At 69.0% G+C, this 42,500-nt stretch carries 37 protein-coding genes, 2 pseudogenes and 1 riboswitch; of the genes and pseudogenes, 23 read left to right on the top strand and 16 right to left on the bottom strand.

The annotated features are described in order from the left end of the window. Positions 1 to 110: 110 nt before the first annotated feature. Positions 111 to 1,904, bottom strand: coding sequence for a phosphomethylpyrimidine synthase ThiC (gene thiC, locus E6R18_RS30630; RefSeq protein WP_136320135.1), 1,794 nt, complete (start codon positions 1,902 to 1,904; stop codon positions 111 to 113). Further along, positions 1,897 to 2,030, bottom strand: a riboswitch (TPP riboswitch). (Overlaps the previous gene by 8 nt.) Positions 2,031 to 2,100: 70 nt before the next feature. Here thiC and E6R18_RS30625 point away from each other — a divergent pair. Continuing rightward, positions 2,101 to 3,435 (top strand): YibE/F family protein, encoded by a 1,335-nt coding sequence (locus E6R18_RS30625; RefSeq protein WP_206308472.1) that lies wholly within the window; start codon positions 2,101 to 2,103, stop codon positions 3,433 to 3,435. A 79-nt stretch (positions 3,436 to 3,514) separates the two neighbouring features. On the opposite strand, the gene E6R18_RS30620 is transcribed toward E6R18_RS30625, so the two are convergent. The 4 genes from E6R18_RS30620 to E6R18_RS30605 form a co-directional block, all read right to left on the bottom strand. After that, positions 3,515 to 3,952, bottom strand: a complete 438-nt coding sequence (locus tag E6R18_RS30620) for an SsgA family sporulation/cell division regulator (protein WP_136320134.1) — start codon at positions 3,950 to 3,952, stop codon at positions 3,515 to 3,517. 101 nt (positions 3,953 to 4,053) lie between these two features. Further along, the gene (locus E6R18_RS30615; protein WP_276607276.1) at positions 4,054 to 4,824 is read right to left on the bottom strand and encodes a helix-turn-helix domain-containing protein; all 771 of its coding nucleotides are present in this window, start codon (positions 4,822 to 4,824) and stop codon (positions 4,054 to 4,056) included. A gap of 241 nt (positions 4,825 to 5,065) precedes the next feature. Beyond that, positions 5,066 to 5,278 carry a DUF5326 family protein gene (locus tag E6R18_RS30610; RefSeq protein ID WP_168712481.1) on the bottom strand — a complete coding sequence of 71 codons (213 nt, stop codon included), beginning with the start codon at positions 5,276 to 5,278 and terminating at the stop codon, positions 5,066 to 5,068. Between the two features lie 150 nt (positions 5,279 to 5,428). After that, a complete protein-coding gene (locus E6R18_RS30605) occupies positions 5,429 to 5,746 on the bottom strand; it encodes a cupin domain-containing protein (protein WP_136320132.1) in 318 nt (105 codons plus the stop codon). A 68-nt stretch (positions 5,747 to 5,814) separates the two neighbouring features. Here E6R18_RS30605 and E6R18_RS30600 point away from each other — a divergent pair, with 68 nt between their 5' ends. The 5 genes from E6R18_RS30600 to E6R18_RS30575 all read left to right on the top strand — a co-directional run bounded on the left by E6R18_RS30600 (position 5,815) and on the right by E6R18_RS30575 (position 10,286). Beyond that, positions 5,815 to 6,192, top strand: a complete 378-nt coding sequence (locus tag E6R18_RS30600) for a phage holin family protein (protein WP_136320131.1) — start codon at positions 5,815 to 5,817, stop codon at positions 6,190 to 6,192. Positions 6,193 to 6,259: 67 nt separating this feature from the next. Further along, positions 6,260 to 7,390, top strand: coding sequence for a cystathionine gamma-lyase (locus tag E6R18_RS30595; RefSeq protein WP_136320130.1), 1,131 nt, complete (start codon positions 6,260 to 6,262; stop codon positions 7,388 to 7,390). Between the two features lie 250 nt (positions 7,391 to 7,640). After that, positions 7,641 to 8,537, top strand: coding sequence for a LysR family transcriptional regulator (locus tag E6R18_RS30590; RefSeq protein ID WP_136320129.1), 897 nt, complete (start codon positions 7,641 to 7,643; stop codon positions 8,535 to 8,537). Positions 8,538 to 8,600: 63 nt separating this feature from the next. Next, on the top strand, positions 8,601 to 9,080 hold the full coding sequence (locus E6R18_RS30585; protein WP_136320128.1) for an NUDIX hydrolase: 480 nt from the start codon (positions 8,601 to 8,603) through the stop codon (positions 9,078 to 9,080). A gap of 303 nt (positions 9,081 to 9,383) precedes the next feature. Next, positions 9,384 to 10,286 carry a GNAT family N-acetyltransferase gene (locus E6R18_RS30575; protein ID WP_136320126.1) on the top strand — a complete coding sequence of 301 codons (903 nt, stop codon included), beginning with the start codon at positions 9,384 to 9,386 and terminating at the stop codon, positions 10,284 to 10,286. Between the two features lie 49 nt (positions 10,287 to 10,335). Here E6R18_RS30575 and E6R18_RS30570 read toward each other — a convergent pair. Further along, a pseudogene (locus tag E6R18_RS30570) lies at positions 10,336 to 10,587 on the bottom strand (MFS transporter); the annotation flags it as partial. A gap of 41 nt (positions 10,588 to 10,628) precedes the next feature. Between E6R18_RS30570 and E6R18_RS30565 the strand changes: the two are divergent. Together E6R18_RS30565 and E6R18_RS30560 are read left to right on the top strand one after the other, a co-directional pair. After that, entirely contained in the window at positions 10,629 to 11,081 is a 453-nt protein-coding gene (locus E6R18_RS30565; protein ID WP_136320125.1) for a GNAT family N-acetyltransferase, read from the top strand. Between the two features lie 35 nt (positions 11,082 to 11,116). Continuing rightward, positions 11,117 to 12,280 (top strand): winged helix DNA-binding domain-containing protein, encoded by a 1,164-nt coding sequence (locus E6R18_RS30560; protein WP_136320124.1) that lies wholly within the window; start codon positions 11,117 to 11,119, stop codon positions 12,278 to 12,280. A 38-nt stretch (positions 12,281 to 12,318) separates the two neighbouring features. On the opposite strand, the gene E6R18_RS30555 is transcribed toward E6R18_RS30560, so the two are convergent. Then, entirely contained in the window at positions 12,319 to 13,701 is a 1,383-nt protein-coding gene (locus E6R18_RS30555) for a serine hydrolase domain-containing protein (RefSeq protein WP_136320123.1), read from the bottom strand. 139 nt (positions 13,702 to 13,840) lie between these two features. Between E6R18_RS30555 and E6R18_RS35135 the strand changes: the two are divergent. Then, positions 13,841 to 13,975, top strand: a pseudogene (locus tag E6R18_RS35135) (transcriptional regulator); the annotation flags it as partial. A 190-nt stretch (positions 13,976 to 14,165) separates the two neighbouring features. On the opposite strand, the gene dnaB reads toward E6R18_RS35135, so the two are convergent. After that, complete coding sequence (gene dnaB, locus E6R18_RS30545) at positions 14,166 to 15,638, bottom strand: replicative DNA helicase (protein ID WP_136320122.1); 1,473 nt, start codon at positions 15,636 to 15,638, stop codon at positions 14,166 to 14,168. A gap of 459 nt (positions 15,639 to 16,097) precedes the next feature. On the opposite strand from dnaB, the gene E6R18_RS30535 reads away from it, so the two are divergent. Next, entirely contained in the window at positions 16,098 to 17,435 is a 1,338-nt protein-coding gene (locus E6R18_RS30535) for an MATE family efflux transporter (protein ID WP_136320121.1), read from the top strand. Positions 17,436 to 17,588: 153 nt separating this feature from the next. Here E6R18_RS30535 and rplI read toward each other — a convergent pair whose 3' ends face one another. From rplI to rpsF, 4 genes are all read right to left on the bottom strand, one after another. Further along, positions 17,589 to 18,035, bottom strand: a complete 447-nt coding sequence (gene rplI, locus E6R18_RS30530; RefSeq protein ID WP_136320120.1) for a 50S ribosomal protein L9 — start codon at positions 18,033 to 18,035, stop codon at positions 17,589 to 17,591. Between the two features lie 18 nt (positions 18,036 to 18,053). Continuing rightward, complete coding sequence (rpsR, locus tag E6R18_RS30525) at positions 18,054 to 18,290, bottom strand: 30S ribosomal protein S18 (protein WP_003967857.1); 237 nt, start codon at positions 18,288 to 18,290, stop codon at positions 18,054 to 18,056. A 42-nt stretch (positions 18,291 to 18,332) separates the two neighbouring features. After that, the gene (locus E6R18_RS30520; protein WP_136320119.1) at positions 18,333 to 18,929 is read right to left on the bottom strand and encodes a single-stranded DNA-binding protein; all 597 of its coding nucleotides are present in this window, start codon (positions 18,927 to 18,929) and stop codon (positions 18,333 to 18,335) included. Between the two features lie 74 nt (positions 18,930 to 19,003). Beyond that, positions 19,004 to 19,294, bottom strand: coding sequence for a 30S ribosomal protein S6 (rpsF, locus tag E6R18_RS30515; RefSeq protein ID WP_018101872.1), 291 nt, complete (start codon positions 19,292 to 19,294; stop codon positions 19,004 to 19,006). 277 nt (positions 19,295 to 19,571) lie between these two features. Between rpsF and E6R18_RS30510 the strand changes: the two genes are divergently transcribed. The 3 genes from E6R18_RS30510 (at position 19,572) to E6R18_RS30500 (ending at position 22,330) form a co-directional block, all read left to right on the top strand. Further along, positions 19,572 to 19,886: a hypothetical protein gene (locus tag E6R18_RS30510; RefSeq protein ID WP_136320118.1), complete on the top strand. Its 315-nt coding sequence runs from the start codon at positions 19,572 to 19,574 to the stop codon at positions 19,884 to 19,886. A gap of 187 nt (positions 19,887 to 20,073) precedes the next feature. After that, positions 20,074 to 21,192: a peptidoglycan bridge formation glycyltransferase FemA/FemB family protein gene (locus E6R18_RS30505; RefSeq protein WP_136320117.1), complete on the top strand. Its 1,119-nt coding sequence runs from the start codon at positions 20,074 to 20,076 to the stop codon at positions 21,190 to 21,192. A gap of 106 nt (positions 21,193 to 21,298) precedes the next feature. Next, positions 21,299 to 22,330 (top strand): alanine racemase, encoded by a 1,032-nt coding sequence (locus E6R18_RS30500; RefSeq protein WP_136320116.1) that lies wholly within the window; start codon positions 21,299 to 21,301, stop codon positions 22,328 to 22,330. A 20-nt stretch (positions 22,331 to 22,350) separates the two neighbouring features. Here the strand turns inward: E6R18_RS30500 and E6R18_RS30495 are convergent, their stop codons facing one another. Further along, a complete protein-coding gene (locus E6R18_RS30495) occupies positions 22,351 to 23,850 on the bottom strand; it encodes a glycosyltransferase 87 family protein (protein ID WP_168712480.1) in 1,500 nt (499 codons plus the stop codon). 136 nt (positions 23,851 to 23,986) lie between these two features. After that, entirely contained in the window at positions 23,987 to 26,740 is a 2,754-nt protein-coding gene (locus tag E6R18_RS30490; RefSeq protein ID WP_240799903.1) for a transglycosylase domain-containing protein, read from the bottom strand. Positions 26,741 to 27,128: 388 nt separating this feature from the next. Between E6R18_RS30490 and E6R18_RS30480 the strand changes: the two genes are divergently transcribed. From E6R18_RS30480 to E6R18_RS30470, 3 genes are all read left to right on the top strand, one after another. Next, positions 27,129 to 27,833, top strand: coding sequence for a PadR family transcriptional regulator (locus tag E6R18_RS30480; RefSeq protein WP_136320115.1), 705 nt, complete (start codon positions 27,129 to 27,131; stop codon positions 27,831 to 27,833). Positions 27,834 to 27,895: 62 nt separating this feature from the next. Next, on the top strand, positions 27,896 to 28,978 hold the full coding sequence (locus E6R18_RS30475; RefSeq protein WP_136320114.1) for an inositol-3-phosphate synthase: 1,083 nt from the start codon (positions 27,896 to 27,898) through the stop codon (positions 28,976 to 28,978). A gap of 114 nt (positions 28,979 to 29,092) precedes the next feature. Next, a complete protein-coding gene (locus E6R18_RS30470) occupies positions 29,093 to 30,361 on the top strand; it encodes an MFS transporter (RefSeq protein WP_136320113.1) in 1,269 nt (422 codons plus the stop codon). Positions 30,362 to 30,636: 275 nt separating this feature from the next. Here the strand turns inward: E6R18_RS30470 and E6R18_RS30465 are convergent, their stop codons facing one another. Beyond that, positions 30,637 to 32,079 carry a CCA tRNA nucleotidyltransferase gene (locus E6R18_RS30465; protein WP_136320112.1) on the bottom strand — a complete coding sequence of 481 codons (1,443 nt, stop codon included), beginning with the start codon at positions 32,077 to 32,079 and terminating at the stop codon, positions 30,637 to 30,639. 180 nt (positions 32,080 to 32,259) lie between these two features. Here E6R18_RS30465 and E6R18_RS30460 point away from each other — a divergent pair, with 180 nt between their 5' ends. The 3 genes from E6R18_RS30460 (at position 32,260) to E6R18_RS30450 (ending at position 38,616) form a co-directional block, all read left to right on the top strand. Next, on the top strand, positions 32,260 to 34,557 hold the full coding sequence (locus tag E6R18_RS30460) for a DUF6049 family protein (RefSeq protein ID WP_136320111.1): 2,298 nt from the start codon (positions 32,260 to 32,262) through the stop codon (positions 34,555 to 34,557). Positions 34,558 to 34,606: 49 nt separating this feature from the next. After that, positions 34,607 to 36,769 (top strand): murein biosynthesis integral membrane protein MurJ, encoded by a 2,163-nt coding sequence (gene murJ / locus E6R18_RS30455; protein ID WP_136320110.1) that lies wholly within the window; start codon positions 34,607 to 34,609, stop codon positions 36,767 to 36,769. Between the two features lie 128 nt (positions 36,770 to 36,897). Continuing rightward, entirely contained in the window at positions 36,898 to 38,616 is a 1,719-nt protein-coding gene (locus E6R18_RS30450; protein ID WP_136320109.1) for a protein kinase family protein, read from the top strand. A gap of 87 nt (positions 38,617 to 38,703) precedes the next feature. Here E6R18_RS30450 and E6R18_RS30445 read toward each other — a convergent pair whose 3' ends face one another. Further along, positions 38,704 to 39,156, bottom strand: coding sequence for a DUF2690 domain-containing protein (locus E6R18_RS30445; protein WP_136320108.1), 453 nt, complete (start codon positions 39,154 to 39,156; stop codon positions 38,704 to 38,706). Positions 39,157 to 39,313: 157 nt separating this feature from the next. Here E6R18_RS30445 and sigM point away from each other — a divergent pair, with 157 nt between their 5' ends. The 4 genes from sigM (at position 39,314) to trxA (ending at position 42,473) form a co-directional block, all read left to right on the top strand. Then, the gene (sigM, locus tag E6R18_RS30440; RefSeq protein ID WP_136320107.1) at positions 39,314 to 40,048 is read left to right on the top strand and encodes an RNA polymerase sigma factor SigM; all 735 of its coding nucleotides are present in this window, start codon (positions 39,314 to 39,316) and stop codon (positions 40,046 to 40,048) included. Then, on the top strand, positions 40,045 to 40,989 hold the full coding sequence (locus E6R18_RS30435) for a hypothetical protein (RefSeq protein WP_136320106.1): 945 nt from the start codon (positions 40,045 to 40,047) through the stop codon (positions 40,987 to 40,989). The genes sigM and E6R18_RS30435 overlap by 4 nt, the downstream gene beginning before the upstream one ends. Before the next feature lie 133 nt (positions 40,990 to 41,122). Then, positions 41,123 to 42,088: a thioredoxin-disulfide reductase gene (gene trxB / locus E6R18_RS30430; protein WP_136320105.1), complete on the top strand. Its 966-nt coding sequence runs from the start codon at positions 41,123 to 41,125 to the stop codon at positions 42,086 to 42,088. Positions 42,089 to 42,143: 55 nt separating this feature from the next. Beyond that, the gene (gene trxA, locus E6R18_RS30425; RefSeq protein ID WP_136202210.1) at positions 42,144 to 42,473 is read left to right on the top strand and encodes a thioredoxin; all 330 of its coding nucleotides are present in this window, start codon (positions 42,144 to 42,146) and stop codon (positions 42,471 to 42,473) included. The last annotated feature ends 27 nt before the right edge of the window (positions 42,474 to 42,500 follow it).

Raw genomic sequence — 42,500 nt, 5'->3', positions numbered from 1 at the left:
GCCCGACGTTCAGCAGCCCGGACTTCACGAGCCCCGATTTCGGCGGCCCGGAGCACGAGCTGGACTGACCGGGAGCGGGGGCCGGAGCCGTACGGGACCCCCGCGCCGGGTCAGTCGGCCAGCGGCAGGTACACCCGGTTCCCGCCCGCCGCGAACTCACGCGACTTCCTGAGCATCCCCTCGGCGACCTCCTCGGCCGTCGCCTCCGCGGCCGCCGAGGAGCCGAACTGCTCGCTGATGCTGTGGCTGATCTTCATCGAGCAGAACTTCGGACCGCACATCGAGCAGAAGTGCGCCGTCTTCGCCGGCTCGGCCGGCAGGGTCTCGTCGTGGAACTCCCGTGCGGTGTCCGGGTCGAGCGCCAGGTTGAACTGGTCCTCCCAGCGGAACTCGAACCGCGCGTCCGACAGCGCGTCGTCCCACTCCTGCGCCCCCGGATGCCCCTTCGCCAGGTCCGCCGCATGGGCCGCGATCTTGTACGTGATGACGCCGGTCTTCACATCGTCCCGGTTCGGCAGGCCCAGATGCTCCTTGGGCGTCACGTAGCAGAGCATCGCCGTCCCCCACCAGGCGATCATCGCGGCGCCGATGCCCGAGGTGATGTGGTCGTACGCCGGCGCGATGTCGGTGGTCAGCGGGCCGAGCGTGTAGAACGGCGCCTCCTCGCAGATCTCCTGCTGGAGGTCGATGTTCTCCTTGATCTTGTGCATCGGGACATGGCCCGGTCCCTCGATCATGGTCTGCACCCCGAACCGCTTGGCCACCGCGTTGAGCTCGCCGAGCGTGCGCAGTTCGGCGAACTGGGCCTCGTCGTTGGCGTCCGCGATCGACCCGGGGCGCAGCCCGTCGCCCAGGGAGTACGTCACGTCGTACGCGGCGAGGATCTCGCAGAGCTCCTCGAAGTGCTCGTACAGAAACGACTCCTTGTGGTGCGCGAGGCACCACGCCGCCATGATCGAGCCGCCCCGGGAGACGATGCCGGTCTTCCGGCGGGCGGTCAGCGGCACGTACGGCAGGCGTACGCCGGCGTGCACCGTCATGTAGTCGACGCCCTGTTCGGCCTGCTCGATGACGGTGTCCTTGTAGATCTCCCAGGTCAGCTCCTCCGCCCGGCCATCGACCTTTTCGAGGGCCTGGTAGAGGGGAACGGTGCCGATCGGTACGGGTGAATTGCGAAGTACCCACTCACGGGTGGTGTGGATGTTGCGGCCGGTGGAAAGGTCCATGACCGTGTCGGCGCCCCACCGGGTCGCCCACGTCATCTTGTCCACCTCCTCCTCGATGGAGGACGTCACCGCGGAGTTGCCGATGTTGGCATTGACCTTCACCAGGAACCGCTTCCCGATGATCATCGGCTCGGTCTCCGGGTGGTTGACGTTGGCCGGCAGCACCGCGCGACCGGCGGCGATCTCCTCGCGCACCACCTCCGGCGCGACGTTCTCCCGGACCGCGACGTACTCCATCTCCGGGGTGACCTCGCCCCGGCGGGCGTACGCGAGCTGGGTGACGGGCCGCCCGTCCCCGCTGCGCCGCGGCCTGCGCGGGCGGCCGGGGAAGACCGCGTCCAGATTGCGCAGCCCGCCCCGGGGCGCGGTGTGCTTGAGCCCGTCGTCCTCCGGGCGGGCGGGGCGGCCCGCGTACTCCTCGGTATCGCTGCGGGCGATGATCCAGTTCTCGCGAAGGGGAGCGAGTCCGCGGCGGACGTCGGTCCCGACGGCGGGATCGGTGTACGGACCCGAGGTGTCGTACAGCGTCACGTCGTGGCCGTTGGTGAGGTGCACCTGACGGACGGGCACCCGGATGTCCGGGCGCGGGCCCTGGACGTATCCCTTGTGCCAGCCGATGGACTTCCCGGCCTCGTCGCCCTGGTTGGAGGCAGGCGTGCGTGTGTCCGATGTGGTCATGAGACCTACTCCCTACGCCGGCATTACCCGGTAACAGGTTCGGCGGTCGGCGCAGCGTCTCCCGTACGGTCGTACGGCGGTCAGCGCCCTCTCAGCCCGGTGCTCCGAGCTCCCGCGTGTGCAAAGGTGCCACCACGCTAGCGGTCGTCAGGGCGACCTGAACAGGGGGCCTCTTTCTTCTTGCGATGATCGGCCGGTGACGCCCCCTCATCGCGACTCAGAACCGCAGGGTCATCAGCAGCACGCCCATACGCACAGTCATGGCCCCGCCGCGCCCGTCTCCGCCCACCTGCGCAAGGTGATCGCCGCCGTGCTGATCCCCTTCGCGGCCGCCGTGCTCGTCGGTCTCGTGGCGCTCTGGCCGGGTGGTGCGCCGGCGCACGAACGGACCGGTGTCGGCTTCGACCGGCAGACCCAGCAGGGGAAGGTGGTGAGTGTCGTCAAGGTCGACTGCAAGGACGTGAACGCCGCCCAGCTCCCCGTCAGCGGCGAGACCACCCCGCCCACCGGCGAGCAGCCCACCGGCGACAGCCTCTGCGAGAAGGCCACCGTCGAGGTCACCGGCGGCCCGGACCGGGGACGCAGATTCGTCGAGGTCGTCCAGCCGGACGCCCCGCGACAGCTCGGGGAGGGCCAGGGGGTGGTGGTGGCGTACGCCCCCGACGCACCCCATGACCTCCAGTACTCCGTGACGGACGTGAACCGGGAGTTCCCCCTGGTGCTGCTGGCGGGGATCTTCGCCCTCGCGGTGGTGCTCGTGGGCAGGATGCGCGGGGTGATGGCGCTGGTGGCGCTCGCCCTGTCGTTCGCCGTGCTGACCCTGTTCATTCTGCCGGCCATCCTGCAGGGCTCGAATCCGCTGCTGGTGGCGGTCGTCGGGGCCGGCGCGATCATGCTGGCCGCGCTCTACATCTGCCACGGTCCGACCGCCCGCACCTCCGTCGCCGTCATCGGCACCCTGATCTCACTGCTGCTGATCGGGCTGCTCGGCTCGCTGTTCATCGGCTGGGCGAGCCTGAGCGGGAACACCGACGACAACACCGGCCTCATCCACGGCCTGTATCCGCACATCGACATGAGCGGCCTGCTGCTGGCCGGCGTCATCATCGGTTCCCTGGGCGTGCTCGACGACGTGACGGTGACCCAGACGTCGGCCGTCTGGGAACTGCGCCAGGCCAATCCCACCATGAGTGCGAAGCAGCTCTACCGGGCAGGGATCAGAATCGGACGCGATCACATCGCCTCGGTGGTCAACACCCTGGTGCTCGCCTATGCGGGCGCCGCGCTCCCCCTCCTGCTGCTGTTCTCGGTCGCGCAGAGCAGCGTGGGTACGGTCGCCAACAGCGAGCTGGTGGCGGAGGAGATCGTGCGCACGCTGGTCGGCTCGATCGGACTGGTCGCCTCCGTACCCGTGACGACCGCGCTCGCGGCGCTGGTCGTCTCCGCGGACCGCACGGGGGTCGGCGCGGAAGCCGGAGCTTCGGCACCCGTGCGGAGCGGCAGGGGCCGGCGGCGACGGGTGAAGCCCTGACCGGAACACGGAGCGTGATTCACCCGTTCGGCAGGTGTCGTGTTCGAGTGTCATGAGAGGTCCGAGGACACGGTCTCCTTCAGCCGGCGTTCTGCTCTTCGGCCAGAATGCGCCCCAGCGCCTCCTCCAAATTGCCGTCGAAGTCACCCAGTGTGCACTCCTGCCCGAGCGGCACCAGCTTGTCCGTGCGGTCGAGGAAGGCGACCAGGGGCGCCGTGCCCGCCCTGAAGAGCGCACGGTCGGCGCCCACCTGCAACCGGATGTGGACATCTGACAACCCTTCGGGCTCGGTCGGCCCGATGTGTACATCGCCGTCACCGCTGGGGCTGTTGAGGCCGTCGAGCAGCAGCTCACGGCCGAAGGCCCAGGTGACGGGGGCGTCGCCGGGCAGATGGAAGGTCATCCGGATCGCGTACGGATCGCACACTTCGTACCGGAGCTCCACCGGGATACGGAATGAGAGCTCCTCGGAGACGAGGAAGCTCATCATGACCTCAGCTTGAACCGACTCGCGCATCGTTCAACCCCGCAGTAGATGAATCTGGCCAGGAATGATCCCCCATGGCCCTATTGACGCCATCGTGGTGCACGCGATAGCAGATCACAAGGAGTGATTTTTCAGATACTGATAGAGAACACGAACGAGCGCAAGAGGCTGGCCACTTCACCGCGTAGTCGTTCGACTGCGGGGAGCAACCGTTCTTCCTGGTCGACAGGTACCGAAATGGCCATCGCGGCAGCGGTGAATCCGGCCGTGATCGGGATCGCCGCACAGACCGTCCCGAGGGCGTACTCCTGACGTTCGATGACCGGTTCCGTATGCTCCAGCGACCGCAGCCGGGCGAGGAAGGTCGCACGGTCGCGCACGGAGTACCGGGTCAGCGGACGGACCGGATGCCGGTCCAGATGGTCCTCGCGGGCCCGCTCGTCCAGCCGGCTCAGCAGGCACTGGCCGATCGCGTGCGCGTGGCCGGTCTCCCGGAAGGCGGCCCACTCGTCGACCGCCGGTACCTCGGGGGTGTCCGCCACCGCGAGGAGCTCGATCTCGCCCTCGCGGTAGATGGCGCAGTAGACGGGAGCTCCCACGACGTCCCGCCAGCGGCCCAGCGACTGGACCACGGTGCTGCGACGGTTCGGCAGGGCGCCGTCGCCCACCAGGCGTTCCGCGGCCGCACCGAAGAGGAAGACGCCGTTCTCCCGGCGCAGATATCCCTCGTAGGTCAGGGTCCGCAGCAGGTGGTAGGCGGTGGGAAGGGGAAGCCCCGCTTCCCTCGCGAGCTGTTTGGCCGGGGCCCCGTCGCGATGGGTACCCACGGCCTCCAGCAGTCTCAGCGCCCGCTGCACCGACCCGATCAGCGTCGGAACAGCCCTACTCGATGCCGTGGTCAACGGTCACCCCCAGGCGTGGTGACGGGCGGTCAGCCCGCCCGTGGGGGCCTCCCCCACAGGTCTGCCGCGGACCTGGGGGTCCGGGGGCCGGATCCCGTACAAACCGCTGGTCAGGGTGGTGACTAACGGCGCTTTTCCCAGGCGGCGACAGCGAACTGTCACTGTATCGGCAGCCTGGTGACCGGGGGCCGATTCGCCTTTCCCTTAGCTCAGCTGGGCTAATCGCCCGTCGGGCGTACGGTCACCATCCGTTGCCGGAGGACGACATGAACTTCCGCACGAGGAAGACCAGGCCGCCGACCAGGATCACGAAGATCAGGATCTTGAAGAGCAGTCCGACCACGAACGTGACCAGGCTGACGATCAGCCCGCCGAACACGACGATCGCGATCACGGGCACCGCGATCCACTTCACCCACCAGGGCATACCAGCGAATATCTCCCGCACGGCCATCGTCCTTACCTCGTCTCTGTGAGTTCCTGCTCCGATGCTAGAGGCGAAAGGGTGGCCCCCGGGGCCCGGGAAGCCCTTGAACTCCCCTGATCGATCCCCTAGGGAACCCCGGGACGAGGACCGGTCGGCGGGAGAACGGCCTCCGAGGGGTCAGCCCTCGGGCGGTGAGAAGACCACCATCACGCGCAGATCCTCGGTGATGTGGTGGAACTTGTGGGCGGTGCCGGCGGGTACGTACACCACACTCCCTCTCCCCACCTGCGTCGTTTCCATGCCGACGGTGATCGACGCGCGCCCGCTGACCACGAAGTAGACCTCGTCCTGGCCGTGCGGTTGCTGCGGGTCGAGCTCGCCGGCGTTCAGGGCGTACAGGCCGACCGACATGTTCCGCTCGCGAAGGAACTGCAGGTACGCACCGTCGTTGGCGGCCCGTTCCGCCTCCAGTTCGTCCAGCCTGAATGCCTTCATGGCCCGTCCGCCCCTTGCCTCTGTCCAGCCGGTGTCCGCCACCGATCATGTCTGCCACGATCAGACACATGAAGAATTTCGTAGTCAAGACGATCGCCAACGCGGGTGCGCTGGCCGTGGCCATCTGGCTGCTCCAGGACATCACGCTGACCGGCGGCAGCACCGGCCGCAAGGCCCTGACCCTGATCCTGGTCGCGCTGATCTTCGGCCTGGTCAACTCCGTGGTCAAGCCCGTGGTGAAGCTGCTCACCCTGCCCCTCTTCATCCTCACGCTGGGGCTGATCACCCTCGTGGTGAACGCGCTGATGCTGCTGCTCACCTCGTGGCTGGCCGACGTGTTCGATCTGAGCTTCCACGTCCACGGCTTCTGGACCGCCGTCCTCGGCGGCCTGATCGTCTCGATCGTGTCCTGGGCGCTGAACGTCGTCCTGCCCGACGAAGACTGATCGACGACCACCTGCGAAAGTGCGGGCAGGACCGGTGACCGGCCGGGGAGAGAAGCGAGGACGAGGTATGAGCACCATGGGCGAGGGAACGCGGGCGGTACGAGCCGGCCTGCCGGAACCGCAGCAGTACGAGCCCACCCTCCCCGGCCCGGTCTTCGCCGCGCACTACCACCTGTCCGGCGAACCGACCGGCCCCTACACCTACGGCCGGGACACCAACCCGACCTGGACCCGTCTCGAACGCGCCATCGGGGAGCTCGAAGCGCCGGGGGAGAGCGTGGAGACCACGGTCTTCGCCTCCGGCATGGCCGCGATCTCGGCCGTCCTGCTGTCCCAGGCGCGCAGCGGCGACGCCGTCGTCCTGCCCGACGACGGCTACCAGGCGCTTCCCCTGCTCCGGGCGCAGCTGGAGGCGTACGGAGTCGAGGTGCGGACCGCCCCGACCGGAGGCGACGCGCAGCTGGCCGCGCTGGAGGGGGCGAAGCTCCTGTGGCTCGAGACGCCCTCCAACCCGGGGCTCGACGTCTGCGACGTGCGGCGGCTCGTCGAGGCCGCGCACGCCGGCTCCACGCTGGTGGCCGTCGACAACACCCTCGCCACCCCGCTCGGCCAGCGCCCGCTGGAGCTGGGCGCCGACTTCTCGGTGGCCAGTGACACCAAGGGGATGACCGGCCACGGCGACCTCCTGCTCGGCCATGTGACCTGCCGCGATGCCGAGCTCGCCGCCGGGGTGCGGCGCTGGCGCAAGGTCGTCGGCGCGATCCCCGGCCCGATGGAGGCATGGCTCGCGCACCGGTCGCTGGCCACGCTGGACCTGCGGAGCGAGCGGCAGTGCGCCAATGCCCTCGCTCTCGCCGAGGCGCTCAGCGAGCACCCGGACGTGACCGGGCTGCGCTACCCGGGCCTGCCCACCGACCCCTCGTACGCGAACGCGGTGCGGCAGATGCGGCGCTTCGGCTCGGTGGTGTCGTTCGTGCTGGCCGACCGGGAGACCGCGGAGCGCTTCCTGTCGGCCCTGCGCCTGGCGGAGGACGCCACCAGTTTCGGCGGCGTACGCTCCACCGCCGAGCGGCGGGCCCGCTGGGGCGGCGACGCCGTACCGGAAGGGTTCATCCGCTTCTCCGTCGGCGCCGAGAACGCCGCCGACCTGGTGGCCGATGTCGAGCAGGCGCTGACCGCGGCCACCGGCGGAAACTGACCGCCCGCCCCTGTCCCGCGGTGCGGTACGGGCGGTCCGAGCCTCCCCCCTCGTGGCTCGGACCGCCCCGGCCCTGCGCGTCGGCAATTGCCGCCTTTGCCGCCTTTGCCGCGTGAAGAACCGCCTCGACAAGGCTAGTTGACTCTGCGTCAGTGTCCAATCACAGTAGCGACAGCGACCTATCGACATATTTATGGTTGACCGGGTCCCATTCGGATGCGTCACTGCGTGAGGGCAGGAGGGACGGGACGTGGATCTGGCGCTGCTGCGCACCTTCGTCACCGTGCACCGAGCAGGCTCCTTCACCCGCGCCGCCGCACTGCTGGGCCTCTCGCAGCCCGCCGTGACCTCGCAGATCCGCACCCTGGAACGACAACTGGGCCGCCCGCTCTTCCTGCGCAGGGCCCGCGGGGTGACTCCGACGACGATCGGCGACGAACTCGCGCACCGGGCCGCCCCCCATCTGGACGCGCTCGTCGAGATCACCGAGACCGACCTGGACGAGGAGTCGCGGGTACGGACACTGCATCTGGCGGGACCGCCGGAATTCCTCGCCCTGCGCGTGCTGCCCGCGCTCACCCCGCTGGTCGCCCAGGGCCTCGCGCTGCGCGGCTCGTTCTCCGCCGATACGGACGAGACCCTGGAGGGCCTGGCCGCCGGCCACCACGACCTGGCCGTCGTGACGGCCCGGCCGCGCGGCGAGCTGCTCACCGCCACTCCCCTCTGCGACGAGGAGCACGTCCTGATCGCCGCCCCGCGCTGGGCAGGACGCCTGGGCCCGGGAACGCTGCGGCGCAACGGGCCCGTGGTCCTGGACCAGCTGCCCGTGGTCGAGGTGCACGAGAGCCTGCCGTTCGTCTCCCGCTACTGGGCCGCGGTCTTCGACAGCCCGCCCGCGGCCGCCGGAGCCGTCATCGTGCCGGATCTGCGGGCAGTCCTGGAGTGCGCGGCGGCGGGTGCCGGGCTTGCCGTGCTGCCGCGCTATCTGTGCGAGGAGGCGCTGGAACGGGGCGAGGTGGTGGCGCTCCTCGACCCTCCGGTCCCGCCCCTGCGCACCTACTTCCTGGCCGCGCGGACCGGCACGCTCGCGCTTCCGCATCTCGCCCGGGCGCACGAGTGGCTCCTGCGTGCCGCGGCCGACTGGTGACCTCAGGGACGTCCGGCAGCCCCGAGGTGTTTCAGAACGGGTCCCGCGGGCCACGCTCTTGCCATGACCGAACGTCCTGTGGTCAAGCGCACCGCACGCGCCATCCTGCTCGATGGCGACGACCTCATCCTCATCAAGCGCACCAAGCCCGGAGTGGATCCGTACTGGGTCACGCCGGGCGGCGGGGTCGAACCCGAGGACGCCACCGTCGTCGACGCCCTGCACCGTGAGGTGGACGAGGAACTCGGCGCCAAGATCACCGATGTGGTGCCGTGCTTCGTCGACACCGTGGAACACATCGAGGAGGGCGGGGTGAAGGGCGTCAAGGTCCAGCACTTCTTCGTCTGCCGCCTCGACTCCATGGACCTGACCCTGCGGCACGGCCCCGAGGTCAACGAGCCCTGCGGGGAGTACGACGTCGTACGCGTACCGTTCAGCCGGGTCGGGATCGCCGCAGTACATCTCGTGCCTCTGTCGCTGCGGCACTACCTGGACGGCAACATCGAGGGGGTCCGCGCCCTGCACGCCCGCGATCTGGGGTGATGCGGCCGCTCGGCCTCGGCCTGCGCCCGAGCCGCCCGCTTCCGAGGTGTCTGCTTCCCGGACTGTCTACTCCTGAGCCATCTGCCGCCGAACTGTCTGCTCCTGAGCCGTCTGCTCGTGAACTGTCTGCTCCTGAGCCGTCTGCTCGTGAGCCGTCGCTTCCCGCACCGCCGGTCCGGGGGGCCATGTTTCACGTGAAACCGGTCTGTCGCCTCCACACCCGGTGCGATTTTCGGCTGCGCGTCTCGGCCAGATCCGGTAAAGCGGTGGACGGGCGATCGCCGGTCGGACAGCCTGGCCCGTATGTCCAGCTCACTGCCCCGCCCGCTGACCGATCTGCCCCTCCGGCGCCTCACCCGGGACGACTTGGTCCCCTGTGCCGACCTCAGCGAGGACCGCGGCTGGCCGCGCGACGAGGAGCGCTGGACGCTGCTACTGGCCGCCGGCACGGGTTACGGCATCGACGACCCGGACAGCAAGGGCCTGATGGCGAGCTGTGTACTGGTCTCGTACGGCCCCGAGCTGGCGGCCGTCGGCATGCTGCTGGTCGCCGGCCGCCATGCCCGGCGGGGCGTGGGCCGGTACCTGATGGAGAGGGTGATCGAGGCGGCCGGGGGCACCCCGCTCAGCCTCTACGCGACCTCGGCCGGGCGGCCGCTCTACGAGGGCCTCGGGTTCGTTCCGGTGGGGCGCACGGTCCGCCTGAAGGGGCATTTCCGGCCAACCGCGGAATCCGGCTCCACCGCTTCCGGTGGCGCGAAGCCGTCCGGCAGTGCGGACGTCTTCGTTCGGCCTGCTTCGGCCGGTGATCTACGGGCCATGGTGCAGCTGGACTCGGACGTCTTCGGGCTCGACCGTACCCATCTGCTGACCCGGTTCCCGACCTTCGCCGCCCACTTGCGGGTGGCGGAGGCGAACGGGGAGCTGATCGGGTACGCCGCGCTCTCGCCCAGCGGGGACAACCACGCGGTCGGGCCGCTGGTCGCCAGGGACACCGCGACGGCGAAGCTGCTCGTGTCCTCGCTGGCCGAGGCGACGGACCGGCCCCTGCGCGTGGACATCGATGCCCGCCACGAGGAGCTGCTCGCCTGGGTCGGGGCGTGCGGGCTGCGGCCCCACTCGGAGACCACGGAGATGGTCCTCGGCGGGCGGCAGCACGGGGACCGGGCCCGGTACTTCGGCCCCCTGAGCCTGGCGACCGGCTGACGCCCGGCCCCCACCCCGAGCACGTACGCGGGGGGGCGGGCGTCTGCCATCAACTTCGGGCCGCGGGGACGGTCGCCGGCTCCGGGGTACGGGCGGCGACAGGACCTGGGCGGACCGGGGTGGTCGCACGGCGTTCCAGTACGTCGGAGACAACGGCGAGCAGCAGCGCAAAGGCGGCGAGCGCCGCGCCGACCCAGTTGGGGGCGGTGTAGCCGAGACCGGCGGCGATGACGAGGCCGCCCAGCCACGCCGAGAGCGCGTTGCCAAGGCTGAAGGCGCCGATGTTCACGGCCGAGGCCAGGGCCGCATAACCCGTCCCGCCGACTGCGTAGGCTGCGGATCATGACCGATTTGGACATACGCCCGGCGACAGCCGACGACCTGGCCGCAATCGTGGCACTGCTCGCCGACGACCCGCTGGGAGCACGGCGCGAGTCACCGGACGACCTCACCCCTTACCGGGCCGCGCTCGGGCGGCTGGCGGACGATCCGAACCAGCACATGATGGTCGCCGTGCGCGCGGACCGCGTCGTCGGCACCCTGCAGCTGACAGTGATCCCGGGGCTCTCCCGGCGCGGTTCGACCCGTTCCGTGATCGAGGGGGTCCGCATCCACGCGGACGAACGCGGAAGCGGTCTCGGTACCCGGCTGATCCAGTGGGCCGTGGACGAATCCCGTCGCCAGGGCTGCCAACTGGTCCAGCTCACCTCCGATGTGTCCCGCACCGACGCGCACCGCTTCTACGAGCGGCTCGGCTTCGTGGCCAGCCATGTGGGCTTCAAGCTCGCCCTCTGAACCCCGTCTGCCCTCCGCGTCCCCGAGGAGCCGCCTTGCAACGCATCAGTGACGAACAACGGCGCATCCGGATCGGCCGCCGCCATCTGCTGGCTTGCGAGGCACGCGCGCAGTCGCCCGTGGTGGTGGCCGACGCCCTCGTCGCCCTCCACGCGACCGATGCGGCCACCGTCTTCCTCTCCGTCTGCGCCCGGCTCACCGGCCCTTGCGTCGCCGCCGTAGAACGGTGCCTCTACGAGGACCTCTCGCTGGTGCGGATGCTCTCCATGCGCAACACCCTCTTCGTCGTATCGGACGAGCTGGCCCCACGCGTCGAGGCCGCGAACGCACGCGCTGTGGCCGCGAAGGAGCGCCGGACCCTGCTCAAGCACCTGCGGGAGGACGGCAACGGCCTGGATGAGCGCTGGCTGAACGAGGCGGAGCGAAGCGCCCTCGCGTTCCTCGACCGCAGTGGCCCGGTCTCCGGCAGTGAACTCGCCGCCGGTGTGGCCGCACTCCGCACCAAGATCACGCTGTTTCCCGGGAAGAAGCAGGAGGCGGTACAGGGTGTCGCCACCCGCGTGATCCGGGTGCTGGCCGCAGAGGGGAAAATCCGGCGGGACCGGCCACGGGGTTCCTGGACCTCCAGCCAGTTCCGCTGGGCGCCCGCCCGGCCCCGGCCAGTGGAGGAGACGGCCCGAGCCCAGGCGGAACTGGCCCTGTGCTGGCTCCGGGCGTACGGACCCGCCACCGAGGCCGACCTCAAGTGGTGGACCGGCTGGGGGACCCGCGAAGTCCGCACGGCGCTGACTGCGGTCGACGCCGAAGAGGTACGGCTCGACAGCGGAACCGTCGCCTGGGTGGCCCACGGGGACGCCGAGCTTGAGCCGGCACCCGCGCCGTGGGCGGCTCTGCTGCCCGCGCTCGACCCGAGCGCGATGGGCTGGGCGGATCGCGGCTTCCATCTGCCGTCAGAGCATCGAGCGGCGTTCTTCGACCGCTCCGGCAACATCGGGCCCACGGTGTGGTGGGACGGCCGGATCGTGGGTGGCTGGGCGCAGCGTGGCGACGGCGAGCCGGTCTGGCGTCTACTGACGGATGCCGGCCGGGATGCCTCGACGGCGATCGAGGCCGAGGCATCCCGGATGTCGGCCTGGATGGGGGAAGCCCGGATCACACCGCGCTTCCGGACCCCTCTGGAACGGGAGTTGACGGCCTGAGCCGCCGGGCCGCCTGTTTCACGTGAAACGGGCGGCTCTCAGTTCTCCAGGCCCCGCCACCCCTCCTTGTCCACGCCCCCCGGCACGGCCGCCTCCGGATCGTACGGCTCACGGGTGAAGACGAACGACCCCACGTCGAGGTGGTTGACGGTGCCGTCGTCGTTCCGCACGATCCGCAGCGTCTCCCCCGCGTAGTAGCCGTCCAGTCCGACCCAGGTGCCATCGGGACGCGCGGCGAAACGGGCGCCTCGGCCCTGGCCGTTGACCGGACGCAGTTCGAGCCCGCGGTCGGCGGTCAGATGCAGGACGTTGGCGCGCGTGGCCCAGTACCACGCACCGGTCAGGGCGAGGAGTTCCGGGTCGACCTCGGGCAGGGGCCGCCACGGTTCGGGAATCCGGGGCTCGGCCTCGGCGACGATGTCCACCAGGTCGGCGGCCACCTCGCCGATCGGCAGTCCCGAGGTGGCGTTGACGAGCACAACGGCTGCCACGTCGTCCTCGGCGCTGACCCAGAGGGTGGCCAAGAAGCCCGGGAGCGAGCCCGTGTGTCCGTAGAAGGTGCGGCCCTTCCTCCGGATCAGCTGGAGCCCCAGGCCGTAGCACCCGTCCCAGTCATCCCGCTCCAGGGGCGTCGAAGGCCGCTTCATCTCCTCCACCGACGCGGCACAGAGCACCCGGTCGTCTCCCTCGGCGAGGAAGGCGGCGAAGCGGAGCAGGTCGGCGGTGGTGGACCAGAGCTGCCCAGCCGGCGCCATCAGGCCCAAATCCTCGGCCGGTTCGGGCAGCAGGGCATCGGCCCAGGGGTGGACCGCCCAGCCGTCGGCGTGCGGAGCCTGTGGCCGGGGAGATGTGCGGTGCATGCCCAGGGGCTCCAGCGCCTCACGGCGCAGCACCTCTGCCCAGGACGCCCCGCGTACGGCCTCCACCAGTGAACCGAGCAGGGTGTAGCCCGGGTTGGAGTAGTGGTGGCGGTGGCCGGGCGGGTGCATCGCGATCTGCTCACCGAGCACATCCGCAAGAGTGGGGCGCAGGCTGCCAGGAGTCCGCTCCCACCAGGGTGCGGTCGTCTCGGCCCCGAGCCCGGCGCTGTGCCCCAGCAGCTGATGGACGGTGACGTCGCCCGCCCCGGTGCCGGGCAGGTGCTTCTCCAGCGGGTCGGCCAGATCGAGAAGCCCCTCGTCGCGCAGTCGAAGCACCAGCACCGCGGTGAACGTCTTGGTGAGGGAGCCGATCCTGAACTGCGTGTCGGAGTCCGGAGCATGGCCGTCGACACAGCTGCGGGAGCCGTCCCACACGCTCTGCCCCTGCCGCTGTACCGCGGCGACCAGAGAGGGGGTACGGCCTTCGGCCTGGGCGGTGGCGACGCGGTGCAGCAATGCGCGCCGGGTACCGGGAAGCAACTGTTCAGCGGGAGAAGTCATCGTCAACAACTACCGCCCGAGTCCCCGTATGGCGACTCCATTTCCCGGTCGCAACGGCTCCCGTGACTCGTGGCGCCGGCGCGCGAGAAGGACAGTGGGTGAGTCTGCAGTGAGGCGTGCCGCCCGGCACGCGCTCAGCGAGCCGCCGACGCCGCCCCAAGTCACCTACGGGCTGACTGAGTTCGGCCAGGACATCGGCGCGCCGCTGACGGACCTGTTCGATCGGTCACACAACGGCTCGCAGTCGGCGCGGCATCCGCCACGGAGCGGCTGAGCGCAACAGGTCAAGCGAAGCAGCTGAGCGCCCCAGCCCCTCAGCCTGTCCCGCGTGTGGCTCACGCCGCCGAGTGAACAGGCTGCCCAGCCAGTCCCAGTCGCGTGGCCGATCGGCCACGCAACGGCCACGCAACGGCCACCGGCCGCGAGAATTGGCTGGCCGATCTGAGATCCCGCAAAAGTGCCGATCAGGTCTGCGCCATGTCCACGAAGCGCGAGTAGTGGCCCTGGAAGGCGACCGTGATCGTCGCCGTCGGGCCGTTTCGGTGCTTGGCCACGATCAGGTCCGCCTCGCCGGCGCGGGGCGACTCCTTCTCGTAGGCATCCTCGCGGTGCAGCAGGATCACCATGTCGGCGTCCTGCTCGATGGAGCCGGACTCGCGGAGGTCGGAGACCATCGGCTTCTTGTCGGTGCGCTGCTCGGGTCCACGGTTCAGCTGGGAGAGCGCGATGACCGGCAGCTGCAGTTCCTTGGCGAGCAGCTTGAGGTTTCGCGACATGTCCGAGACTTCCTGCTGGCGGCTCTCGGCGCGCTTGGAGCCGCCGGACTGCATCAGCTGCAGGTAGTCGATGACCACGAGCTTGAGGTCGTTGCGCTGCTTGAGGCGGCGGCACTTCGCCCGGATCTCCATCATGGAGAGGTTGGGGGAGTCGTCGATGTAGAGAGGGGCCGCGGAGACGTCCGGCATCCGCCGAGCCAGCCGCGTCCAGTCCTCGTCGGTCATCGTGCCGGAACGCATGTGGTGCAGGGCGACCCGTGCCTCGGCGGACAGCAGGCGCATGGCGATCTCGTTCCGCCCCATTTCCAGGGAGAAGATCACACTGGGGAGGTTGCTCTTGATCGAGCAGGCCCGGGCGAAGTCCAGCGCGAGGGTGGACTTACCCATGGCGGGACGCGCTGCGATGACCACCATCTGACCCGGGTGCAGCCCGTTGGTCAGGGCATCGAGGTCGGTGAACCCCGTGGGCACACCCGTCATCTCGCCGCTTCGGGAACCGATCGCCTCGATCTCGTCGAGGGCGCCTTCCATGATGTCGCCGAGCGGCAGGTAGTCCTCACTGGTCCGCTGCTCGGTGACGGCGTAGATCTCGGCCTGCGCGGAGTTGACGATGTCGTCGACGTCGCCGTCGGCCGCGTATCCCATCTGCGTGATCTTCGTACCGGCCTCGACGAGCCGTCGCAGGACCGCCCGCTCGTGAACGATCTCCGCGTAGTACGAGGCGTTGGCCGCGGTCGGCACCGACTGGACCAGGGTGTGCAGATACGGGGCGCCGCCCACCTTGGTGATCTCGCCGCGCTTGACCAGCTCGGCGGCCACAGTGATCGGGTCGGCCGGCTCGCCCTTGGCATAGAGGTCGAGGATCGCCTGGTAGACGGTCTCGTGCGCGGGGCGGTAGAAGTCGTGGCCCTTGATGATCTCCACGACATCGGCGATGGCGTCCTTGGACAGGAGCATGCCGCCGAGGACGGACTGCTCGGCGTCGAGGTCCTGGGGAGGCACCCGCTCGAACCCCGATGAGCCACCCTCCCAGTCCTGGCTCTCCCGGCCGCGGTCGTGCCGCTCGCCCCGGTCCTCACTCCGGCGCTGACGGGAAACGGGCAGCCGGTCACTGGGGCCGGTGTCGGCCCAAGGGTCGTCCAAGGGTTCGGGAATGCTCACCCGGCCACCTCCTCCCGTCCGCTCCGCGGACCTAGCCGTGCCACTCTTTCTTACGGCACGGCACCGACAAACAAGACCCCCGACTCCGGTTCCGGTGTGTCGAGTTCTGCGATCTCGCAGAGCCGAAACGGGGTGGGGGCGCCGCACTACGGTAGGCGGCTCGGCACCGTCAGCCAATCTGGTTATCCACAGGGCTTGTGGACGACGGACCAGATGCTGTGGAGAAGTCCCCAGAACCTGTGCACGGAGCGGGGGACAGCACTGTGGACAAACTCATAGCGGCTTCCCCAACACGGCTTTGACCTGCACGTTCACCATCCACCGGCTGTGGGAGAGAAAAAGTTTGGGGGGCAGGCCGAGATCACGGCATGTCGCACACAGGAGATATCCACAGGAGAGAAAATGTAAGGGCCCCAAGGGGATTGCATCTATTACCTGTGGAAGATTAGATTGGCTGCCATGATCCAGGCACCGGGGACCCCGACGTCCCGTCGCCGACGGCACGATCGCGAGATCATCGCGCTCGCCGTCCCCGCCTTCGGCGCGCTCGTTGCCGAACCTCTTTTCGTCATGGTCGACAGCGCGATCGTCGGTCATCTCGGCACCCCGCAACTGGCCGGTCTCGCCGTCGCCGCCGCACTGCTGACGACCGCCGTGAGCATCTTCGTCTTCCTGGCCTACGCCACCACGGCAGCCGTCGCCCGACGCGTCGGCGCCGGTGATCTCGCCGCCGCGATCCGCCAGGGCATGGACGGCATCTGGCTCGCGCTCCTGCTCGGTCTCGCCGTAATCGCCGTGACGCTCCCTCTGGCCCCCTGGCTCGTGGACGTATTCGGCGCCTCCCACACCGCCGCCCCCTACGCCGTCACCTACCTCCGGGTCTCCAGCCTCGGCATCCCCGCAATGCTGGTGGTCATGGCCGCGACCGGCGTGCTCAGGGGCCTCCAGGACACCCGCACCCCGCTCTATGTCGCAGTCGGTGGCTTCGCCGCCAACGCGGCCCTCAACGCCGGTCTCGTCTACGGCGCCGGCCTCGGCATCGCCGGCTCCGCCTGGGGCACGGTCATCGCCCAGCTCGCGATGGCCGCCGCCTATCTCGTCGTCGTGGTCCGCGGTGCCCGGCGGCACGGCGCCTCCCTGCGCCCCGACGCCGCTGGCATCAAGGCATGCGCCCAGGCGGGCGTGCCCCTCCTGGTCCGAACGCTGTCGCTCCGCACCGTCCTGCTCATCGCCACCGCGGTCGCCGCCCGGCTCGGCGACACCGATATCGCCGCGCACCAGATCATCCTCTCGCTCTGGAGCCTGATGGCCTTCGCCCTGGACGCCATCGCCATTGCGGGGCAGGCCATCATCGGGCGCTACCTGGGGGCGAACGACACCCGAGGGGCACGTGAGGCGTGCCGCCGCATGGTGGAGTGGGGTGTCGCGTCCGGCGTGGTCCTCGGCGTGCTGATCGTCCTGGCCCGCCCCTTGTTCGTGCCTCTGTTCACCAGCGACACCTCGGTGCAGGACGCCCTGCTCCCGGCCCTCCTGGTGGTCGCCGCCACCCAGCCGGTCGCCGGGGTCGTCTTCATCCTGGACGGCGTACTGATGGGCGCCGGCGACGGACCTTATCTGGCCTGGGCCATGATCGTGACTCTCGCCGTCTTCGCCCCGGCGGCACTCCTGGTCCCCGCTCTCGGCGGCGGCCTGGGCGCGCTGTGGTGCGCGATGGCGCTGATGATGCTCGTGCGGATGGCGACGCTCTGGCTCCGTACCCGCTCGGGCAAATGGTTGGTCACCGGCGCGATCCGCTGACCGCGAGAGCACCGGGCAGGCTCACGGCCCAGGCCCGCAGCCTCGTTCGGCACATGTTTCACGTGAAACAGCGGAGGGTCGTTTCACGTGAAACAGTGAAGGGCCGCACCCAGGGGGTGCGGCCCTTCACTGTTCTGCTGAGGTGCGGCCTGATCAGGCGGCAACAACCTCGATGCCGAGCTTCGCAGCGACCTCGGGGTGCAGACGCACGGACACCTGGTGTCCGCCGAGCGTCTTGATCGGCGAGCCGAGCTCGACGCGACGCTTGTCCACGTCCGGGCCACCGGCGGCCTTGATCGCCGAGGCGATGTCGGCCGGGGTGACGGAGCCGAAGAGACGACCGGCGTCGCCGGAGCGAACGGCCAGACGGACCTTCACGGCCTCGAGCTTGGACTTGATCTCGTTGGCCTGCTCGATCGTGGCGATCTCGTGGATCTTGCGGGCGCGGCGGATCTGCGCCACGTCCTTCTCGCCACCCTTGGTCCAGCGGATGGCGAAGCCACGCGGAACCAGGTAGTTACGGGCGAACCCGTCCTTGACGTCGACAACGTCACCAGCAGTACCGAGGCCGGAGACCTCGTGGGTGAGGATGATCTTCATGATTCGGTCACCCTTCCCTTATCGCGCGGTGGACGTGTAGGGCAGCAGCGCCATCTCACGGCTGTTCTTGACTGCCGTGGCGACGTCACGCTGGTGCTGCGTGCAGTTGCCGGTGACGCGGCGGGCACGGATCTTGCCGCGGTCGGAAATGAACTTCCGCAGCATGTTCGTGTCCTTGTAGTCCACGTACTGGGTCTTGTCCTTGCAGAACGCGCAGACCTTCTTCTTAGGCTTGCGCACAGGCGGCTTCGCCATGGTGTTTCTCCTGTGTGATCAAGAAGTGGGGGTACGAGCTCCCTAGAAGGGGGGCTCGTCCGAGTAGCCGCCGCCGGAGCCGCCGGAGTTTCCACCCCAGCTGCCTCCGCCTTGCTGGCCCCCGCCCTGGCCGCCGGCCGGAGCGCTCGTGGCCCACGGGTCGTCGGCGGGAGCGCCGCCACCACCCTGCTGGCCACCACCGGGACCGCCGCCCCAGTTACCGCCGCCCTGCTGGCCGCCGCCGTATCCACCCTGGCCGCCCTGGCCACCACGACCCGTGGTCTTGGTGACCTTGGCAGTGGCGTTCTTGAGGCTGGGGCCGACTTCCTCGACATCCAGCTCGTAGACCGTGCGCTTGACGCCCTCGCGGTCTTCGTACGACCGCTGCTTCAGCCGGCCCTGCACGACAACGCGCATGCCTCGCGTGAGCGACTCGGCGACGTTCTCCGCCGCCTGCCGCCAGACCGAGCAGGTGAGGAACAGCCCTTCGCCGTCCTTCCACTCATTGGTCTGCCGGTCGAAGATGCGGGGAGTGGACGCGACACGGAACTTCGCGACCGCCGCACCGGACGGGGTGAAGCGCAGCTCGGGGTCGTCGACGAGATTGCCGACGACCGTGATGACGGTCTCGCCTGCCATGGGTGAACCTCTCGGCGGGGATTTCTTCTGGCTGCTTGCTGCTACTCGGACCCGATGACCGCTGAGCTAGAAGCTCAGTGGATCTCGGGGCGGAGGACCTTGGTCCGGAGGACCGACTCGTTCAGGTTCATCTGGCGGTCGAGCTCCTTGACGACCGCAGGCTCGGCCTGCAGGTCGATGACCGAGTAGATGCCCTCGGGCTTCTTCTTGATCTCGTAAGCGAGACGACGACGGCCCCAGGTGTCGACCTTCTCAACCTTTCCTTCGCCCTCACGGACGACGGAGAGGAAGTTCTCGATCAGCGGGGAGACTGCTCGCTCCTCGAGATCGGGGTCGAGGATGACCATCACCTCGTAGTGACGCATGTGGAACCCACCTCCTTTGGACTCAGCGGCCACGGTCGTTCCGTGGCAGGAGGGTCGTGATGCGTTGAGCAACGGTGCCCGAGTAAAACAGCCGCCACTGACAGCGCCCTCCGCGAGGAGGGGCCGGCTGTGTTGGCCTGGGCAGACACCGGTGCAGACCGACCAGAGTACCCGCAGACCGGCTTCCGGTTGAAATCCGGTGGTCAGGGGACGCAATCTGTACACATCGGGTGTGAGCGGCGCCACGAGACGCCGCCTTTCGGCCAGGAGGTACTCCATGGCACAGACAACGCGGACCCGCCCTACCGTCTCCCTCTTCGCCACGGACGGCAGGCCCCATCCGCTGCAGAACGCCCTCGTCGTGATCACGCTGGTCCTCGGCGCTCTCGCCTTCGTGTCGGCGATGTTCCACAACCTGCATCTGCTCAGCTCGTGGGCCGGCCTCATCGGCATCCTCACGGGGGCCTACGGCCAGTACATCTCCGTGACCACGCGGGAGAGGTTCCCGCTGATCATCGGGATGGGCGCGGCCGCTCTCGGGTTCTTCCTTGGCATGGCCCACGGCGGACTGTTCGGCGGCGTGGTCGGCTGAAGCCGCCGACCCGGCCTCCCGTGCGGCCCGGGGCGGCCTCGTCACCCGGCGGGGCCGTTCCCGCACGCCGTACGGAACAGGACGGGTACGACGGGGCCAGACCGCGCGCTTCCCGGCCACAGTAGGCTTCGGCGCGAGAGCCGGAGCCCCTGACCGATGGGGACACACCTGCCGAGGAGCGCCCCGCATGAGCCTGACCCTGAGGACCATCAGCCGAGAGCAACATCTGGCGTACATCCAGAGTCTGCCCGCGGCCAGTCACATGCAGGTCCCGGCATGGGCGGATGTGAAGGCCGAGTGGCGCTCGGAGAGCCTGGGCTGGTTCGACAAGACCGGCCAGCTCGTCGGCGTGGGCCTGGTCCTCTACCGGCAGCTGCCCAAGATCAAGCGCTACCTGGCGTACCTGCCCGAAGGCCCGGTCATCAACTGGTACGCCCCGAACCTGAACGACTGGCTGGAGCCGATGCTGGCGCACCTCAAGCAGCAGGGCGCCTTCTCGGTGAAGATGGGCCCGCCGGTGGTCATCCGCCGCTGGGACGCGGCCGCCATCAAGGCCGGCATCCAGGACCCCGACGTCAAGCGCCTGCGCGACGTCGAGGCCACGCACATCGAGCCGCGCGCCTTCGAGGTCGCCGACCGGCTGCGGAAGATGGGCTGGCAGCAGGGCGAGGACGGCGGCGCCGGATTCGGTGACGTGCAGCCCCGCTACATCTTCCAGGTGCCGCTGGCCAACCGCTCCCTCGAAGACGTCCACAAGGGCTTCAACCAGCTCTGGCGGCGCAACATCAAGAAGGCCGAGAAAGCCGGCGTCGAGGTCGTCCAGGGCAGCTACGCGGAGCTCGACGAGTGGCAGCGGCTGTACGAGATCACGGCGGAGCGCGACCACTTCCGGCCGCGCCCCCTCGGCTACTTCCAGCGCATGTGGACGGCCCTCAACAACGAGGACCCCAACCGGATGCGGCTCTACTTCGCCCGTCACGAGGGCGAGAACGTCGCGGCGGCCACCATGCTGATCGTCGGCGGCCACGTCTGGTACTCCTACGGCGCCTCGGCCAACCACAAGCGCGAGGTCCGCCCCTCGAACGCGATGCAGTGGCGGATGCTGCGCGACGCGTACGCCATGGGCGCCACGGTCTACGACCTGCGGGGCATCTCGGACTCGCTGGACGAGACCGACCACCTCTTCGGCCTGATCCAGTTCAAGGTCGGCACCGGCGGGCAGGCGGCCGAGTACCTCGGTGAGTGGGACTTCCCGCTCAACAAGCTCCTGCACAAGGCGCTCGACATCTACATGTCACGCCGCTGATCCGTGCCCCACAGCTGACGAAACCGGCTTCATTCGTTTCAATGGGGCCTGAACACGCTTCTCATCCCTGATTCACCGCAACCACCAGAAGGGTTCCGGACCGGCCATGGCGCTCTCCCTGTACGTCGACACCGCGCGCTGGCGGGCGCACCAGAAATCCGTTCTCGACCAGTTCCCGGGCATCGTGCCGGTCTGCAAGGGCAACGGGTACGGCTTCGGCCACGAGCGGCTGGCCGACGAGGCGATCCGCTTCGGCTCCGACATCCTCGCGGTAGGCACCACCTACGAGGCGGCCCGCATCAAGGACTGGTTCAGCGGTGACCTGCTCGTGCTCACGCCGTTCCGGCGGGGTGAGGAGCCGGTGCCGCTGCCCGACCGCGTCGTACGGTCCGTCTCGTCCGTGGACGGAGTGCACGCCCTGGTGGGCGCCCGGGTCGTCATCGAGTGCATGAGCTCGATGAAACGCCACGGGGTCAAGGAGGAGGAACTCGGGCAGCTGCACGCCGCCATCGAGGACGTGCGCCTCGAAGGGTTCGCCCTCCACCTGCCGCTGGACCGCACCGACGGTTCGGACGCCGTGGAGGAGGTCATCGCGTGGATGGACCGCCTCCGGGCGGCCCGGCTGCCGCTGCACACGATGTTCGTCAGCCATCTGCGGGCCGAGGAGCTGGCCCGGCTGCAGCAGCAGTTCCCGCAGACCCGTTTCCGTGCCCGGATCGGTACCCGGCTCTGGCTGGGCGACCACGAGGCGACGGAGTACCGGGGTGCGGTGCTCGACGTCACGCCCGTCGTCAAGGGCGACCGGTTCGGCTACCGCCAGCAGAAGGCCGCGTCCGACGGCTGGCTGGTCGTCGTGGCCGGCGGCACCTCGCACGGCGTGGGCCTGGAGGCGCCGAAGGCGCTGCACGGCGTGATGCCGCGTGCCAAGGGCGTCGCCCGCGCGGGCCTGGCCACCGTGAACCGCAACCTGTCGCCGTTCGTCTGGGCCGGCAAGCAGCGCTGGTTCGCCGAACCGCCGCACATGCAGGTGTCGATCCTGTTCGTGCCCTCGGACGCCGAGGAGCCTCGGGTGGGCGACGAGCTGGTGGCCCACCTGCGTCACACGACCACGCAGTACGACCGGCTCGTCGAGCACTGAGCCTGCGCCCGCCCCGGCGCTCAGTCGGCGGCGGGCGTGCCGGCCGTACCCCACTCCACCCGCGGGCCCTCGGCCATGGCCGCGTCACGGCGTGCGGGGCGGGTCTCGATGAGGCGGGTCAGCACGAAGGCGTCCTCTGCCCCGTCGAGCACCCCGCCCGACGGGTCGTCCGAGCCGTCGCGCCGCGCCTCGTCGCGCTCCGGCATCAGGATGTCGCGTACGACGACGGCACACAGGTACAGCGTGCCCAGCAGGTGCAGGACGATCGCGAGCTGGTAGCCCTCCGTCGGCAGCCCCTGGTGCTTGTCGCCGCTCGTCGTGTACGCGAGGTACATCCAGATCCCCAGGAAGTACAGGACCTCGCACGCCTGCCAGATCAGGAAGTCCCGCCAGCGGGGCCTGGCCAGCGCGGCGAGGGGGATCAGCCAGAGCACGTACTGCGGTGAGTAGACCTTGTTGACGAGGATGAACACCGCGACGACGAGGAAGGCGAGCTGAGCGAACCGTGGCCGGCGCGGGGCCGTCAGCGTCAGGACGCCGATGCCGGCGCACAGTACGACCGTGGCCAGTGTCGAGACGGTGTTGACCGTGCTGACGTCGATGGACTCACCGGTGCGTTGGGTGATGACCAGCCAGAAGGACCCGAAGTCGATCGACCGTTCCTCGCTGAACGTGTAGAACTTCTTCCATCCCTCCGGGGCGAAGATCATCACTGGCAGATTGACCACCAGCCAGGAGCCGGCCGCGCCCAGAGCGGCCGCCCCGAACTCCCGCCATCGGCCCGCCCGCCAGCAGAGCACGAGCGCCGGCCCCAGCAGCAGTACGGGGTAGAGCTTGGCTGCCGTGGCCAGCCCGACGAGGATGCCGAACGCCAACGGGCGGCTCCTGGACCACATCAGCATCGCCGCCGCCGTGAGGGCGACGGCCAGCAGGTCCCAGTTGATCGTGGCGGTGAGCGCGAAGGCGGGGGCGAGCGCCACCAGGAGGCCGTCCCAGGGGCGCCGCCGGTGTGTGCGGACGACGCACACGGCGATCACCGCGGTGCAGATCATCAGCATGCCCGCGTTGACGAGCCAGTAGGCCTGCTCCTGTTCCTGGAGGGACCCACCCGGCGTCAGCCAGGCGGCGACCTGCATGAACACGCCTGTGAGGACGGGGTACTCCAGGAACTGCATGTCGCCCGGCAGCCGGTCGAAGTACGGCACCAGGCCGTCGGCGAATCCACGGCCCGAGTACAGGTGCGGAATGTCCGAGTAGCACGCGTGGGTGTACTGGGAGCCGGCGCCCCTGAACCAGGCCCAGTTGTAGCAGGGCAGCTTCTGCACCATGCCGAGTGCGAACATCCCGATGGCCACCAGTGCGACGGCCCCCACGGGGGTGAGTGCGGTGGTGCCGAGCCGTGCCCAGCGCCCCGACCTCCCACCGATCAGCTCGCTGCCGGCCGCCGCGACCTCGTCGCGGTGCGTGGGCCGTACGACGGCCCGTTCCTGGTGCACGCTCGTGTCCTCTGCGCTTGGCATGCCGCACATCCTGCCGTACGGGACTGTGGAAACGACGAGGACCGCCGCACCTGGGGTGCCGCGGCCCTCGTCCGTTCGATCGGATCACCTCGCGCCGGGCTGTGCGCCGGGCGCGAGGTGCGTTGCCTGCCGGGCGCTACCCGGCCGGGTCACCGAACCAGGCCCCATTGGAGTTGCTGTTGCCGTTCCCGTTCCCGTTCCCGTTGCCGTTGCCGTTGCCGCCGGTCCCGGGGTCCGGAGTGGAGCCGCCGTCGCCCTCCGTCGTACCGGCGGAGGTTCCGGTGCCCGTACCGCCGTCGTTGCCCTGGATCGTGCCCACGTTCGTGCCACCGTCCTCCCCGCCCGTGGAATTGCCGCCGCCGTTGTTCTGGCAGTTCCAGCCCCACGTACCGCAGGTGTCGGTCGGGTCGGGGGTCGGGGCGTCCGGGGTCGGGGTCGGCGTGGGGGTCGGCGTCGTCGTCTCGGACGCGGTCGGCGTGGGAGTGGGGGTCGGGCTGGGCTTCTTGGAGGCGCCGCCGCCGTAGACCTTGTCCCCGATCGGCTCCGCCTTGGGGAAGGCCACGGCCTTTTGGTCCTTCATGGCCTCGGCCATGTAGTCGTGCCAGACCTGTGCGGGGAAAGAAGCACCGTGGATCTTGTTCTGTCCACCGGTGCCGTACATCTTCTCGAACCCGCGGTCCTTGTTCTTCTCGTCGTCGTCCAGCCGGTACATGCTGATCGCCGTCGAGAGCTGCGGGGTGTAGCCGACGAACCAGGCGGACAGGTTGTCGTCGGTCGTACCGGTCTTGCCCGCGACCTCGCGGTCCGTGAGCCTGGCCGACGTACCGGTCCCCTTCTCCACGACGTTCTTCAGCACGTCCGTGACGTTGTCGGCGATGACGCTGTCGAAGGCGCTCTTGGTGACCACCTTGTGCTGGTAGACGGGCTTCCCGCTCTTCTTCACCTCGGTGACGGAGAAGGGCTCACGCTGCTGACCCCGGGCCGCGAAGGTGGCGTAGGCGCCGGCCATGCTCGTCGCGCTGGGCGAGGACGTACCGATGGAGAACGACGGAACGCTGGCGTCCGCCATGTACTGGTCGTCCTTCAGGCCGGCCGCGATGGCCGCTTCCTTCACCTTGTCGGTGCCGACGTCCATACCCAGCTGCACATAGGGCGAGTTGGCCGACCACTGCATGGCCTCACGAAGGGTGATGTTGCCGTACGACTCGTGGTCGTCGTTGGTCTGCAGCCACTCCTTGCCCTCCTTGTCGGTCCAGACCTCGCCGTTGTACTTCTTGATCTTCAGCTTGTCGGCACCGTTGTAGATGCTCAGCGGCGAGACCTTCGTACGCTGCGACTCGCCCTGGTCCGGACCGCCCGAGGCGTCCCGCTTGCCGTACTCCATGGCGGCTGCCAGCACGAAGGGCTTGAAGGTGGAGCCGACCGCGGCGCCGGTGGGACCGGCGTTGCTGGTGTAGTGCTTCGTCGCGTCCTCGCCGCCGTAGATCGCCTCGATGGCCCCGGTCTTGGGGTCCACCGACGAACCGCCGAACTGGACGTGGGTGTCCTCCGGGCGCTTCTTCGGGTCGATGTTCTCGTCGTAGACCCTCTTGACGGCCTTGCTGAGCTGATTGACCTTCTTCCTGTCGAAGGTCGTGTGGATCTCGTAGCCGCCCTGGTCGAGCATGTCCTTGGTGACGTCGGTGTTGTTGAGGAACTCGGCCTTGGCGGTGTTGACGAGGTAGCCGATCTGGCCGCCCAGCTGCTCGTTCCGCTTCGGCTTGTCGGGCATAGGGAACTCCTTGTACCCGTCCCGCTCCTTCTGCGACATCCGGCCGTCCTTCACCTCTTCGTCGAGGATCCAGTTCCAGCGCTTCTTCGCCCGCTCGAGATTCTTCTCCGCGGTCGCCTGCACCGGGTCGACCTCCGGCGCACCCGCGGGGTCGTAGTAGCTGGCGCCCTTGAGGAGGCTGGCCATGAAGGCGCACTCGCTCGCGTTCAGGTCCTTGGCGTCCTTGCCGTAGTACGTACGGGCAGCGGCCTGCAGGCCCGAGGCTCCGCGTCCGTAGTACGAGACGTTGAGGTACCCGGCCATGACCTCCTTCTTCTTCATCTCGCTGCCGACCTTCAGCGTGATGAAGAGTTCCTCGAACTTGCGGCTCAGGGTCTGCTCCTGCGAGAGCCGCGAGTTCTTCACGTACTGCTGGGTGATCGTCGACCCACCCTGGGTCTCGCCGCCCTTGGCCATGTTGAACAGGGCCCGGGCGATACCCATCGGGTCGATGCCGTGGTCGCTGTCGAAGGACTTGTTCTCCGCGGAGATGACGGCGTTGCGCATCGCCTCGGGGATCTGGGCGTAGTCGATGACCTGGCGGTTGACCTCACCGCCGGTCGCCACCATCTGGGTGCCGTCCTTCCAGAAGTAGACGTTGTTCTCCGCCTTCGCGGCCGCCTTGATGTCCGGCTTGGCGACCATCGCGTACGCGAGGCCGGCGAGGCCCATCAGAAGGCCGAGGAAGCCGATGCACAGGCCGGAGACCAGCTTCCACGACGGCATCCAGCGCCGCAGGCCCTGCTTGCCGACCCGCGGGTAGTCGATGAAGCGCTTCTTCGCCGGTCGGCGGCCTCCGCGTCCACGGCCCGGGCCCTCCTCCCCTCCGTCCCCGCCGCCGCGACGCCGGCCACCGCCGCCGTCGGAACCTCCGCGGCCTCCGCCGCCGCGCTGCGCGGCCCGTCTGGCGGCGGCGCGCCCGCCGTAGGGGGCTTCCTCGCGGTGGGCGTCGGAAGGTGAAGCTGAGGTGACTCCGCGTGACGGTGCTGCGCGGCGTCCTGAGGACTGCTGGGCGGCTCGTCGGGCCGCGGCACGTCCGCCACCTTGCGGTTGCGACGTTTTGCGACGGTGCTCGCTCATCGAACGACTACTCCTCGGGCAGGCGAAACGCCTGGAAGCGGCAGGTGAGATCCGGTCCCCCGAAATGACGGACCAGCCCGGCGACAGGCTTGCCCGTAGTGCATCCGGCTGGCCCGCGAGCACTGACGCGCCCGCGCGTCTCGCGGTTCCCGGTGGTCTGCATGCCGCACAGACTACGCACGGTCAAAACCCTCCTGGGACCGAACTTCACCCCAAACAACGCAAGTCGGTTCCTAGGAATTAGCGATGTGACGCCGCTCACTGAGGCTCCCCTTGTCGCGACGAGCAGTCCGATCTATCGTGCTGATGTATCGAGTCGATACATCAGCTCGGTACATCGGCTCGGCACAGGGGCCCGCGAAAGCACTCGGAGAAGGAGGAGGCGAGGTTGAGCAGACGCTCCGGCATCCTTGAGTTCGCCGTCCTCGGACTGCTCCGCGAATCTCCGATGCACGGCTACGAGCTGCGCAAACGCCTCAACACTTCGTTGGGGATCTTCCGTGCCTTCAGTTACGGAACCCTCTACCCCTGCCTCAAGACGCTGGTCGCCAACGGCTGGTTGATCGAAGAACCGGGGAATGCTCCGGCAGAGGCGGCACCCGGTTCCGGCCGGGCCGTCGCTCCTGCCTCGTCCCTCGCGGGGCGCCGCGCCAAGATCGTCTACCGGTTGACGGCGGAAGGTAAGGAGCACTTCGAGGAGCTGCTCTCGCACACCGGCCCCGACTCCTGGGAGGACGAGCACTTCGCGGCTCGTTTCGCCTTCTTCGGACAGACGGAGCACGACGTGCGGATGCGGGTGCTGGAAGGCCGCCGCAGCCGGCTGGAGGAGCGCCTCGAGAAGATGAGCGCCTCTCTGGCCCGCACCCGCGAGCGTCTCGACGACTACACACTTGAGCTGCAGCGACACGGCATGGAGTCCGTGGAGCGCGAAGTGCGCTGGCTGAACGAGCTCATCGAGAGCGAGCGGTCGGGACGGGATCAGCGACGATCCTCGCCCGAGGGCTCAGCTCAGCAGAACACCGCAGGAGAGCCGGACGGCCTGCCCCGGCGGGGTGACAACCCGCCGGATCCGTCCGGCGACACCGCCAAGTGAGCTCCCCGCAGATCCGCGGAGGGCTCATCAGAAACATCCATTACACACAGGGAGCAACCGGAATGGGTTCGGTTCGCGTAGCCATCGTCGGCGTGGGCAACTGCGCCGCCTCGCTGGTCCAGGGCGTCGAGTACTACAAGGACGCCGATCCGGCCGGCAAGGTGCCCGGTCTGATGCACGTCCAGTTCGGCGACTACCACGTGCGGGACGTCGAGTTCGTCGCCGCCTTCGACGTCGACGCGAAGAAGGTCGGCCTCGACCTCTCGGACGCCATCGGCGCGAGCGAGAACAACACCATCAAGCTCTGCGACGTGCCGAACGCCGGCGTCACCGTCCAGCGCGGCCACACCCACGACGGCCTGGGCAAGTACTACCGCCAGACCATCGAGGAGTCCGACGAGGCCCCGGTCGACATCGTCCAGATCCTCAAGGACCGCAAGGTCGACGTCCTCGTCTGCTACCTCCCCGTGGGTTCCGAGGTCGCCGCGAAGTTCTACGCCCAGTGCGCCATCGACGCCAAGGTCGCGTTCGTCAACGCCCTCCCGGTCTTCATCGCCGGCACCAAGGAGTGGGCGGACAAGTTCACCGAGGCCGGTGTCCCGATCGTCGGCGACGACATCAAGTCGCAGGTCGGCGCCACCATCACGCACCGCGTGATGGCGAAGCTCTTCGAGGACCGGGGCGTCATCCTGGACCGCACGATGCAGCTGAACGTCGGCGGCAACATGGACTTCAAGAACATGCTCGAGCGTGAGCGCCTGGAGTCCAAGAAGATCTCCAAGACGCAGGCCGTCACCTCGCAGATCCGTGACCGCGACCTCGGTGCGGACAACGTCCACATCGGCCCGTCGGACTACGTGGCCTGGCTGGACGACCGCAAGTGGGCGTACGTGCGCCTCGAGGGCCGCGCCTTCGGTGACGTTCCGCTGAACCTGGAGTACAAGCTCGAGGTCTGGGACTCCCCGAACTCGGCCGGTGTCATCATCGACGCCGTCCGTGCCGCGAAGATCGCCAAGGACCGCGGCATCGGTGGCCCGATCCTCTCGGCGTCGTCGTACTTCATGAAGTCCCCGCCGGTTCAGTACTTCGACGACGAGGCCCGCGAGAACGTCGAGAAGTTCATCCGCGGTGAGGTCTCCAACTGACTCACGTGAGTCAGCCGGGCGGGTGAGGTGCGGCAACGTTCCTCACCTGCCGCATCGTTGAGGGTCCCCGGGCAATCCACCCGGGGGCCCTCGGCGTATGTGACCCTTGCTCCCATGCCTGTCGTGCATGACCTGCGCATACTTCTGCGCCTACGGAACTTCCGCCGCCTGCTGGCCGTGCGGATCCTGTCCCAGTCGGCCGATGGCGTCTACCAGGTGGCCCTCGCCACCCACGTGGTCTTCTCCCCGGAGAAGCAGGCGTCCGCGGGCGCCATCGCCTCCGCGATGGCCGTGCTCCTGCTGCCCTACTCGCTCATCGGCCCGTTCGCCGGTGTGCTGCTGGACCGCTGGCCCCGGCGCCAGGTCTTCCTCTACGGCAATCTGCTCCGTGCCGCGCTCGCCTGCTGCACCGCGCTCCTGATCATCGGAGCCGCTCCCGACTGGCTCTTCTACGCCTCCGCGCTCTGCGTCACCGCGGTCAACCGCTTCGTCCTCGCCGGCCTCTCCGCCGTCCTGCCACGGGTGGTCGACCGGAAGCAGTTGGTGCTGGCCAACTCGCTGTCGCCCACCGCGGGCACCCTCGCGGCCACCGCGGGCGGGGGGCTCGCCTTCGTCGTACGGATCCTGCTGGCCGACTCCGATGCCGCCGTGGTGCTCCTGGGAGCGGCGCTCTATCTCACCGCCGCACTGGCTTCGTTGAGCCTTGCCGCGAGACTCCTCGGGCCGGACCGCGACGCCGTGCGGCTGCCGCTGCGGGTGGCGCTCGCCGCGGCTGCCGGAGGGCTCCGTGACGGGCTGCGCCATCTGGTGGAGCACCGGAGCGCCTCACGGGCGCTGGCCGCGATGACGGTGATCCGGTTCTGCTACGGAGCGCTGACCGTCATGGTCCTGATGCTCTGCCGGTACGCCTGGACGGACAGCGAGGCCGACGGTCTGGCGCTGCTCGGCCTGGCGGTGGGGGTGTCGGGTGCCGGCTTCTTCGCGGCGGCGTTGCTGACTCCCTGGGCTGCGGGGCGGCTCGGCCGGTTCCGATGGATGGTGGTGTGTGCGGCGGCGGCCGCGGTCCTCGAACCGGTCCTGGGGCTGTGGTTCGCTCCCGTGCCGATGCTCGTCGCCGCGTTCGTCCTCGGACTCGTCACCCAGGGAGCGAAGATCGCCACGGACACGGTGGTGCAGACGGCCGTGGACGACGCCTACCGCGGCAGGGCCTTCTCGTTCTACGACGTGTTGTTCAACGTGGCTTTCGTCGCCGCAGCCGCAGTCGCCGCGCTGCTGCTGCCTCCTGACGGCCGGTCGGTCGAGCTGGTGATCGGCGTCGCCGTGCTCTATGCCGCCGTAGCCGCGAGCTTGGCGCATTGGAGTCGGGCAGGGAGAGTCCTATAGCGTGCGCGCGTCAAAGGCAGCGGCAGTGGGGCGGCGGACAGCCGCAGGGCCAGCAGCAGTGGGGCGGTCAGCCGCAGGGGATGCCTCCCCAGAGGCCGCCGCAGAACACCTCCGGCGGCAAGAAGGCGTTTCTGGCGACGCGCACCCCTATCGAGCAGGACACTGGCCGAGGGCGTCGTTTCACGTGAAACAACGCCCTCGGCGTATGCGACGGCGCTCATGTTTCACGTGAAACATGAGCGCCGTTCGCCGGTCCTGAGCCAGGGGCGCGGGGCTCAGCTCTGTGCGTCCCACCACTTCTTGAGTTCCGCGACGGCCGCATCATGCTCCATCGGGCCGTTCTCCAGGCGGAGCTCCAGCAGGAACGCGTATGCCTTGCCGATGACCGGGCCCGGGCCCACACCGAGGATCTGCATGATCTCGTTGCCGTCCAGGTCCGGACGGATCGCGTCCAGCTGCTCCTGGCTCTGGAGCTGGGCGATGCGCTCCTCCAGCCCGTCGTAGGTACGGGAGAGGGCGGCGGCCTTGCGCTTGTTCCGGGTGGTGCAGTCCGAGCGGGTCAGCTTGTGCAGCCGCTCCAGGAGAGGGCCGGCGTCCCGTACGTAGCGACGCACGGCGGAGTCGGTCCACTCGCCGTCGCCGTACCCGTGGAAGCGCAGATGCAGCTCCACCAGCTTCGCGACGTCCTTGACCATGTCGTTGGAGTACTTGAGCGCGGTCATGCGCTTCTTGACCATCTTGGCGCCGACCACCTCATGGTGGTGGAAGGAGACCCGCCCGTCCTTCTCGAAGCGCCGCGTCCTCGGCTTTCCGATGTCATGCAGAAGGGCAGCGAGGCGCAGGACGAGGTCCGGCCCGTCCTGCTCCAGGTCGATGGCCTGCTCCAGGACGGTCAGGGAGTGCTCGTACACATCCTTGTGCCGGTGATGCTCGTCACTCTCCAGCCGGAGCGCGGGTAGTTCCGGCAGTACCTGCTGGGCGAGCCCCGTCCCGACGAGGAGGGAGAGGCCCTTGCGGGGGTGCGAGGAGAGCAGGAGCTTGTTGAGCTCTTCGCGCACCCTCTCGGCGGAGACGATCTCGATCCGGCCTGCCATCTCCGTCATGGCGGTGACGACCTCGGGCGCGACCTCGAAGTCGAGCTGGGCGGCGAAACGCGCGGCACGCAGCATGCGCAGCGGATCATCCGAAAAGGACTCCTCGGGCGTCCCAGGGGTGCGCAGCACCCGCTCGGCCAGATCCTCGAGCCCGCCGTGGGGATCGATGAAGTCCTTTTCCGGCAGCGCGACGGCCATGGCGTTGACCGTGAAGTCACGGCGCACGAGGTCGTCCTCGATGGAGTCGCCGTAGGACACCTCGGGCTTGCGCGAGGTCCTGTCGTACGCCTCGGACCGATATGTCGTGACTTCGATCTGGTAGCCGCTCTTCTGCGCGCCCACCGTGCCGAAGGCGATGCCGACCTCCCACACGGAGTCGGCCCACGGCCTGACGATCTTCAGCACGTCCTGGGGGCGGGCGTCGGTCGTGAAGTCCAGGTCGTTCCCGAGCCTGCCGAGGAGTGCGTCGCGGACCGAGCCACCGACCAGTGCGAGACTGAATCCGGCATCCTGGAATCGGCGGGCGAGATCGTCGGCGACCGGGGAGACCCGCAGCAGTTCGCTGACTGCGCGGTGCTGCACCTGGGTCAGGGCGCTGGAGTTGTCTTCATTGGCGTTCGGCACAACAGAAAAGGGTACGTGCCCGGGCCGGTCCGGGCGTCATGCGTTCCCTGCCCCTGCGAGACTCTCCCGATCATGCAGCGCACTCCCCAGCACTTAGTCCCGACGCACCTCGTTACCATGCGGGGACGCAGCAACGGACGACGATCAGCAGCAGTTGACGATGACGAGGGACGGGTACGCGTGGCCGAGGCGGCAGACATCCAGGGGATGATTCCCTCTCCTGCCCGCCGGTGGCTGCGGCGCACAGCCGCCGGGCTCGCCGGGGCTCCGCTCGTCGCCGCTCTGCTGGCCGGAGTGTCCGCTCCGCAGGCGCAGGCCGGCGGAACGGCGAAGGCTCCTACGGGCTCCAGCACGGTCTCGGTGTCGCTGGACGAGATCACCCCCAGCGCCCCCGTAAAAGGGGACACGCTGCGGATCTCCGGCACCCTGACGAACAAGGGCAAGGAGACGGTCACCGACGCCCAGGTCGATCTGCGGGTGGGGCCCCGGCTCTACAGCAGGTCCGCCATCGACACGGCCGCCCGCCGCACCGGATACCTGCCCGGTACCGACCCCTATCCGGTCGGGGGCAAGTACACGGTCGAGATCGACAAGCTCCGTTCGGGCATCAGCCAGGACTTCACGCTGTCGGTTCCGGTCAGCAAGCTCGACCTCGGCGACGACGGCGTCTACCAGCTGGGCGTCTCCCTGACGGGCCGCACGTCGCACACCGTGTACGACCAGGTGCTCGGCATCAAGCGGACCTTCCTGCCCTGGCAGGACGGGGACCGCGACTCCAAGATCGGGATCAGCTACCTGTGGCCGCTGATCGCCTCCGCGCACCTCACCGCGGAGACCGGCTCCGACGAGCAGCAGACCCCGGTGTTCGCCGACGACGACCTGGCCGCCGAGATCGCGCCGGGCGGCCGCCTCGAACAGATGGTGTCCCTCGGCAGCCAGCTGCCCGTGACCTGGGTCATCGATCCGGATCTGCTGGCCGGCGTCGACGCGATGACCAAGCCGTACCGGGTCAGGTCCGGCGACACCACGGTTGCCGGGACCAACCAGGAGGTGGCCAAGAAGTGGCTCACCTCGCTGGAAGCGGCCGTGTCCGAGGGCAAGGTCGTGGCCCTGCCGTTCGGCGACCCGGACCTGGCCTCGATCGCCCACCGCGGCAAGAACGTCTCGGGCACCCTCAGCCATCTCCAGACGGCCAGTGAGGTCGCCGGGATGACGGTGGAGACGATCCTCCACCTGAAGCCGTCGACGGACTTCGCCTGGCCGGTGGACGGGGCGGTGGACCCCTCCATCGTGGACGTCGCCACCTCGGCCGGCGCCCACCACGTGATCGCCCGCAGCGACAGCCTCGAAGAGGCCGGGAGCCTGTCGTACACGCCCTCCGCCGCCCGCCCGATCGGCGGCGGCACCACGGCGGTGGTCTCCGACGCCAGGCTCTCCACGGCCTTCCAGGGCGACATGGGCAACGCGGGGAACTCCACGCTCGCCGTGCAGAAGTTCCTCGCCCTGACCCTCGCCCTGGCCGAGCAGGACACGGACAAGGACCGCAGCATCGTCGTCGCCCCCCAGCGCATGCCGACGGTGGCCCAGGCCCAGTCGATGGCGCGCGCCCTGCGCACGCTGGACGACGACCGCTGGACGCACTTCCAGGGCCTGACCCAGGCATCCGCGACGAAGCCCGACGCGGAGGCGACCACCGAGGTACCGCCGGCCTCGCAGTACCCCAAGAAGCTGCGCAGCCAGGAGCTGCCCACCCAGGCATTCCAGGACATCAAGTCCATCCAGTCCTCGCTGGGCAACTTCCAGGTCATCCTCACCCACCCCGAGCGGGTGGTGACGCCCTTCGGCAACGCGGTCAACCGGTCCATGTCCACGTCGTGGCGGGGCAGGCCCCTGGCGGCCCAGCAGTACCGGGACTCCGTACGCGGCTACCTGCAGGGGCTCATCGGCGAGGTCCAGCTCATCTCGAAGTCGGACATCACCCTGTCCGGGCGCAGCGCCACGATCCCCGTGACCGTGCAGAACAGACTGCTGCAGGACGTCGAACACCTGGTGCTGCGGCTGAAGTCGGACAACAAGACCCGGCTCAAGCTGAACGACGGCGGCAGTGTGGCGGAGCAGCCCATCCAGATCGGCGCCGGGCACAGCCAGTCGGTGAAATTCGACGCGGCGGCCAACATCAACGGCCAGGTCCAGATGACCGCGCAGCTCTACACGGAGGACGGGACTCCCTACGGCCCGGAAATGGCCTTCACCGTGAAGGTCTCCGAGATCACGCCGACGGTGCTTCTGGTGATCGCCGGCGGGCTGCTGCTCCTGGTCCTCGCCGGCATCAGGATGTATGCACATCGCAAGCGCGCCAACGCGGGCGGCGCGGCGGGCGACGACGGCAGTGAACCCGAGCAGCCGAGTGACCCGACGCCGGACACCGGTCCCGAAAGCACGGAGCCGTCGGGCACGGGTGAGAAAGTGGACCGTTGAGCGATGTCTGTCGTGGCCGGTCGGCCGGGGACGATGAGGTGGGGTTTCGATGAACGCGCCGTACGACGGTGACCGCGGTCAGGGTACGGGCGGGGCCGGGTACTCCGGCGGCCCTCCGGTGCCCCCTGGGCCGGAGCAGGAACCGGCACCGGACCCGTATCTGCAGGCCGCGTACGACTACGACCCCTACCGGTCCCAGGACCTCTCCGCCCAGGACCCGGTGGACGAGGCGCTGTACGACCGCGCCGCGCACCCGCCGCCGCCCCCCGGCACCTACCAGCAGCCGCAGCCGCTCTACCAGCAGCCGCAGGCGTCCCCGTACGCCCCCGACCCCCGCATCTGGGCGCAGACTCCTCCGCCCGAGCCCGACGGGCCCTCGCGCCACCTCCCGTACGGGGACAACGCCGCGACGACCCAGTTCGTCGGCGTGGACGACCTGGTCACCCAGGCATCCGCGAGCCGCGAGGAGCCCGACGCCTTCGCTCATCTCTTCCGGGACCAGGAGGGGCCCGCGGGCCCGGCCGCCTCTCCGGTGCCCGCCCAGCCCGAGCCCGCCCCCGCTCCCGTGCCGCCCAAAGGGGGCAGCCGTGCCTCCGGGCTGCTGAAGTCCAGTGCGGTGATGGCGGCGGGCACGCTCGTCTCCCGCCTCACCGGCTTCATCCGCAGCCTCGTGATCACCGCGGCCCTCGGCGCGGCCCTGCTCGGTGACAGCTTCACCATCCCCTACACGCTGCCCACGATGATCTACATCCTCACCGTGGGCGGTGGCCTGAACTCCGTCTTCGTCCCCCAACTCGTCCGCTCCATGAAGGACGACGAGGACGGCGGCGAGGCGTATGCGAACCGGCTGCTGACCCTGGTGATGGTCGCCCTCGGCCTGATCGTCGGTGTGGCGGTCTTCGCCGCGCCCTGGCTCATCCGGCTGATGTCGTCGACGATCGCGGACGACCCGGCGGCCAACAACGTGGCCACCACGTTCGCCCGCTACTGCCTGCCCACCATCTTCTTCATGGGTGTGCACGTCGTGATGGGCCAGATTCTCAACGCCCGCGGCAAGTTCGGCGCGATGATGTGGACCCCGGTCCTCAACAACATCGTCATGATCTTCACCTTCGGCATGTTCATCTGGGTCTACGGCACCTCGCACGAGTCCCACATGGGCGTCCAGACGATCCCGCCGGATGGGGTGCGGCTGCTGGGCATCGGCACCCTGCTCGGTCTGATCGTCCAGGCACTGGCGATGATCCCGTACCTGCGCGAGGCCGGGTTCCGTTTCCGCCCGCGGTTCGACTGGAAGGGCCACGGACTGGGCAAGACGGTCAGTCTGGCCAAGTGGACGGTCCTGTTCGTCTTCGCCAACCAGGCCGGTGTCATCGTCGTCACCCAGCTGGCGACCGCCGCCGGCAAGGCGTCCGGCCGGGACGGAGCAGGCTTCCTCGCATACTCCAACGCCCAGCTGATCTGGGGCATGCCGCAGGCGATCATCACCGTCTCGGTCATGGCCGCCCTGCTGCCCCGGATCTCCCGGGCCGCCCACGACAACGACCCCGGCGCGGTCCGCGACGACATCTCGCAGGGCCTGCGCAACTCCGCCGTGGCCATCGTGCCGGTCGCCTTCGCCTTCCTCGCCCTGGGCGTACCGATGTGCACCCTGCTCTACGCGTCCAGCGGCCCCCAGGCCGCCCGCTCCATGGGCTTCATCCTGATGGCCTTCGGCCTCGGACTGATCCCCTACTCCGTGCAGTACGTGGTGCTGCGAGGGTTCTACGCGTACGAGGACACCCGCACGCCCTTCTACAACACGGTCATCGTCGCCCTGGTCAACGCGGCCGCCTCGGCCCTCTGCTACGTCGTGCTGCCCGCCCAGTGGGCCGTGGTCGGCATGGCCGCCTCGTACGGTCTCGCCTACGCCGTCGGCGTGGGGATCGCCTGGCGCCGGCTGCGCAACCGCCTGGGCGGGGACCTGGACGGTGCCCATGTGGTCCGCACCTACGCCCGGCTGTGCCTCGCCGCGCTCCCTGCCACCGTGATCGCCGGTGCCGTGGGCTTCGGTCTCCTGCACGTGCTCGGTGAGGGCGTCTTCAGCTCGCTCGTCGCGCTGATCTGCGGTGGGGCCATGCTGCTGGGAATCTTCTTCGTCGCGGCCAAGAGGATGCGGATCGAAGAGATCAACGGCATGGTCGGCATGGTCCGGGGACGGCTCGGCCGCTGAGGATGAGCCGCCCGCACAACCATCACCGGCCTCCGCGTGTCGTGCATAGCGCCGGAGTGTGGGCACAATTGGCGTGACTGTGCAGAGCTGGCTGGCATCGCGCAACGGATGGGGAGGCAGGAACGACGGTGGCGGAACGTAGCACGGCTGCCGTCGACGTGGCCGACAACAGCGGGGACGACCCGCTGACCGCCAAGGCGGACGAGGCCACGACCGACGGTACGGCAGAAGCGCAACGCGCGGCGGGCGACGAGCCCCAGGACGGGGACGGCGAGCAGGCCGCCCCCGAAGCCTCCGCAGCAACCCCGGAAACCCCCGCGACGGCCCCGGACCTGCACAGCGGTCACAAACTGGCCGGACGGTACCGGCTGGAGGAGTGCGTCACCCGTCTGGACGGGTTCAGCAGTTGGCGTGCCGTCGACGAGAAGCTGCGTCGTGCGGTGGGCGTCCACCTCCTCCCGTCCGACCACCCACGAGCACGTTCCGTACTGGCCGCCGCCCGGTCCTCCGCCCTGCTCGGTGACCCGCGCTTCGTGCAGGTCCTCGACGCCGTCGAGGAGGACGACCTCGTCTACGTCGTCCACGAGTGGCTCCCCGACGCCACCGAGCTCACGGCCCTGCTGGGCGCGGGGCCGATGGACGCCCACGACGCGTACCAGCTCGTCAGCCAGGTCTCCCAGGCCATGGCGGCAGCGCACCGGGAGGGGCTGGCCCATCTCAGGCTCACTCCCGGGGCCGTGCTGCGCAGCTCGTCGGGCCAGTACCGCATCCGCGGTCTCGCAGTGAACGCCGCCCTGCGGGGCATCACCTCCGACAGCCCCCAGCGTGCCGACACGGAGGCCATCGGCGCGCTGCTGTACGCCGCGCTGACCCAGCGCTGGCCGTACGAGAGCGATGCGTACGGCCTCACCGGCCTGCCCAAGGGCGTCGGGCTGCTCCCGCCCGACCAGGTGCGGGCAGGGGTCCACCGGGGGCTCTCCGAGATCGCCATGCGGGCGCTCGCCAACGACGGAGCCACGGCCTCCCGTCAGGAGCAGCCGTGCACCACCCCCGACGAGCTGGCCAAGGCCGTCGTGGCGATGCCGCGCATCCGCCCGCCGGAACCCACCTTCACCGCCCCGCCCGAGTACCAGCGGACCACCTACCAGCAGGGCACGTACGGCAGGCCCGCCATCCCCGGGGCCGTCGCGACCCAGCCCATCGCCCCCGTACCCCCCGCCCCGCTGCAGAGCCGCACCGGAAGGGCCCTGAAGTGGGCCGTCTCGGCGCTGCTGATCGCCGCACTGGGCCTGGGCAGCTGGCAGCTCGCCGAGACGCTTCTCAACCATGACACCAACTCGGGCGGCGGCCCCGGCACCACCCAGTCCAATCCGGAGAACGGCGACGCCCCTCCGGTCGAGAAGAGCAAGCCCGTCCCGATCGTCGGCGCCAAGGACTTCGACCCGCTCGGCGACGGGTCCGAGAGCCCCCAGGACGTAAACAACGTCTACGACGCGGATCCGAACACCTATTGGCACACGTCCTGGTACGCCTCCGCCGACTTCGGGAAGCTGAAGGACGGCGTCGGGGTCGTGCTCGATCTCGGCAAGGTGCAGCGGGTCGGCGCGGTGGACGTCTCCTTCCTCGGTGGCTCCACATCGGTCGAGCTGCGCACCTCCACCGGCTCCGCGGCGCCGAACATGCCCGACGGCTTCAGCAAGGCCGCCCAGGGTTCGGGGACGCAGGTGTCGCTCAAGCCTGGCAAGCCCGTGCAGGCTCGGTACCTTCTGGTCTGGCTCACCGAGCTGCCGCCGAGCAGCGAAGGGAACTTCCGGGGGAAAATCTCGGACATCAAGGTCACCAGCTGACGGCACCAGGACACACGAATACAGGGTCATGCCGGAGGTGTCGATCCAGCATGACCCTGTTCCTTTTGCGACGAGCCGTCCAAGCGTTCAGTACGAAGGCGTCTTGGAGTGCAGGCCGACATTGTCGTACTGGGACCAGCCCTCCGCATACGAAGAGAGCGGGTCCTTGTCGTAGACCATCGCCGTGTAGCAGGTATAGCTACCGAGCGACGCATTGTAGGAAAGTTTCGTGCAGTTATAGGATTTACCGTCTGTGTTCCGCACGATCTGAGCCTTGCCCCACACGTCCTCGGAGAGGGTGATACGCGCCCAGGCGGTATGGCACTTGACGCTGTACCGCAGCTCAACGGCCCCCAGCGTCCAGGTGGAGGTGCCGATGGACGAGCGCTTCACGGTGGTGGCGTCGCCGGAACACCCGGCGGAAATCGGGTTCTTCCCGTCCATCTCATAGGTGGCGGCCTGCGCACTCCCGGGAAGCGATACCGCAAGAACGGGTGCGGCGAGAACGACCAGCAGGACCTTACCCAGATACCGCTTCACATTTCTCCTCATTACCAGTTCCCCTTCCTTTCCTTCATCAATATACGACCGACGGCGGGCAATTCCCAAAGAATAAAGAAAGGCACATTGACGCCATTCCTATAATTCGCCCGCTACTGGTATTTACTTCTCGGCACGGATCGGTTTGAATGCACGGATGGCGTCTGCTGAGGAGGGAAACCGCGTGGCCTACGGCGGCGATGCCTCCATGCCAAGCGACTCGGACCTCCTCGCCCGGCACGTGGCCGGGGAATCGGACGCCTTCGGTGAGCTGGCTCGGCGCCATCGCGACCGTTTGTGGGCCGTGGCGCTACGGACGCTGGGGGACCGCGAGGAAGCGGCGGACGCCGTCCAGGACGCCCTGGTCTCCGCCTTCCGTGCCGCCCACACCTTCCGCGGCCAGTCCGCCGTCACCACCTGGCTGCACCGCATCACGGTGAACGCCTGCCTCGACCGGGTGCGCAAGGCCGCGTCCCGGAAGACCTCGCCCGTGGACGACCCGGAGCGGCTGGATCAGCTTCTGGAGCCCCACGAGTCCGCGGAGGCTCCGGCGGAACGTCGCGATCTCCACCGCGAACTCTTCGCCGCCCTGGCCACGCTCCCCGCCGAACAGCGGGCAGCCCTCGTCCTCGTCGACATGCAGGGCTACCCGGTGGCAGAGACGGCCCACATCCTCGACGTGCCCGTTGGCACCGTGAAGAGCCGCTGCGCACGGGGCCGAGCCCGACTCGCTCCTCTGCTCGCCCATCTCCGCCGTGGCGGCGAGGACAGCGAGGTGGCCGGCACAGAAGGGAACCGGACGCCCAGAGCGTCCGTCCCACCGGCGGCAGGGCCACGAGATGCGGGAGCGAGCGACCCCACTGTGATGAAGGGCGGAGGTGGACACCGATGACATCGACAGCCGACACGACCCAGCACCCGGACGTCTCGGAGATCTCCGACCTGACCGAGGGCCTGCTCTCCGAGACCCGAGCGGCCGAGGTCCGTGAGCATACGGCCGACTGCGAACTCTGCGCCGATGTCCTCGCCTCGCTGGAGGAGATCCGCGACCTGCTCGGCGAACTGCCCACGCCCGAGCCGATGCCCGCCGATGTCGCCGCCCGTATCGACGCGGCGCTCGCCGACGAGTCTCGGTCCCGGACGGCATCGGATGCGGCAGTCGATGTTTCACGTGAAACAGAGCCCGGCCTCATAGCCCCGGAACACCCGGACCGCCCTGCCGGACATCCGCGCGCGGCTACCGGCCCCGGGCGCGGCCCCGGCCGAAGGCGGCGTCGCACCACCGCCCTCGCTACGGCTCTCGGCGCCGCCGCCCTCGTCGGTGTGAGCGTCTTCCTGCTGCAGAACGCCCCGGTGTCACAGAGCAGCGAAGACGCCGGCGCAATACAGAAGGGAGTGGCGGTCCCCCAGAACGATGCTCAGGCATTCTCCCCGTCCACCCTCGCGGGCCAGGTGCGCGACCTGCTGAGCTCTCCGGCCGACACTGCCAGCCCGCAGGACTCACCGGAGTCCAGCGGCAAGGAACAGGCTCCGTCCGTCGGCGCGAAGTCCTCCCCTCAGATCCAGCCCTCGGACTCCGTGGCACCCGAGTCCCCCCTTCGCGCTCCGGCCGTGGACGTCCCCTTCTGCGTGGAACAGGGCATCGGGCGGAACACCGCCGCCCTCGCCATCGAAAAGGGCACCTACGAGGGCACCGCTGCCTTCCTCGTCGTTCTGCCGCACCCCACGGACCCCGCCAGCGTTCAGGCATACGTGGTCGACGCGTCCTGCGTCGGCGCCGAACCCCCGGCCAAGGGGAAACTCCTGCTGACGCACTCCTACACGCGCCCCTGAAAATCACGCCGCTCGCCACCCCGGCACGTCGGGAATGCATCCCCCGTAGGATCCGTTGGGTGGGGTGAGAGTCGTTGAACTGGCCCCAGTAGGCGTGGACAGTAGGCAGTCTGCAGAGACGAGGAAGAAACCCGTGAGCGACGTGCGTAATGTGATCATCATCGGCTCCGGCCCCGCCGGCTACACAGCCGCCCTTTACACCGCGCGCGCCTCGCTGAAGCCGCTGGTCTTCGAGGGGGCCGTCACCGCCGGTGGCGCACTGATGAACACCACCGACGTGGAGAACTTCCCGGGCTTCCAGGACGGCATCATGGGCCCGGAGCTCATGGACAACATGCGTGCTCAGGCCGAGCGCTTCGGCGCCGAGCTCGTCCCCGACGACGTGGTCTCCGTCGACCTCACCGGTGAGATCAAAACCGTCACCGACACCGCCGGCACCGTCCACCGCGCCAAGTCGGTCATCGTTACGACGGGTTCGCAGCACCGCAAGCTCGGTCTCCCCAACGAGGACGCCCTCTCCGGACGCGGCGTCTCCTGGTGCGCGACCTGTGACGGCTTCTTCTTCAAGGATCAGGACATCGCCGTGGTCGGCGGCGGCGACACCGCGATGGAAGAGGCGACCTTCCTCTCACGCTTCGCCAAGTCGGTCACGATCATCCACCGCCGTGACACGCTGCGCGCCTCCAAGACGATGCAGGAGCGTGCCTTCGCCGACCCGAAGATCAAGTTCGCGTGGGACAGCGAGGTCGCAGGGGTCAACGGCGAGCAGAAGCTCTCCGGTGTGACCCTGCGCAACACCAAGACCGGCGAGACGTCCGAGCTGCCGGTCACCGGGCTGTTCATCGCTGTCGGCCACGACCCGCGCACCGAGCTCTTCAAGGGCCAGCTGGACCTCGACGACGAGGGCTACCTGAAGGTGGCCGCTCCCTCGACCCGCACCAATCTGGCGGGTGTCTTCGGCGCGGGCGACGTCGTCGACCACACCTACCGCCAGGCGATCACCGCTGCCGGCACCGGCTGCTCCGCCGCCCTCGACGCCGAGCGTTTCCTTGCCGCGCTCGCCGACGACGAGAAGGCCGCTCCCGCGGCTGCCGTCTGACACACGTCTCATCCATATCCCCGCGCACACACCCCGCGAAGTTAAGGAGGCCGCCGTGGCCGGCGCCCTGAAGAACGTGACCGACGACTCCTTCGAGGAGGACGTCCTCAAGAGCGACAAGCCCGTGCTGGTGGACTTCTGGGCCGCCTGGTGCGGTCCGTGCCGCCAGATCGCGCCGTCGCTGGAGGCCATCGCGGCCGAGCACGGCGAGATCGAGGTCGTGAAGCTCAACATCGACGAGAACCCGGCCACCGCCGCCAAGTACGGCGTCATGTCCATCCCGACGCTGAACGTCTACCAGGGCGGCGAGGTCGCCAAGACCATCGTGGGCGCCAAGCCGAAGGCCGCGATCCTCCGCGACCTTGCGGGCTTCATCGCCGAGTAGGGCAGACGCAGCGCCGCTGTTTCACGT

Origin of the sequence: Streptomyces sp. A1277 (assembly GCF_004795015.1) — a bacterium.
Lineage (GTDB): Bacteria > Actinomycetota > Actinomycetes > Streptomycetales > Streptomycetaceae > Streptomyces.
Note: the sequence above shows the minus strand (reverse complement) of the source record. Positions and strands in the feature narration are given on the sequence as shown.

What these genes read in the sequence shown, in the direction of transcription:
- thiC (WP_136320135.1), bottom strand. Translation starts at nt 1,904, where the DNA reads ATGACCACATCGGACACACGCACGCCTGCCTCCAACCAGGGCGACGAG.
- E6R18_RS30620 (WP_136320134.1), bottom strand. Translation starts at nt 3,952, where the DNA reads ATGCGCGAGTCGGTTCAAGCTGAGGTCATGATGAGCTTCCTCGTCTCC.
- E6R18_RS30610 (WP_168712481.1), bottom strand. Translation starts at nt 5,278, where the DNA reads ATGGCCGTGCGGGAGATATTCGCTGGTATGCCCTGGTGGGTGAAGTGG.
- E6R18_RS30605 (WP_136320132.1), bottom strand. Translation starts at nt 5,746, where the DNA reads ATGAAGGCATTCAGGCTGGACGAACTGGAGGCGGAACGGGCCGCCAAC.
- E6R18_RS30600 (WP_136320131.1), top strand. Translation starts at nt 5,815, where the DNA reads ATGAAGAATTTCGTAGTCAAGACGATCGCCAACGCGGGTGCGCTGGCC.
- E6R18_RS30595 (WP_136320130.1), top strand. Translation starts at nt 6,260, where the DNA reads ATGAGCACCATGGGCGAGGGAACGCGGGCGGTACGAGCCGGCCTGCCG.
- E6R18_RS30585 (WP_136320128.1), top strand. Translation starts at nt 8,601, where the DNA reads ATGACCGAACGTCCTGTGGTCAAGCGCACCGCACGCGCCATCCTGCTC.
- E6R18_RS30575 (WP_136320126.1), top strand. Translation starts at nt 9,384, where the DNA reads ATGTCCAGCTCACTGCCCCGCCCGCTGACCGATCTGCCCCTCCGGCGC.
- E6R18_RS30565 (WP_136320125.1), top strand. Translation starts at nt 10,629, where the DNA reads ATGACCGATTTGGACATACGCCCGGCGACAGCCGACGACCTGGCCGCA.
- E6R18_RS30555 (WP_136320123.1), bottom strand. Translation starts at nt 13,701, where the DNA reads ATGACTTCTCCCGCTGAACAGTTGCTTCCCGGTACCCGGCGCGCATTG.
- E6R18_RS30535 (WP_136320121.1), top strand. Translation starts at nt 16,098, where the DNA reads ATGATCCAGGCACCGGGGACCCCGACGTCCCGTCGCCGACGGCACGAT.
- rplI (WP_136320120.1), bottom strand. Translation starts at nt 18,035, where the DNA reads ATGAAGATCATCCTCACCCACGAGGTCTCCGGCCTCGGTACTGCTGGT.
- rpsR (WP_003967857.1), bottom strand. Translation starts at nt 18,290, where the DNA reads ATGGCGAAGCCGCCTGTGCGCAAGCCTAAGAAGAAGGTCTGCGCGTTC.
- E6R18_RS30520 (WP_136320119.1), bottom strand. Translation starts at nt 18,929, where the DNA reads ATGGCAGGCGAGACCGTCATCACGGTCGTCGGCAATCTCGTCGACGAC.
- rpsF (WP_018101872.1), bottom strand. Translation starts at nt 19,294, where the DNA reads ATGCGTCACTACGAGGTGATGGTCATCCTCGACCCCGATCTCGAGGAG.
- E6R18_RS30510 (WP_136320118.1), top strand. Translation starts at nt 19,572, where the DNA reads ATGGCACAGACAACGCGGACCCGCCCTACCGTCTCCCTCTTCGCCACG.
- E6R18_RS30505 (WP_136320117.1), top strand. Translation starts at nt 20,074, where the DNA reads ATGAGCCTGACCCTGAGGACCATCAGCCGAGAGCAACATCTGGCGTAC.
- E6R18_RS30500 (WP_136320116.1), top strand. Translation starts at nt 21,299, where the DNA reads ATGGCGCTCTCCCTGTACGTCGACACCGCGCGCTGGCGGGCGCACCAG.
- E6R18_RS30495 (WP_168712480.1), bottom strand. Translation starts at nt 23,850, where the DNA reads ATGCCAAGCGCAGAGGACACGAGCGTGCACCAGGAACGGGCCGTCGTA.
- E6R18_RS30490 (WP_240799903.1), bottom strand. Translation starts at nt 26,740, where the DNA reads ATGAGCGAGCACCGTCGCAAAACGTCGCAACCGCAAGGTGGCGGACGT.
- E6R18_RS30475 (WP_136320114.1), top strand. Translation starts at nt 27,896, where the DNA reads ATGGGTTCGGTTCGCGTAGCCATCGTCGGCGTGGGCAACTGCGCCGCC.
- E6R18_RS30470 (WP_136320113.1), top strand. Translation starts at nt 29,093, where the DNA reads ATGCCTGTCGTGCATGACCTGCGCATACTTCTGCGCCTACGGAACTTC.
- murJ (WP_136320110.1), top strand. Translation starts at nt 34,607, where the DNA reads ATGAACGCGCCGTACGACGGTGACCGCGGTCAGGGTACGGGCGGGGCC.
- sigM (WP_136320107.1), top strand. Translation starts at nt 39,314, where the DNA reads ATGGCGTCTGCTGAGGAGGGAAACCGCGTGGCCTACGGCGGCGATGCC.
- E6R18_RS30435 (WP_136320106.1), top strand. Translation starts at nt 40,045, where the DNA reads ATGACATCGACAGCCGACACGACCCAGCACCCGGACGTCTCGGAGATC.